Here is a 44,556-nt window from a genome sequence, read left to right as displayed (position 1 = left end):
TTGTGTCACCCACCCAATCGCCTGAACCCTCGGATCAAACCGTGTTTGTCCTGGTCAGACCCGGTGGAAACTCTGTCTCGAAGACGGTGTTTCCGGCGGGGCAACGAGATATAACTCTAGACCACCCCAGAGCCACCGTGCAACTCGAAACCGGAAATTCACCTGTGACACCCGTCACCAGCTCCAGATGCCCGGTTTCGCACCTACTTCCACAAGCACAAACGTACGGCTGCAGAACCCCGCCATGCTCTCGCCGGCGGCAGCAGATTGCCCTCATTGTGCAGATGATTCCCAGCGTTTCAGCGCGTCCCGACCCCTACACTGACGGGATGACTCAGAAAGAGCAGCGAGAACGACTTGGCCGCAACGAACTCGATCTCGAAGACGCCCTCATCGACGAGGCGGCCAATACAGTCACTGAGGGCGCCAAGCGGCTCAACCGGAAATGGCCGGAACTCATCGTCACCGGGCTCTTCGGCGGCATCGATGTCGGGCTCGGCATCTTGGCTATGGTGCTCGTCAAGCAAGCGACCGGGTCGACGATCCTCGCCGGGATGGCATTCGGCATCGGCCTTCTGGCATTGAAGCTGGCGCACTCGGAACTCTTCACCGAAGAATTCCTCCTTCCGATCAACGCCGTCATCGCCGGCCAGGCGAATTGGATCCAGGTGCTCCGCCTCTGGCTGACCACTCTCGTGACGAACCTGATCGGGGGCGCGGTCTTCGCCTGGCTGATCGTTATCGCCCTCCCGGATTACCACAAAACGATTGCGGATATGGCGCTCGGCTATATCAACCAGTCTTCACTCATCGTCATGCTCGCCCTCTCACTACTGGCCGGCGCGACGATCACATTGTCGACACGGATGCAACAGGGAACGTCGAACGACGTCGTCAAGGCGATCGTCTGTATGATCACCGGTCTGTTGGTGATCGGCGTCAGCATGCTGCACGGAGCTATCAATGCGATCGTCATCTTCGCCGCCATGATGACGGGCGCGGACATTTCGATTCTCGATTTCCTGCAGTGGTTCGGAATCGTGATCCCGTTCAACATGCTCGGCGGACTGCTGATCATTACCCTGCCCCGAATCGTGCGCACTCGCCGCGTGCTCTGGGCAGTACGCCAAGGCCGCATCTCTCTCGAGGAACTCGAAGAGCAGAGCTCCTAAAGCGGTGACTCAGGCTCCGCGGTAGCCGGGCATCAGCCGGTCGCTGTCGACGATCTGCTTGCCCAGCGGCATGAGCGAGACGGGGATGAGTTTGATGTTCGCCCAGCCGAGCGGGATGCCGATGATCGAGATGAACAGCGGGATCGACGTGACGACGTGTCCGATGGCGAGCCAGACGCCGGCGACGATGAGCCAGATGATGTTGCCCAGGGTGGTCGCCACACCGGCCGGGCGGGTTTCGATGACCTCGCGGCCGAAGGGCCAGAGTGCGTAGTTGCCGATGCGGAATGACGCGATGCCCCACGGGATGGTGACAATGAAGATGCAGGCGATGATGCCGGCGGCCCAGTATCCGAGTGCCAGCCAGAGGCCGGAGAAGATGAACCAGATGATGTTGAGCAGAGTGCGCATGATCTCCTCGTGCGTTCGTCAGTCGGTATTCGTTCGGTTGTCCGTCATCTGCCAGTCTGCTCGATGACCGCATGCTTTTCCATGGTGATGCCCCCACATCGGCGATACGGTTGACCGCAGTCTGCCAGAGCGCACGCTGATTGACCGCGTTCCGTTGGCCGCAAAGCTGCCGCTGAAGCCGCCTCTACAACTCGGCTTTTTGTATTCGCGGGTGACAAGGTTTCCCATTGTCGAACGGGCCTAACCGGAGTGAATACGACAATGCCGCGCCCTCCGGGAGCGGAGGACACGGCATTATCAGTGACGGAGGTTGCTCAGCCGACGATGTCGACAGCACCCAGGGTCTTCTTGCCTCGGCGCAGGAGGACGACTCCTCCAGCTTCTGTCGAGAGCACATCATCGGAAGTCAGAGTCTGCTCCTGGTCGGCGACCTTGACGTTGTTGACGTACGCTCCCCCATCCTTGATGGCGCGACGAGCCTCGCCCTTGGACTTGACGATGCCGGCCGTGACGAACGCATCAGCAACAGGCAGGCCTTCGGCCAGCTGGGTCGCCGACACCTCACCACGCGGCAGCTCGGAAGTTGCGGCACCCAGCGTCGAGGCATCGAGACCGGCGAGCTCTCCCCCGCCGAAGAGGGCGGAGGCCGCGGCGATGGCCTGTTCGTAAGCCTGGCGTCCGTGGACCAAGGTCGTGACATCCTCGGCGAGGGCCTTCTGCGCCACACGGGTGTGCGGGGCAGCGGTGAACTCGGCTTCGATGGCTTCGATCTCCTCGAGCGGGCGCAGCGAGAACACCTTGAGGTACTTCACCACGTCGCGGTCGTCGGCGTTGAGCCAGAACTGGCTGAACGCGTACGGGCTGGTCAGCGACGAATCGAGCCATACGGTGCCGGATTCGGTCTTGCCGAACTTCGTACCGTCAGCCTTCGTGATCAGCGGGGTCGCCAGGGCATGGACGGACTTCTGCTCGACGCGGCGGATGAGGTCGACGCCCGAGGTCAGGTTGCCCCACTGGTCGGAGCCACCGGTCTGCAGGGAGCAGCCGTAGCGGCGATTGAGCTCGAGGTAGTCGTTGCCCTGGAGGATCTGGTACGAGAACTCGGTGAAGGAGATGCCGGCTTCGCTGTTGAGGCGAGCGGAGACGGATTCCTTCGCGAGCATCCGGTTGACCGGGAAGTGCTTGCCGATGTCGCGGAGGAAGTCGATGGCCGACAGCTGCGAGGTCCAGTCGAGGTTGTTGACGATCTGCGCGGCATGGGGGCCATCGAAATCGAGGAACTTCTCGACCTGAGCGCGGATCTTCGCCACCCACTCCTCGACGACCTCACGCGGGTTGAGCGTCCGCTCCCCCGACATGCGCGGGTCGCCGATGAGGCCGGTGGCGCCGCCGACGAGGGCGAGCGGGTTGTGTCCGGCCCGCTGGAGGCGGGCGGCGGTGAGCAGCTGCACGAGGTTGCCCATGTGCAGGCTCGGGGCCGTCGGATCGAAACCGACATAATAGGTCAGCGACTCCTCGGCCAGGGCTTTCTGCAGGGCGGTCTCGTCAGTAGATACTGCGACGAGCCCGCGGGCCTTGAGTTCGCTGAAGATGTCGGTCACTTCGGTCCTTTCGAATCTGTGGTCTGTGCCGGCGCGGAGCCGACGGGGTCAATTCTACGTGGTCGCCGAGGCGGCCGTGCCCTTGGTCCGAGACCGCAGAGTTTCCCTCATCGATAGTTGCCGCGATGACATCACTGGAGCCATACCTTGAAAGCGGATGCCAGAAAAAGTATCGCCCAGCTGTCGAAATCTTCACTTCAGCTCCGATGTCACACTAGAAGGGCCGAGAGGCGGCCCTCGACGAAAGGCAGAACAATGAAGTACGTCATTCTCATCCACTCGAATCCCCAGCCTTGGGGTCACCCCACCGGCGACTATGTTGCCGAGGTACAGGCCCTGCCCAAAGAAGAGCGGGAAAAGTTGGATGCTGACTTCGAGAAACTCCTGGGCGAACTTCAGGAGCGAGGCGAACTGGTCGGCGGCGAGGCTCTGGGCGACCCCGCAACCTCCACGCTTTACCGGTGGAAGGCCGGTGAGCCGACATCGAACGACGGCCCCTACGCGGAGTCGAAAGAGCACCTCGCTGGGTTCTTCAAGATCGACGTCGAATCGCAGGAACGCGCCGAGGAAATCGCCGCCCGATTCGCCGGCCCCGGGGAGACCGTCGAGCTGCGACCGATCATGGTCTTCGGTGACGACGGAGAATGACGATGACGACCAGTGAGGATGTGTGGCGCCGCGAGTCGCCGCACATCCTCGCTGCTCTGATGAGGCGATTCGGTGACTTCGCCGCGTGCGAGGACGCCGTTCAGGAAGCACTGTTCGAAGCATCCCAGCAGTGGCCGACGAAAGGTGTGCCGGACAAACCCCGAGGCTGGCTGCTGCGGGTCGCGTCCCGTCGCCTCATCGATGTCAAGCGTCAGGACGGCGCGCGACTCGAACGCGAGCGGAGAATGTTCGCACGTGATCGCCCCGATCAGATTGTCATCGCCGAGGTGGCCCTTGAGAACCGTGATTCCTCACTTCAGGTCCTCGCTCTGTGTTGTCATCCGTCGCTCAGTTCCGAGGCTCAGGTGACCTTGACCTTGCGGGCCGTCCTCGGCTTGAGCACGAACCAGATCGCCGCCCTGTATCTCATTCCGTCCGCCACTGCGGGACAGAGAATCAGCAGAGCCAAGTCCACGATCGATGAGAACGGTCGGCACTTCCCGCGTCCAGAGACTACGACCGAGCGGCTTCCCGCGATGCTCCATGCCCTCTACCTCATGTACACCGCCGGTCACAGTCGCCCGAACAGTGACGACCTATTCGACCAAGCGGTCACGGACGAGGCCATCAGGCTGGCTCGTCTGCTTCATGCAGCACTGCCCGATGAGACCGAGACTGCGGGATTGCTTGCGCTCATGCTCCTCAGCGAGGCACGCCGACCGGGCCGCAGGACCCATGCCGGTGAGTTGGTGACTCTGCGCAATCAGGACCGCAAGCGGTGGAATTCGACGCTGATCTCCGAGGGAGTCCGCCTTCTGGAAGCCGCACTCCCAACCGGACCTGTCGGGGCCTACCAGCTGCAGGCTGCCATCTCGGCGGTGCATTCAGAGGCAGCGACCTGGGAGGAGACCGACTGGGCTCAGATCGTCAAGCTCTACTCGATGCTCGCGCGCGTTGCACCGTCGCCGACTGTCACCCTCAACTACGCGGTGGCCGTAAGTGAGGTCCACGGATCCCGCGCCGCCCTGGAGATGCTCGAGCCACTCCTCGCTGACAAGCGCATGAGCCGAAGTCACCGACTGCATGCCGTCCGAGCACCGATACTGGAGGCCCTCGGAGATTCCGCCGAGGCACTGACTGCCTACCGGACCGCCAGCAGACTGTGCACGAACGTCCCTGAGCAGAGATACATCAACGCTCAGATCACTCGGCTGTCGGCCGGCGCAGACTGACGAATCTATTTGCCGTGAGTCTGAGCAACTGGCTCGATGTCGAGTTCTGCGACTGATGCCGCTGGATTCGGGGCACTCTCTGAAAAGGGACGGCTCGCCATTACAGCAATCGCCCCGACTACGGCGAAGAGTGCCCAGACCCCTCCGATGAGGTAGGAGCCGACGCCCGGCACCAAGATTAGAGCGGACGCGATCATCGGCGAGAGTCCCGCTCCAAGCGCTGCAGCGAGCTGATAGCCGACGGACGCACCGGTGTATCTCACTGCTGGAGGGAAGAGCTCCGAGACATAGGCCGCGATAGGTCCATAGCACAAGCCCTGGACGATTCCATTGCCGAGAATGATTGCGGCTGCATACTGGTTGAGCTCTCCACTGACGATGAGCAGCACGATCGGAACCGCGAGGACCGCGGCCACGACATGGGCACCGACGAGAGAACGTTTGCGCCCGATCCTGTCGCTGAGTCGGGCGACGATGAAGGTGACGATCAGGGTCGTCAACGCTCCGACGGCCTTCCAGTTGAGGACATCGGATTTGTCCTCACCTGCTGCGACTGCGACTGACACTCCCCAGACCGTCGTCAGGCCCTGAGTGACATAGATGGTCATCGTAGCGAAGAGAGCGATCACCACCTGGCGCTTGTAGTTCTTGAACACGGTGAGCAGCGGGACCTTCCTCTCTTCGCTCTCTTCTTCGAGCTGTTGGAAGGCAGGTGTTTCACTGACTTTGAGACGAATGATAAGTCCAACGACGATGAGGATTGCAGAGAGCAGGAAAGGCAGACGCCAGCCCCACGTCACAAAGTTGTCCCCGGTGAGCGTCGCAGTCAGTGACAGAATGAGCGTCGCCAGGATCGCTCCCGCCGGACCACCGGCATTGGCGAACGCCGCAGCCAGCCCGCGCCGGGCCTTCGGCGCGTGCTCGAGTGCCATGAGCGCAGCTCCGCCCCATTCTCCGCCCACGGCGATGCCTTGGATGATCCGAAGGGTGAACAGGGACGCGGGTGCGACCATCCCAATTGACGCAGTCGGCGGCATGAGGCCGATGATCACGGTGACGGCTCCCATCATCACCATGGAAACGATCAATGCTTTCTTGCGCCCCACCTTGTCGCCGAAGTGGCCGAAGATCACTCCGCCGAGAGGCCTAGCCAGATAGCCGGCCGCCAAAGTGCTGAATGAGGCGAACAGCGACAGTCCCGGCCCGAGTCCTGCAAAGAACAGATTTGCGAACACAATCGAGGACGCCGTTGCATACAGGATGAAATCGTAGAACTCGATTGCCGAGCCGACGAAGCTCGAGGTGAGGATTCGTCGCATCTCCGGCGTCTTCAGGGAGGTCTGGAGACCGTCCTTGTCAACAACGTCTTTGTTGTCATTCATCGTTGCTTCAGCTCCTCATCGCGGCTTGTGCAGCTGTGGTGATGTTGATGGTGTCGAGGTCTTCTGGAACCAGGAATGTTCCATCGAATCCGGTGTGTCCCTTGTGCCAGACGGTGTCATCGGCGGACCCGGGAACAAGGTGGTGCAGGGCCAGTGCACGAACCTGTGCCGCCGAGGCAATGCGAATAGCCCCATTGACCGAGGTATGTGACTTGTAATGGTGGTCGCGCGAGGCGCTGCCCTCATCGTCGTCACGGTGCGCATACATCTGGTCGACCCAATCGAAGTCGATCGCTTCGTGGAGAAGCAGGTCCGTTCCCTGCGCAAGTCTGACGAGGTTGTCGGTTTCGCAGGTATCGCCCGAAATGGTCACCGAGCCGTGCTCGCTGTCGAACCTGAAGGCGAAGGCTGGTGCCACGGGCGGATGTTCGACGAGGATCGCAGTCACGGTGACAAGATCATCCTGGAAGATGACGAAAGGCTGCATTTCCGGAGTCGCAGCCGTGTTCGGGTGATATCCGATGCCCTCTGGGATCTCGATGTCGCGGGGGTCGAAGAGAGCTTCAGGTGACGGACGCAGCGAATCGAGCACGCGGTCGTTGAGGTCTGTGGCAAACGCCCCGACGATACTTGTGAACATGTCGGCGATGCCAGGGGTGGGGTTCGCAGGTGCCACAGGTCGAGGCGGGACGATTGCCCGCGGAGAGATCGGAGGCAACGCGCCGCGATCGCCGGGGCCGAGGAGGGGAACCGGATTGTCGGCTCTCTGCTGGAGCTCATGCATGCCGAACACCACAAGTGACGGCAGGTCGATGGTGTGATCAGAATGCAGGTGAGTGATGAAGATACCGCCCAGATCAACAAGCTCGAGGCCAGCCTGACGAATGCGACGCCCGACGCCGTGCCCGGCGTCCACGAGATAGAAACGATCCTCAACGACGATCGCGGTTGAGATACCCGCTCGATCCTTGGAATCGCCCTTCCACCATCGCGGGCCACCTGCGGTTCCCAGGGTGACTGCTTTCATCTTCGAATCGTTCATTACCCGGCACTTTCACGTTGTTGCGTCTTTGACCTCCTCAGTCTTTCCCGTTGACATCAAAAAGAAAAGCAAATTTTTACTGGCTTCAATATAGACTCTGGCTATGACTGACCTCACACTCCGCCAGCTCGAGTATTTTCTCGCCGTTCTCGATCGCGGTTCGGTGAGCGACGCGGCAAAAGATTGCCGAGTGTCACAGGCGACGGTTTCTGCGGCTCTCGCCCAACTCGAAAAGCAGCTCAAAGTCACGCTCATTGCGCGTGGTCCGGCTCGGCGTGCCCGCCCGACGAGCGCTGGCAGGGAATTCGGAGTTCGCGCCAGAGAGATCCTGTCTAATGTCTCGGACGCTGTGGAATCTCTTAACGACGAGTCGGCTGCCTTACAGGGACCCTTGCGCATCGGTTGCATACCGACGGCGGGCCCACGGATGCTTCCAGCAACGGCTGCCCAGTTCATCAAACACCACCCACAGGTTGACGTCAGCTTTGTCGAAGCCCATCCGTTGACCGTTCAGCAGATGGTTCTCAATGGCGAAGTCGATGTTGCTGTCATGTACCGCAAGCAGATCCAGATCGAGGGAGTGACCAGGCACGACCTCGCCGAGGTGCAGCTGCATGCCATCGTCTCTGCGGATCATCCTGCAGCAGACCAGGACGGCGTCGATATCGCCGAGCTCATCGACGACCCGCTCATCCTGCTCGATTCTCCGCCGACCGCGGACCTCTTGATCAGTCAGATCCGCGGAATCGGTTTTGAGCCATCTGTACGATGGTTGATCCCCAATGCGGAGACAATCAGGTCGATGGTAGGTCTAGGGCTCGGCTTCTCCCTGGCCAACGCTGTTCCTCACCCTGACACCCTGACCTTTCAGGGCATGCCAGTGCGATATCTGCCGGTGACGAATCTGGAATTCTCCAACACGATCGTGGGAGTGACGATGGCCGGAGCGCGGTTGTCGAAGAAGCTCACTGCAGCCCTCGACATCCTTCGTAGGACTGCAGCTGAGACCGATCCCCACCGATGGAACCGCCAGAGCCGAAAACCGAAGCGGACGTAGCGCTAGGCCGGAACATCAGCTTCCGAAAACTCGCGGTCGGCCGCGAGCAGCGCACAACACAGTCACGAAAGACGGACGGTGCTCCGATCGCCGAACGATCAGAGCACCGCTGACACAGTTCCGAGCAGCCGACCGGAAGCATCGGTCGCAGGGACGAGAAACTTACACGCTGCGAGCCGACCCTGCGAACTCACGCAGGCGTGTGACCTCGGCCTTCGCATTCGCAATCTGCTGATCGACGGCCGAGCGAGCCGTGCCGCCCTTGCCGTTGCGTGAGTCGATCGAACCCAGCGTTGTCAGCACCTCACGCACCGCCGGCGTCAGGTGCGGTGAAATCCCCGCGAAGTCCTCATCGGAGAGATCCCACAGCTCGACGTCCCGCGACTCGGCCAGCTGCACGCACGCGCCCGAGAGCTCATGAGCCACACGGAACGGCACACCCTCACGCACGAGCCACTCGGCGATGTCCGTGGCCAGCGCGAATCCGCGAGGCGCCAGGTAGGCCATCCGCTCGGTATCGAACTTCAGTGTCGCCACCATCCCGGTGAACGCCGGCAGCAGCAGCTCGAGAGTATCGGTGGCGTCGAAAACCGGCTCCTTGTCCTCCTGCAGATCCCGGTTGTACGCCAACGGCAGCGCCTTGAGCGTCGACAGCAGACCGGTAAGATCACCGATGAGCCGACCGGACTTGCCACGAGTGAGCTCCGCAACGTCCGGGTTCTTCTTCTGCGGCATGATCGACGACCCGGTCGAATACGCATCATGCAGAGTGACGAAAGAGAACTCCTTCGTCGCCCATGCGATGACCTCCTCGGACAGACGCGAAAGATCGATGCCGATCATCGTCGTGATGAACAGATACTCGGCGAAGACATCGCGCGAGGCCGTGCCGTCGATGGAATTCTCCACCGAATCGTTGAACCCGAGGTCCGCGGCCACAGCCTGCGGATCGAGCCCCAACGACGACCCGGCCAGAGCACCCGAACCATACGCAGAGACTCCCGCCCGCGCATCGAAATCGACGAAGCGGGCGACGTCGCGCAGCAGCGGCCATGCATGAGCGAGCAGATGGTGAGCCAGCAGCACTGGCTGTGCGTGCTGGAGATGTGTGCGACCGGGCATCGGTGCTTCGGGATGCTCTTCCGCCTGAGCGATGAGCACCTCGACGGTGTCGAGCACGAGACCGGCGACCTCACGAGCATGGTCGCGCAGGTACATCCGACCCATCGTCGCGATCTGGTCATTGCGGGACCGCCCGGCACGCAGCTTCCCACCGAGCTCGGGTCCGGCGATCTCTATGAGCCCGCGCTCCAACGACGAATGCACATCCTCATCGGATTCGGCCGCGACGTATTCGCCGGCGTCCACCCGACGCAGCAGCTCGTCGAGAGCCGAATGCATTCCGGACAGCTCGTCATCGGTGAGCAGTCCCGCGTGGTGAAGGACCTTCGCGTGGGCCTTGGATCCCGCGATGTCGTACTTCGCCAGGCGCCAGTCGAAGTCCGTGGACTTGCTCAGCGCGGCTAGCGCATCGGCCGGACCGTCGGAGAATCGTCCGCCCCACAGGCTCAGTCGTTCGCTCACAGATCGTCCTTTCCCACCAGCACGGATGCGCCGGCCCGTTCATTGAAATGATGAAACTCAGTTGTCATTGTTCCAGTTTTCCCTCGCCGAGGCGGCCGTCCGTCCCGTGGAATCCCCACCGAGGCGGCGCGCCCAGTTCCAGGGCCCACCGACAGAGGCTCACCCCTCGGCCAGCCCGCCCGCCGCGTATTCGAGGAAGGTCTCGGCCAAGGCCGCTCCCCCGACCGCGGCATCGGCGATGACAAGCACGGTGTCGTCCCCGGCGAGGGTGCCGAAGATCCCGACCATCGACGACCGGTCGATCGCTGAAGCTAGATACTGCGCGGCTCCCGGCGGGGTACGCAGCACGACCGTATTGTCCTGAGACACCGCGGAGACCAGCAGCTCTTCGAGGATCCGCGGCAGCTTCGCGTCAAGGCTCTCCCCCGTCGACTGCTGCAGGGACCGGTCCCCGCCCTCACCGGGAACGGCGTACACGGATCCCGCGGTGGACCGGATCTTCACGGCCCCCACCTCGGCGAGGTCGCGCGACAGTGTCGCCTGGGTGACGGTGATGCCCTGCGTCGCGAGCGCCTCGGCGAGTTCGATCTGGGACCGCACGGACTGGCGTGTGATGAGATCGATGATCTTCTGCTGTCGGGCGGTCTTCGTCAGCGGTGCACTGTTATTCGTCTCGGCCATCATCGCTCCAGGAGGAAGGTCATGAGTGCCTTCTGCGCGTGGAGGCGGTTCTCGGCTTCGTCGAAGACCACCGAGGCGGGGCCGTCGATGACCTCGGCCGTGACCTCTTTGCCGCGGTAGGCGGGCAGGCAGTGGAGGAAGATCGCGTCGTTGCCAAGGTTCATGAGTTCCTGGTTGACCTGGAACTTCGTGAACGGCGAGGCCTCGTCGTCGCGGCCGGCGGCCTCTTGGCCCATGGACACCCAGGTGTCGGTGACGAGGACGTCGGCACCGGTGGCGGCGGCCACGGGGTCGTCGGTGACGGTGAGCGATCCGCCGGTCTGAGCGGCGAGGGCTTCGGCTTCGGCGACGATCGCGGCGGCGGGCTGGAAGCCTTCGGGGGCGGCGATGCGCACGTGCATTCCGGCGTTGACTCCGCCGAGGGCGTAGGAGTTGGCCATATTGTTCGCCCCGTCGCCGTAGTACGTCATGGTCTGGCCCTTGACGTCGCCGCGGTGTTCGCGGATGGTGAGCAGGTCGGCCAGGATCTGGCAGGGGTGGAAGTCATCGGACAGGGAGTTGATGACGGGCACGGAGGAGTGCTCGGCCATCTCTTCGAGGCCGGCCTGGGCGTAGGTGCGCCAGATGATCGTGGAGACCATCCGGGACATCACCTGGGCGGTGTCGGCGATGGATTCCTTGTGCCCGAGCTGTGCCTCACCGGGGTTGATGAGGAGGGGCTGCCCCCCGAGCGCGGCGATGCCGGCGGCGAACGACACACGGGTGCGCGTCGAGGTCTTGTCGAAGATGACAGCGGCGGTCTGCGGGCCGGCCAGCGGGGTCCGCGAGTAGGGGGCGGCCTTGAGCTCGACGGCGAGGTCGAGGACCTCGGCCTGCTCGGCCGGACTGAGGTCCGTGTCCTTGAGGAAGTGGCGTGTCATAACGTGTCCTTCGAAAGTCTGGGTGGGGTGATGCCGGCGCCGAGGTGGTCCGCCGTTCCGTGCGAATGCTGGCTTGTCATTCGTGCCGGGTTCGCGGGGCGGCTGAGTTCGCGGCTCAGCCGGTGATGAGTCCGGGCAGGGCGTCGATGAACGGGGTGAGCTCGTCGGTGGTGATCGTCAACGGCGGGGCGAGGCGCAGGCGCCCCGGAGCGACGGGGTTGATGATGAACCCGGCTTCGAGTGCGCGGGCCGCGACGGCCTTCGAATCCGGGATCTCGTCTGCGACACTCGGCAGCAGTCCGATGCCGATGAGCAGTCCCTGACCGGTGATCTCGCCGATGCCGTCAATGGCGGTAAGTTGCGGTGTCAGCCAGTCATTGACGTCGAGAGCATGGTCGAGCAGCCCGTCCTTCTCGATGGTCTCGAGCACCGCGAGCCCTGCCGCGCAGGCGATCGGGTTGCCGCCGAAGGTCGTGCCGTGCTGACCGGCCTCGAGCAGCTTCGTGTTCGCGTCACCGACGGTGATGGTCGCGCCGATCGGCATGCCGCCGCCGAGGCCCTTCGCCGAGGTGATGATGTCCGGGACGACGCCTTCGCCGATCGACCAGTCCTGGTGGGCGAACCAGTATCCGGTGCGCCCAATGCCTGACTGCACCTCATCAAGGACGAGAAGCGCCCCGACCTTCGTCGTCAGTTCGCGGGCGGCCTTGAGATAGCCTTCCGGGTGCTTGCGCACGCCGACTTCGCCTTGGATGGGTTCGATGAAAACGGCGGCGGTGTTGTCGTTGATCGCTGCGGCCAGTGCCTCGACATCCCCATAGGGCACGTGCACGACGCCGGGGACGCCCGGAGCGAAGGGTTCGCGGTAGGCTTCCTTCGCCGTCAGCGCCAGTGATCCCATGGTGCGGCCGTGGAAGGCGCCCTCGACGGCGATGATGAATGGACGTCCCCCTCCCCCGGCGCGGCGGGCCATCTTGAAGGCCGCCTCGTTGGCTTCGGTGCCGGAGTTCGAGAAGAACACGGCGGACCCGGCGGGCAGATCGAGGACTTCGTGGAGTTTCTCGGCCAAGCCGATCTGGGGCGGCGAGGTGAAGAAGTTCGAGATGTGGCCGAGCGTCGAGGCCTGCTCGGTGATGGCGTTGACCCATGCAGGGTGGCAGTGGCCCAGGGCGTTGACGGCGATGCCGGCGAGCAGGTCGAGGTATTTCTTGCCCGCCGCATCCCACACATAGGAGCCTTCACCGCGCACGATGTCGAGCTGCGGGGACCCGAACACCGGGGAGAGGACGCGGGAGAAGTCATCGCGCCAGGTCTGTGCCTGGTCCGTTGTGGCTTGCTGGTGCGTGGCTTCACTCATTGTCGTCCTCCTGTGTTCCTTTGTGCCCGTCGCCCAGCGGTGCGGGTTCGACGATGGTGTCTTCGACCATGGTGCCGATGCCCTCCGAGGTGAAGACCTCGAGGAGGAGGGAATGCGCCATCCGGCCGTCGATGATGTGGGCCTGCTTGACCCCGTGCTCGATCGCCTCGAGCGCCGCGGTCATCTTCGGGATCATCCCCGAATCGAGCGACGGCAGGAGTTCGCGCAGCTTATTCGGGTCGATGCGGGAGATGAGCGAGGACGTGTCCGGCCAGTTCGCGTAGAGGCCGGGCACATCGGTGAGCATGATGAGTTTGTGTGCTTTGAGGGCTTTCGCCACCGCCGAGGCGGCCAGGTCCGCGTTGATGTTGAGCGGCTTCCCCGCCTCTCCCCCGATCTCGGAAGCGATGGAGCAGATGACGGGGACTCGGCCGGCGTCGAGGAGTTCGGTGAGCACGGTGGTGTTGACCTGGGCGATCTCGCCCACTCGGCCGAGGTCGATTGTCTCTCCGTCCACCTCGGCGGTGGTTTTGTGCGCGAGGAGGAGGTCCGCGTCTTCACCGGACAGACCGATCGCGGCGTCGCCGTTCTGGTTGATCCGGGACACGATATCGCGGTTGACCTGGCCGGACAGCACCATCCGGATGACCTCGGCGGCTTCTTCAGTGGTCACCCGTTGCCCGGCCTTGAACTCGGACTCGATGCCCAGGCGCTTGAGCATGGCTGAGATCTGGGGGCCGCCGCCGTGGACGACGACGGGGCGGATGCCGGCGAAGCGGAGGAACGCGATGTCATCGGCGAAGGACTGCTGCAGCTCCGGGGAGATCATGGCGTTGCCGCCGTATTTGATGACGATCGTGGCGCCGGCGAAGGTTTTGATCCACGGCAGTGCTTCGGTCAGGGCTTCGGCCTTGACCTGGGCGGCTGCGAGCCGGGCGGCCGTGGATTTCGTGGACATGTCTACGGGGCTGTTCATGAGGAGTAGGCGCTGTTCTCTTCGACGTAGTCGTGGGTGAGGTCCGAGGTCCACACGGTGGCGATGTCGTCGCCGGCGTGGAGGTCGATGGTGACGTCGACAGTGCGGTCGAACGTGACGTTCGTGGGGTCTTCGTCGGGACCGGAGGCCGTGCACACCTGGACGCCGTTGATGATCACGTCGATCTTCGTGGGATCGAAATCCGCCGAGGTGGTTCCCACCTGAGCGACGACGCGGCCCCAGTTCGGGTCCTCCCCGAAGATCGCAGCCTTGAACAGGGCCGACCTGGCCACGGAGCGGGAGACTTCGACCGCGTCTTTCTCGCTGGCTGCGCCGCGAGTGGTGATCGCGATGTCGTGGTGCGCACCTTCGGCATCGACGTGGAGTTGGTGCATGAGGTCGAGGCAGACGTCTTTGAGTAGGGTGGTGAATTCTTCCGCGTCGACATCGGCGTCGTGTGCGCCGGAGGACATGAGGATGACAGTGTCGTTCGTCGACATGCATCCGTCAGTGTCGAGGCGGTCGAAGGACTGGCTCGTCGAGGCACGCAGTGCCTCGACGAGCACGGTCTGGTCGAGTTTTGCGTCGGTGGTGATGACGACGAGCATCGTGGCCAAACCGGGGGCGAGCATGCCCGCACCTTTGGCCATGCCGCCGATGGTGAACCCGGTGGAACCGGTGCGGCTAGCGGTCTTCGCGACGGTGTCGGTGGTCATGATCGCCTCGGCGGCGGACTGACCAGCTTCGACGCTGGTGTCGGCAGCCGCAACGAGCGGGGCGAGGTTGCCCACGATGGAGTCGCGGAAGTCCTGGCCGCCGACGCCGATGAGTCCGGTCGAGCAGACGAGGACATCCTCGGCCGGGGTGTCGGTGCCGGTCTCGGTGAGGAGTTCGGCAGTGGTCTGCGCGGTCAGCGTAGTTGTCTCGTAGCCGAAGTCGCCGGTGTAGCAGTTCGCTCCTCCGGAGTTGAGGACGACGGCGCGGGCCTGCCCGTTGGCCGAGGCCTTCTGGGACCAGAGGACGGGGTTGGCCTTGCAGCGGTTGGAGGTATAGACGGCGGCGACGGCGGTGTCGGGGCCGTTGTTGATGACCAGGGAGAGGTCTTTGGTGCCAGAGGGCTTGAGTCCGGCGGTGAGTCCGGCGGCGGTGAAGCCGAGTGGTGCGGTCACGCTCATGGGGCGACTCCTTCGAGGGGAAGTGCGGTGACCTCGTCGAGACCGAGGGCCAGGTGGATGGATTGGATGGCTTGTCCGGCCGTGCCGCGCACCAGGTTGTCGAGTGCCACGACGACGAGGATCTTCTCCGCGCGTTCGTCGACGGTGAACTGGATCTGCGCGACGTTCGATCCCGTGGTGGCGGCGGTCTGCGGCCACTGGCCCTCGGGCAGGACCCGGACGAAGGGTTCGTCGCCGTAGGTCTGAGCGAAAGCCGCGGCCAGCTGGTCCTTGAGTGCGGCGGCGTCGAGGAGTCCTTCGGCCGTGCGCGGTGCTGTTTCCCCGGCGTCGGCGGTGATGGTCGCGAGGATTCCGCGGGCCATGGGCACGAGCGTGGGGGTGAAGGAGATTCGGGTGGGTCCGTCGGCGGCGTCGGCGCCGAGGACTCCGTTGAGGTTCTGTTCGATCTCGGGCACATGCCGGTGGGTGCCGCCGGTGCCGTAAGGCGAGGCATTGCCAAGGATCTCAGCAGCGGTGAGGTGAGGCTTGAGCGCCTTACCCGCCCCGGAGACGCCGTTGGCGAGCACCGCGTTGAGCCCGGCGGGGGCAGCAAACCCGGCTTGGATGAGCGGTGCGAGCCCGAGCGTCACCGCGGTGACGTTGCAGCCGGGCACGGCGATGCGTTTCGTGGACTTCAGTGCTTCGCGTTGTTTCGTGCCGTCGGCGGTGAGCAGCTCGGGCAGACCGTAGGTCCAGGTGCCCTGGTGGTCGGAGCCGTAGAACTTCTCCCAGGCGGCGGCGCTGATGAGGCGGTGGTCGGCGGCGAGGTCGACGATGAGGGTGTCTGGGCTCGTGGATTCGAGTTCGGAGGCGATCTGTCCGGACTGACCGTGCGGGAGCGCGAGGACGACGACATCGTGGCCGGCGAGCACCTCGGCGGTGGACTCCTGGACCACGAGGTCAGAGAATCGGGGAAGATGGGGTTGATGTCGGCCGAGCTTCTCACCCGCGGTGGAATGTCCGCACACCGTCGTGACGTTCAAGTGGGGGTGAGTGCTCAGCAGCCGGAGGACCTCTCCCCCGGCATATCCGGTGGCACCGGAGACGGCAACCGTAAGATCGTTCATATGTATAACCATACCAGGCAATTAATTTATATGCAGGAGGCGTGATGACCCAGGCAGTGCGTGCGATGCAGGCTGGTGGACCCGAGGTACTCGAGTTCGGCGAGGTTCCGACCCCGAAGCCGGGGGCTGGCGAGGTGCTCGTCGATGTCGAGGCGGCGGGTGTGAACTTCATCGATACGTATCGTCGATCGGGCGTGTATCCCATGGAGTACCCTCATATCGTCGGGTCCGAGGGCACGGGTCGGATCGCCGAGGTGGGCGAGGGTGTCGAGTCCTGGCAGGTCGGCGACCGCGTCGCCTGGCACGAAGGCCCGGGTTCGTATGCGACGCAGGTCGTCGTGAACACGGATAACCTGCTGCGGGTGCCGGAGGGGGTGTCCGCCGAGGTTGCTGCGGCGATGCCGCTGCAGGGACTGACTGCCCAGTACCTGGCGACGAGTTCGCACGAGATCAAGCCGGGCCAGACGGCGCTCGTCCATGCGGGTGCCGGTGGTGTCGGGCTGCTGCTGACTCAGATCATCAAGCACCTGGGCGGCAATGTCATCTCGACGGTGAGCACCGAGGAGAAGGCGGAGCTGGCCCGCAAGGCCGGGGCCGATAATGTCTTCCTCTACGGTGAGGGCGTCGACATCACGGCGAAGGTCAAGGAGCTCACCGACGGCGAGGGCGTCGATGTGGCGTATGACGGGGTCGGCAAGGACACGTTCGATGCGTCGTTGGCGTCGATCAAGCCGCTGGGGTCGATGGTGCTCTTCGGCGGGGCGTCGGGTCAGGTGCCGCCGTTCGACATTCAGCGCTTGAATTCCTCAGGCGGCATCTTCCTGTCCCGTCCGTCGCTGGCGTGGTTCGTCCGCAGCTCGGAGGAGCTGGCAAAGCGTTCGGCGATGCTGTTCAACGGAGTCGAGCACGGCTGGCTCAACTTCCGCGTCGGCGCCACGTTTGCGCTGGCCGATGCTGCCGAAGCGCACCGTGCGCTGGAGGGGCGGAAGACGACCGGGAAGGTGGTGCTCCTCTCCCGAGGAACCTACTAAACACCAAACCGGCGAAAATAGACAGTGGAGGCTTCAAAGACCAAAAAGACGACCATAGGCAAATTGGACGGAAATGCCATTCGGTACCACCCGACCTGCACGACGAGGCACAAAGCTCTAACATTGGTTGTCTATGAAGCGGTGAGGTTCAGTATCTACGATGCAGCGAGGGTACACCCCGGGTCTTTCCGCGGGTGTTGCCGAATACCGTTTTTCTACACGAAAATCACCTAGAACACATATTCACCACAATAATCGCCAATCATACCCTAAAGGAACCAACTTACAGTAGATGGCAACAGGGCACCCAAAGTAGATACGGTCGAGACCGAGATAAAGCTGCCCCAAACACCTTGACCGCTAGATCAAACATGAAAAACATACGCAAAATAACTCAACCCCAACTCCCAACGGCTGGAATCAGTTTTAGTTGGACGGCGTTCTGGCCATGAAATAATCATGAGCGCACGACAGTCACACGAAACCGGAATGAAACGCAGTACATCGGAAACTTAGACTCTTTGGTAATACTGCAGCGCGCGCTACATATTGGCACCCAAGGCGCAATCTTTTGAATGCGAAGAACTACTATTCCTAAAAATGAAAGTAATAAACCCCCAGCCCCCATAAGCCACAAAAGAAGCTATATGCAAGAAGATATCGGTAAGAAAAAACACAAACGTAAACCAGAAGCCGCCATCTTTGACGTCGACGGGACACTTTGCGACGTACGCTCGATAAGGCATTTCGTCGAAAACACAAACAACGCCAAAGGATTCAAGCGCAATTTCAAGCGCTTTCACTCAGAATCTAGCAACTGCCCCGCCAACGCCCAAGTAAAGCAATTAGCTCAACGCCTAAAAGAGAACGGACTTTTTATAGTAGCAGTAACCGCCCGTGAGGAAAAATGGAGCGACTTAACCGTCAAATGGCTGCAAGACAAAGAAATACCTTTTGACGCCTTTTATTGTCGACCCAACCATGACTATAGGCCCGATAATAGGATTAAATCCGAAATCGCAAAACGAATACAAGAACGGTATCGAGTAGTGATTGCAGTTGACGATCGAGATGACATCATTGATGTATGGCGCAGCGAGGGCATTGAGACGCTCAAGGTACTGCAAAATGGAACATTTGAGCGTGAGAACCTGACGTTCTCAGCCCCCTTGCATCAACACATAATCGATGCATCGAGAGCGAACTAGTTTGTTGCAGTCATCCAGGCGGTCGGGAGCATCCTAAAACAGGAAGGATTCGGCTCCCTTGCTCCGAGCAGAGTCGCCTTCTCTATACAGAAATCGAAGAAACGCCGCGTCAAAAAGAATCGAGAAGACCCGGGTGTTCGGAAGGGGCATTCGGTAGCCCCCGTGTAACGAAGTGGCGTGTAACCTCGCCACATCGCGGACAATGAATCTCACCGTTTCCGGGACACTCGATCTCAGGGCTTTGTATGACCATTCCACGCGTGCTGTATAGAACGGGCATTCGGTAGCACACGTGTAATGAAGCGGTAGCGGCTGTGCGGGTATGTGAAAGCGCCTAATCGGCATTCTGCCCCTGCGTACATAGCCGACCTCACTAGCCGTATGCGGTCGAGGATCTGACGACCAACATCAGCTGCGCACCACCGACAAGCACCGCGGGCTTTGGGACAGCTTACGCTTGGGCTCAACTGCATCGCGAAAGCAAATGCCACAGGAGCTCCTCGGTGGAACTGCTGGTGAACCGGACGATCTAGACATTCTTTCTAGATCCCTGAACGTCGACTACACGGCGCGCGGAGTACCCGCCGACAGGTCACAAGCGCAGTGGCAGTCCGTTCCGTTCTCGCGGATACAGGCGGTGGGCATGGCAGCGTAGAACAACTCCGGCTGATACGTGATTCATCAGGTTTGGTTGCTGCTACCCGGCGTACACTGCTGCTACCGTTTAAGTAAACGCGCGCTACCAGAAACTACTTCTCTACACGCGTGCTGCCAAATACCGCTTCTCTACACTCCAGTCCGACAACTGAAGCGAAGAACCAATCATGAACTGCAAAACGTCACGCGGTAAAATCTGTTAGACCCAGCACTCAGTCGCGCTAACTAACCCAGAAACGATCGCACTATAAGCAGTTGCCGTCACTTCCGGACAATAACAATCATTTAAGCTAACCTAATTGTTGCCTCCCGTTCCACCCAAATCGAAATGATTATGCAGTTCGAGCAGGAATTCATACTCGTCTTCGGTCACAGGGGTCCCACCAGCATGATGTGTCTTTTTCCGAATTTCATTCAAATCAATCACCCACTTAGATCGGTCTTTCCAGCTCGAGTGAGTCTGTTCCAAGGGGAATGTGTAGCGATCGTTGAATACGGCGTCCCAGTTGGCTTTGCTTCCATGTACGAATATATCTCGGTAATTAATCAAAAAAATGCAGTCCCACCAATCAATTTCAATTCCGTCAGCTGCGTCATACTGCTTATCTGCAGCCAACGTTGAAGCGGACTGATAGACCTTGCGAGGTACGCCGAGCTTGAACCAATTCTCGCCAAAATGAGACTCTAAACGTGACCTAACGTCATACTTAAGATATTCTTCGATATCTCTAACCATAATCAACGACTCTTGATCGTACATTTTCTCTTGACTAAGCTTCCACTCGTCATAACCCTCGGGGCTGAACTCTGAGTCTTTGGCTACAATCGCACTTTGAAATTGTCTTAGATATTTCGTTGGAGCGCCGCTGCCGAACCAACTTCTGAATTGGACAATCTCCTCATTCGAAAGTTCGCCGAGATAATCCGCGACATACCCTAGCATCGGACGGACCTGAATAAACACGTCCTTAGCCGGGTCTACCCGAGGATCAATGGTGGACTTTGATACCAGGTGGTCTACTATATCACCGATCAGTCGGAGCACAGCTTCTGTACCCGCATTTGTAAATAGCAGTCCACCCTCGCCTTTCCCAGCACGCCACTGATCTGGAAGCTGATCACGGAGGAATTCAAAGCAAAGCTCAAAAAACTCTACTAAAGGCCGCACCGTTGCTTGATTCGAACCACGGTAAAAACTGCCCACTTTACGCATTTCAGTTTTTGTGAACTCTCCGATGTACCGGCCACTTGCGATACCCCGATTCACAGCATCCAAGGTTATACAAAGAACCTCATCGCTCTTCTCCTCGCCAAGGATTATCCTGCCGCGAAGCACTGAAGTCTTATTGTCGCCAAGCATCTGTGCAACTCGGAGTTTAAGGGCTTGTGCTTGCGATTTTTTATCTGAACTTGTCCATTCAAGATCTGCCTTCAGCGTAAGCCTCAAGTTTTTAGGTACGGCCTGCTGATTCTCATTTATTTGCATAAACAGATCTAATTGATCTTCACCAGGCAAGTCGACGAAAGCAGTTACTGGAATCAGCTCCGTCTCCGCTCGTTCGGAGTTAGCAAACCCATACAGACGGTGCTGGCCGTCAATGACGTAAGCTGCACGATATTTCTGTGGCAAATGTAAAATTCCGAGCTTCGATGAAGACGATGTATCATCTTTATCTTTGTGTGATGGTTCAAAGCGCAGGGACTTGCCACCGTTATCAATATTGATAATTAAGGAGTTTGGAAAAACACCACCCGAATCAACGAAGTCGGAGACTTTCTTGAGGCGGTTCCTCTTTATGACTCTCTGATAGGTTGGCATCCAACTCTTGTTCGCATTATTTCGATGCAGAACATATGCTATCTTCAATAGGCGAGCTGGCTCAATCGAAAAAGAATAGTAAGTGCGTCCGCCCATTTTACCGCGTATTGCCGGGACCTTCGAGTTTATTGCTTCTATCTTCTCGCCCTTGAAGATATTGCCCAATAACTGATATTTCGCAGCCTCTCCAAGGTGAGCGGCTAACTCTAGGTAGTAATCAACAGATTCCTCGTCCATGTACGATACGTTGGCGGAATTCATCCTAGATATCGTCTCATCAGTAACGTTTATGTTATTCGTAGCTAAAACGAACTTGACTTTTCTGTTTGGATAGTGCTTACGCAGATTGCCAATGATCCCGGTTCGGAAGCCTTTTATCGCCTCGATTTCCTGTTTAAACGCATTAGTGGGTGCCGGGTCTCGTTGTGATGACTTGCACTCAAATACAAGAATGACATCGTCATCGATTGCAAGGACATCCAATTGCTTGGTCTCATTATCGCCTTTGGCGTATTTAAGACGAAGGTCTCTATCGGCGTTGAGAACTTTGAAGCCGAGCTTGGCGCACATCTCCCACACTCGGTCCTCGAATGCCACGTCGTGAGGTTTTGGCAGTTGTAGCCAGGCGTCTTTGGTCAGCTCTTTTTCAACTACCCAACCCTCTGTCTGATAGTGATCTATGCTACTTTGGTGTACCTTCATTCTATAGTTCGGATTGGCACGATTCTTTAGCTCGTTCCGAATTTCTCGTCCAGTTAGTAGTTTATTGGTGTCTATCATGAAATATCCAGGTTCGTGAATAGCAGTTCTTCAGCTTTTCCTCTTTTGGCGCTCTTTCCGCCAATTAGATTTTGACGCGTTACGACTTTACGTTCCGCAAGGGGTGAAAATAGATCTTCTATAGATTTATGCGCTGCGTTCGTCATGATGAATTTCGCGCCTCGTTCTGCCGCTAGAGACAGCGCCTCAGCAAGTCGTCGCTGATCTTCGAAATTGAATAAGTGGCGATTATATTTTACAAAGCCATTATTATTATGAGCAACAGTATAAGGCGGGTCGACAAACAGAAAATCGCCCGGCCCAGCTTCAGCGATTGCGACCTCGAAGTCCAACGCTCGAATTTCTGCCGTTCGTAGCTTTGCGCTTACCCGTCTAGCGGCATCAAGATCGAACGGTCTGACATATTTCCGATTTCCATACGGTACGTTATACTTCCCGTTAAGGTTGACCCTGTATATGCCGTTGTACGAAGTTTGGTTAAGGAATATGAACCGAGCTGCACGCAGGCGACTTGTGGTCGGAACATTGGAACGGGCACTGTAATAGCACTCTGCCGTGTTGACGTATTCACCTAATGCCTCGACGACACCATCTGGGTCCTTTTTTACTAGTTCATATACTTCGATAAGCTCTTCGTTAAGGTCGGAGAGTAACGCATCTTTGGTTGAAGTGAGTCCGAAAAATATTGATCCGCCACCTAGGAATGGTTCAATATATCTATTTATTTGGAGTCCGCTAGTCAGTGTCTCAACTTCTGGCAGAAGCCAACGCTTGCCACCAGCCCACCTAAGAAACGGATCCACCCGGTCTCGACTGTCGGATGGTGGCTCGACAGCTGGGAGAGCTTCTTGTGTCATGTATGGAGCTTTCGTTCGGACTCTGGTTGAAGTTCATTCGAGTCTATCTTCTTGCTAGCTGGATTCGTGATCTTGTTCCTGCGAGTCTCCACAGGCTTATCGGCTCGGACGAAGTGTTTGCCACGCTGCCGGTGCCGCTTGCTCCTGGTGGACCGGGCTCGCAAGCGATACTCTCCGTATCTGAGTAGCCTCAAACTATGTCCACCCTGAGTTTGGAGGGGCGTTTGGGAAACTCGATCTTCGGTACGACAGTCAGTCATTGTCCGAGTTCTTGACGCTATAGCTAGCGGCTCGTAGTTGATGCGGTTTTGTTCTAGGTAGACATCGCTATCCGAGTCAACATGAAGTAGTTGGCTTCCTCTATGTCGTTGGCGAAGGGCTTGCACCTTGCTTGACTCGTAAGACACGCTGCCACATGCAGCGGACCTACTTGCACAGTCGTTGTGTTGTGGTGATCAGTCCCGGCTGTGGTCCGACGTCCCTTGTTTCATTGAAGACCATGAAAAACTCACACACCGCTGGCAACTCCCGCCGTGCCTGCGACAGACCCATCCGGTGAGCCGCTGCCAAACGTGAGAGGTCACGAGTGCTGTTATCGACAGGCATGTGCTCTGGCACGAATACGTGTGCCTTGCCTTCAGCTTCGAGAGCAAAGCTGCGCTCAAGGGTCTCGTTGTAGCGCTTTTACCTGGTCAGCAGTGCCTCCCCCCCCCCCCCAGCGCTAGATACCTGCGAAAGATCCCACGAAAGACTGCGGGGAATCGTTGTGGTGCCTTTTTGTACCCGCGTTCCTGGGTGAGGACGATGACGAACTTCTCGAAGCCCTCGCGCTGAGCCTGGCTGAGAGCGATCCCGCCGTCCTCCCCCATGGCTCCGTCGACGTAGACGTGTCCGTCTAGGTGCACCGGAGGCATGAGCCCGGGCATCGTCGACGACGCACGGAACTGTTCGACCGTGGAGACAAGCAGGTTCTTGATCGTAGAGATGTTCAGACCACTGGTCCCGACATCGAGTGTGCCGTCCTGCAAGTGGCCAGCGATACGGGAGAGCTGTCCGGGCAGTTCAGCGATCTGCGGGGCAGTCGCGGCCGCGTAGAGAGCAAGTTCATGTCGGTCGGTGCCCAGTCCCCCGACCTCACGCAGCAGCGTCTTCCCGTTCTGGGTGACCAGAGAAAGCAGATTGAGTTCAAGGAGGAGACGTGTGATCGATCCCCCGAGGGTGCTGATCGCCCGGAAGGCCGTGGCCACGGAGGCCGGCATCGGAAAGCCGAAGTCGACGACGAAGTCGATGAGCTCACCGAACAGTGCGGCGGAGGTGGAGCCCGGCAGTCCGTCGCCGTATTCAGCATGATCTGCCCGATCTCGCGCTGGAGTTCACGCAGGTTCACGTCACTCGGTGTGCCAAGAAGCTCAAGGATCGCGGCCGTCGCTGCCTGTGAATTTTGGGAGTCGAAGGCCATGAGAAGCAGCGCGATGGCTCGGCGGTCACGTTTGTCAATACGTCCGACAGCACCGAAGTCGACAAGCCCCGCTCGGCCCGCTTTCGAGATGACGATGTTGCCGGGATGAAGATCTGCATGGAAGATACCTATGCCGAGCACTTGGCGGACGACCATGAGGAAGAGGTCCTGGGCGATCTCTCGGCGAGCGATGTCGGATAGGTGGTCGACCACCTCGGCGGCGTGGGACAACGGAACGCCTTCGACGAGGTCCATGACGAGGACGAATTCACCGGACAGGTGCTTATACACGTGCGGGATATGGACGGTCGAGTCGGTCTTCGCCGTCGACCGGCCGGTCTCATCGGCGAGCCGGACAGCCTCGATATGACCGAGCTCGCCCCGGTAGTCGAGTTCACCCTGGAGGGAGTCGACGAAACTGCGGGCGAGCTTGCCGATGCCGATCTTCTTCGCCCAGTCGGTGGTGCGATCGAGCCGCTCGGCCAGCGTCAGGACGATATCGCAGTCGGCACGGACCTGCTTGCGGATCTTCGGCCTTTGCACCTTCACCGCCACAACCTGGCCTTCCCAGGTCACGGCACGGTGACCCTGGGCGACGGAGGCACCAGCGAAGGGTCTCTCATCGAACTCGGCAAACACCTCGGCGACGGGTCGGCCCCATTCGGCCTCGAGCTGATCTTTGACCTCGGCGAAGGGAACGGGCTTCACGCTGGCCTGGAGGGTGGAGAACTCCTCGACGAATTCGTGCGGGATCATGTCACTGCGGGTGGCGATGAACTGGCCGAGCTTGATGAACGTGACACCTGAGGCGGCCAGCGCGTCTCGGGTGGTAGCGGCGATCTTGCGCAGGGACACTCGCAGGGTCGGGATCCTCGGTTTGAGGTAGCGGGCGAGCCCGAACTTGATGAGGATCTTCTGGATCTGTGCGAGCCGGTTGAGGCGGCGGTACCAGGTGGGGATCTTCGGTGCGTTGCGGATGAGTGAGCTGAGAGTGCCCGAGGGCATGATGAGTTCGATCGCGAGGAGGACGAACATCTGGATGACGATGAACCAGGCGAAGAGCAGCAGGAAGACCATGATGGCGGGAAGCTCATCGACAGGCTCGGATACTGTTCGGATTCGGAGATGCCGAGCAGCTTGCAGATTCACACATCGTCCAAATGTGTAACGGCCCGCTCACATTTTCTAGACGAGCCCGGTACGCCTCATTCTTCGACGCGCTCAACCTTGCCGACGAGGAACACGTACGACAGCACGCCCACGATCGTGATCGCGGCCATGTAGACGAAGGCCGGTGCGAAGTCGATATCGGTGACAAGGAAGCCGATAACGATCGGAGTAGCGATCGAAGACAAATTGCCGATGAAATTGAACATACCGCCGGTCAGTCCCAACAACCGTTCCGGCGCCAATGCGGAAACCAGCGACCACGTGATCGAGGCGAAGCCGTTGCCGAAGAATGCGATCGACATGAACACGATGACCAGGGCCGACGAGTCCGTGTAGTTGGCGCCGAGCATGAACACGGTCATCGCCAGGCCGATGATGATCGGCAGCTTCCGTGCCGTACCCAGTGACAGCCCCTTCTTCACCATAAAGTCGGAGACCCACCCGGAGAGAAGCACACCGACGAGCGCGGCGATGAACGGCAGAGAGGCCATGAACCCCGACTCGATGTAGTCCATTCCGCGGTAGTCAACGAGGTAGGTCGGGAACCAGGTGAGGAAGAACCACAGCGTCGATGTCAGGCAGAACTGGCCGAGGTAGATTCCCCAGAGCTTCCGCCGGGTGAGTACGACCTTGACGTCGGACCACTTGAGCTTCGGCTTGGCCTCCTTCTTCACACCCGTCTCGACATCGACCAATCCCCCGCCAGAGGCAATGAGGTCGATCTCGGCATGGTTGACTCCAGACTTGTCGCGCGGCTCGCGGTAGACGAACCACCAGATCGACGCCCAGATGATGCCGACGACACCGGTGAGGATGAACACCCAATGCCAGGTGAGCACCGTCTGCAGCCACGACAGCACCGGGGTGAGCAGTGCGAGTCCGATGAACTGCCCCGACGTGTAGAAGGCGATGACTCGTCCGCGTTCACGCTCAGGGAACCAGGCCGTGGCCACCTTGTTGTTGATCGGATAGGCCGGCGCTTCGAACCCACCGACCATAAGCCTGAGGATGATGAGGGCGACGAATCCGCCGGACATTCCCATGAACAGTGTGGCCAGAGACCACAGGACGAGGCACGAGGCATAGAGCACGCGTGGTCGCACGCGGTCGACGAGCCACCCGCCGGGCAGCTGCATTGCCGCATAGGTCCAGCCGAACGCAGAGAGCAGCAGACCCTGCTGACCTGTGGTGAGACCAAATTCCTGGGACAGTGCCGGCATTGCGATGGACAGGTTCGCCCGGTCCATGTAGTTGATGACGACGGTGATGAAGAGCAGAACCGCGATGATGTAGCGGATCCGTGTGGGACGAGTGATGACTGCGGTGTCGAGTTTCGTCATGAGGTGACGTCTCCGTTCTCTGGTGAGCTGTCAGCCACCCGGATCGGGGCACGCAGCAGGAGCAGGTAGGCGATTCCCGCAATCACCGCGACGACGGCGCCGAGGATGAAGGGGACGAGGTAGGAATCTGTGGTGGTCACCAGGATTCCGGTGAGCCACGGTGAAAGTGAGCCGGCGAAGTAGCCGCCGAAGTTCTGGATAGATCCCAGCGACGCGACGCGACTGCCGGTGACGACATCAGCGGGGATCGACCAGCCCACGGCGCTCAGTGCCCCGCAGAAGAACAGTGCGAGGCTCATCGCGACCAACTGAAGAACGAAATGGCCGGTGGTGATGCCGACGAGGATCGAGCAGATTGCGAGCGCACCACCGTAGACCGCTGCAATCTGTCGTTTGCAGGCAAGAGGTGCCAGGTGTTCGCGTATCTTCGAGTACTTCGTGGTGAACCATCCGCCGAGGATTCCACCGATGCCTCCGACCGCGAACGGAATCGCGGTGTACCACCCCAGCGCGGCATCGGCGACGGAGTAGATGTCGTTGAGCATGAGCGGCAGAAAGGTCACGAAGATGTTCAGAGTCCACACCACTGCGACGAATCCCAACACCATGGCCCAGGTCTGAGGCTTGGTGAAGAGTTTCAGCCACGGGATGTGACCGGTCGGAGCGTTGTCGTCTTCCTCGCGGGCGCGGATGTGCTCGAGCTCGGCTTCCGAGACCCTGCGGTCGTGTTCTGGAGAACGATAGAAAGCCCAGAATCCTATTGCCACGATGACGCCGAGCACGCCGAGGATGACGAACATCGCCCGCCACCCAAACCCGAGGATGAGGAAGGTGAGGATCGGAGGCGCGACGGCTGGTCCCCATTTGCTTCCGGAATCGTAGACGCCGACTGCGGCTCCTCGTTCTCGGGGTGGGAACCACTCAGCGACGATCTTCGCCGAGGTGGGTGATACCGGGGCTTCGAAGACTCCGAGCAGGATGCGTGACACCATGAAATGCCACATGTGGTGACCGAAAGCCATCAGTGAGGTGGCGATCGACCAGAAGCCCAACGCCATGACGTAAACCGGTTTCGCACCGAGCCGATCGGTCAGCCATCCGCCTGGAAGCTGAAAGAACGCGTAGGTCAGCGAGAACGCGGTACCCAACAGCCCGATATCGGCGGCAGTCAGCCCGAGTTCGTCAATCATGTGCGGGGCTGCGATCGACAGAGATGATCGATCCATGTAATTGATCATCATCGCTGCGAGCAACCACCCAAGGATCCACCACCGGGCGCGACCCGGCGAGGCCGTCTTCTTGCCTGCGGGCAGAGTTGTCTGCGGGTTCTTCATTGAACGTCCCTTTCTCGAACCGGTCCTCTACTTCACCATTCCGCGAAGGAGCCGTCGGTGTGGCGCCAGATCGGGTTGCGCCACCGGTGTCCTTCGGCCGAGCGCTCGATGACGTACTCTTCGTTGACCTCGATGCCCAGACCGGGGCCAGACGGGATGTCGATCATGCCGTCGTCGTAGTTGAACACCGACGGGTCGGTGACATAGTCGAGCAAGTCGTTGCTCGTGTTGTAGTGGATGCCCAGGCTCTGTTCCTGGATGAAGGCGTTGTAGCTGCCGGCATCGACCTGCAGGCAAGAGGCAAGCGCGATCGGCCCCAGCGGGCAGTGCAGGGCGAGCGCCACATCGTAGGCTTCAGCCATCATCGCGATCTTCCGCGTCTCGGTGATGCCGCCGGCGTGGGAGACGTCCGGCTGGATGATGTCGACGGCGCCGGAGGCGACCACTTCGCGGAAGTCCCACCGAGAGAAGAGCCGCTCCCCCAACGCGATCGGCGTCGGGGTGTTCGCCATGACGTCGCGCAGTGAGCCGAAGTGTTCGGAGAGCACCGGTTCTTCGATGAAGAGCAGCCGGTAGGGCTCGAGTTCCTTGATGAGGACCTTGGCCATCGGCTTGTGCACGCGACCATGGAAGTCGACGCCGATGCCGAAGTCCTCACCGGTGGCCTCCCGGATCGCCTGGACGTTCTCGATGACCTGGTCGACCTTGGTGTAGGAGTCGATGAACTGCAGTTCCTCGGTTGCGTTCATCTTCACCGCGGTGAAGCCGCGGTTCTTCGTCTCGAGTGCGGCTGCCGCGGTGTCGCCGGGACGGTCCCCGCCGATCCACGAATACGTGCGGATCCGATCCCGAACTTTCCCGCCGAGCAGTTGATGCACAGGCTGACCGAGTGCCTTGCCCTTGATGTCCCACAGTGCCTGATCGATTCCGGAGATCGCACTCATGAGGATGGGGCCACCGCGGTAGAAGCCACCGCGGTACATGATCGTCCACAGGTCCTCGATGTTCGCAGGATCCTTGCCGATGAGCAGGTCGGAGAGCTCATCAACGGCGGCAGCAACGGTGGCTGCCTTGCCTTCGATGATGGGTTCGCCCCATCCCACGATCCCTTCATCGGTTTCGATCTTGAGGAACAGCCACCGAGGCGGCACTGTGTACGTCGTCATCGACGTGATCTTCATTGGTCTGGCCTTTCGTTCGGGTGTTGTCGTTGATGTATCGGTGTTCAGTTGGTGTGCGCCCACGCCGAGGCGATTGCCTCGGCCCGCACGCGTACGTCGTCGGGGCGGTCGCCTCGGCGATAGAGCGAGGACCCCAGGCCAAGGCCCGCGGCTCCGGCGTTGCGCCATTCAGCTGCGTTGTCGGCTCCTACTCCCCCGACGGGGAAGAGTTCGGTGCCGGTTGGCAGCACCTCACTCCAGGCCTTCATTCCGCTGATCCCCACCGCCGAGGAGGGGAAGAGTTTGACTTTGGTGGCACCGGCTTTGATCGCGGCGAAGGCCTCGGTCGGTGTCGCTGCTCCCGGGTACGGGGTGAGGCCCATCCCGAGCGCGGTCTGGATGACTTCGGCGTCGGTGTCGGGGGCGACGATGATGCGGGCACCTGCCTGCTGGCACTCGCTGACCTGCTTGGCGGTGAGCACAGTGCCGACACCGATCTCCAGGTCGTTGCCGAACCGTTCGACCAATGCAGTGATGGAGTCGAGAGGGTCGGGCGAATTGAGCGGAACCTCGATGGCGGAGAACCCGGCGGCGACGATACCTTCGGCGATGCCGAGGACTTCGTCGGGACGGACACCGCGGAGGATGGCAATGAGGCCGGAGGGGACAGTGTCAGGCATGGGAATACTCCTTGGTCGGTACGAGGCCGGATTGTCCGGCGATGCGGAAGAGTCCGGTGGCCGCAGCGCGCGGATTCGCGTTGATCGTCTCTCGGCCCGCTCGGTGCAGAGCGAGGGTGTAGCGCTTTGTCAGATCTGTGGTTCCGCAGACGATAACGGGGGTGCTCGAATCGGCGACCACGGTGAGCTGGTGAGCCACCTCGGCGCCGATGAGCATGCCCGAGAGGTAGTCGTTGACTTCTTCGGCACGCAGACGTCCGTCGAGAGCCCAGGTTCGGGCCGAGAAGATTGAGGACGTGACGGCGGCGGGGTCGTCGGCTCCGATGCTCAGTCCCCAGTCGAAGGCCTCAGAGTGGAAGCCCGCGGTGGGTTCGGCGAGGCGACCGAGGATCGACGAGGTGCTGAGCAGCCCGAAGAGCTCCCCGCTCATCGAGGTGGTGAAGTCGTTGACACGTTGTCCGTGGCAGCTCACCCATTTGGTGTGTGTGCCGGGCAGGATCACTGTGCTCGGTTCGGTGTCGTCCGCTCCGAGGAGGCCGAGCAATTGGGTCTCTTCCCCGCGGATCACGTCGGGAGGGGTCGCCTCGGTCGGGGCCTTCTGCAGGCCAGGGACGATGTGGAGGTCACCGGTCGTCAGTTCGACCGTCGTCAGTCGCCCACCCATGGCGCTGAGGTCGGCGGGAAGTTCGAGGTAGCCCGCCTCGGCGACTCCCTGGGTTGAGCCGATCATTCCGCAGGCGAGCATCGGCAGGGCCCCGTGTGTGGTGAGCCAGTCGCCGATGGCGGCTTCAGCGATTCGGGAGAAGTCGCTTCGGAGATCTGTGGTGTCCGAACTGACGGCCATGATGCCGTCTGAACCGTTGCGTTCAGCGAGAACCTGTCCGTCGCTGTCGATGAGGAAGGCCCGCAGTGAGCTCGTTCCCCAGTCGAGGCCGATCATCTGTGGGGCCCCGGGTGGTGCCTGTTGTGCCATAGGGTTCACTATTGAGCAGGTGTTCCATCATGCGCCACCGGTGTCCCTATATGTGGGATAGGTGACATACTGAGGTCATGATCGAGGATTCTGGAACCGTTGCTGGCGCAGCCATTCCGCAGGGCACACAGACTCTGGCCAGGGGGTTGCAGATTGTCAGTGCCGTGGCTCATGGCTCGACGACGCTGAAGTCGATCGTTGAGTCGACGGGCATCGGTCGGTCGAGTGCACACAGGATGATCCAGCTGTTGGTGCAGATGGGGTATCTGCGGCATGGGTCGCCGGGAGAGTTCCGGCTCGGGCCGACCCTCATCGAGTATGGGTTCACTGCCCTCAATCAAGACCCGTTGCCAGTGGTCGCCAGGGAGAGCCTGGAGGCTCTGGCTGAACGGACTCAGGACACGATCCATCTCTCGGTCGAGGACGGGGAATCGGTGCTCTATCTCCATAAGATCCCGGGGACTCGCGGGGCCGAGATGCGTTCTCGGATCGGTCATAGGATGCCGATGACGCGCACCGGTGTCGGCAAGGCACTGCTGCTCGGGCAGGAAGAGCGGTGGGAGGGCCTGTTCGTCGCAGAAAACCCCGGTGCCGACTCCGCTGCGGTAGACGCATTCGTGAAGAGGATGGAGGGCTACACCCGCGACGGAGCATCGCTCGATCTCGAGGAGAACGAGCCGGGGATCCGGTGCGTGGCTGCTCCCATTCGTGATGGCAGCGGGGACATCGTGGCCGGCATTTCGCTGTCGGCCACTCGCCCATTCATGCCGAAGGATCGGATGCAGGCGCTGGTGCCTGTGATGAAGGCGGCTGCGAAGGAGATTTCGGTGAAGTTGGGATATCACTGAACGCTTCCGGGCGTGGCCAAGTCTCAGCGGCAGTTGAGTCCTACATCCCGGTTGTGCTGCACGTAGCGCTGATCGTCGCGTTAGCCTGAGACAGTACCACCCATGCTCAGCGACGAGCACACCGCTCACACGCGAAACCCCTGAGGAGACCGCCAATGACGCACGGATCCACTGGCCAGATCGCCGCCTCCGACAGAACATCCGGATCAGGGCCTTACCCCAGGCTCATCCTCCGTAATGCGATGATCATCGACGGAACCGGAGCCGCCGCCTACGGGCCGGCGGATATTCTCATCGAAGATGACAGGATCACCGGAATCTGGGAACCGAACGGAGCAAGCAGCCTTACCGAACGTCCCTCGACCGATGGCGCCGAAGTCATGGACCTCGACGGCTCCTACGTCATGCCCGGCCTCATCGACTCCCATGCCCACATCGGCAAACCCGAGCAGGCTCCGAACGCCGATTACGTCTACAAGCTCTGGCTCGGCCACGGCGTGACCACAATCCGCGAACTCGGGGCCTTCAACGGGCTCGACTGGACCATGGACGAAGCCCGCCGCGCCGAAGCCAACGATATCGCGGCCCCGCGCCTGCACATCTACCCCGCCCTGCGTGCCGGAACCCTCGACGTGCCCACCCCGGTCACCGCCGACGAGGCGACCGCATGGGTCAACGAGGTCGCCGACCGCGGAGCGAACGGCGTCAAGTTCTTCGGCACCTCCCCCACCGTGTTTGCGGCCGCCGTCGAAGCAGCACGGGCTCGAGGACTGCGCACCGCCTGCCACCACGACCAACGCCGGGCCGCGCAGGTCAATGCGCTGACCTCCGCGAGGTGGGGACTGAACAGCATCGAACACTGGTACGGCATCCCCGAAGCGATGTTCCGCGACCGTAGCCTCCAGCACGTGCCCACCGACTACAATCACAACAGCGAACCCCAGCGCTTCAGCCAAGGCGCCCACCTGTGGCTGCAGACCGCCGAACGCGGCAGCGACGCCTGGCAGGAGACACTTAACGAGCTCCTCGATCTCGGCACCGCGCTGAGCCCAACATTCAACATCTACATCGGGTCCCGCGATGCCGCCCGCGTACGCACCTCCGAATGGCACTCCGAGTTCACCTCCCCCACGTTGTGGGAGTTCTTCCAGCCCTCTGCCGACAAACACGGCTCCTACATGGGCGACTGGACGAGCGAAGACGAGATCGCGTGGCGCCACGCCTACGTCAAATGGATGTCCTTCGTCAACGACTACAAGAACCTCGGCGGCCTGGTCACGGCCGGCTCGGATTCGGGCTTCATCTACAAGGTCTTCGGCTTCGGACTCATCGAAGAACTCGAACTCCTGCTCGAAGCGGGCTTCCACCCTCTCGAGGTCGTCCGCGCCGCCACGCTGAACAGCGCCCAGCTACTCGGCATCGACGACGAGCTCGGTTCAGTCGAACCCGGCAAGATCGCTGACCTGCTCATCGTCAAGGACAACCCGCTGAGCAACTTCAAGATCCTCTACGGCCATGGTCACCTCCGCGCCGAGGAGTCCGACCTCAACCGCGTCGGTGGTGTCGACTTCACCCTCCGGTCCGGCATCGTCTACGACGCCCAGGAACTGCGCAAAGATGTGAAGGCCATTGTCGCCGAGGAGAAGGCCACCCAGAACTGACTGACATGGTTCTGCCCCAGCCGGACTCATGTCCGACCGGGGTCGACCTCTTCAGAGGCGAAGATCTCAGTGGCCTGCAGCTGGCTGAGCCTGTCGCTGAGTTGCTGCCGACCGAACGTAGGCACGCACCTGCGCCTGCAGCACGGTGAGCGGAACGCTGCCCAACCCGAGCACCGTGTCATGGAAGTCCCTGATCGAGAAGTCCTCGCCCAGCGTCTCCTCGGCCTCGTGCCGCAGCTTCTGAATCGTCAGCTGCCCGAGGTAGTAGGCCGTGGCCTGACCCGGCCAGGAGATGTAGCGATCGATCTCCGTGACGATCTCATGTTCGGCGATCGCCGTATTGTCCCGCAGGAAGTCCTGCGCCTGCTCCCGACTCCACCCGAGCGCATGCATGCCCGGATCGACGACGAGGCGCACGGCCCGCCACATCTGGAACGACAGCATACCCATGCGTTCGAACGGCGTCTCGTACATCCCCATCTCATCACCGAGCCGCTCGGTATAGAGGCCCCAGCCCTCACCGAAGGCCGAGATGTAGAGCCGCCTGAAGTCCTTCAGCTCGAGCTCCTCCGCCAATGAGATCTGGAACGAATGACCCGGCGCGGACTCGTGAAGGGTCAAAGACGGCAACGAATACAGCGGCCGCGCCGGCAGGTTGTACGTATTGAGCAGGTACCGGTCGGGAGCGCCGCGGCCGAACGTATCGAACTTCGCGATCTCCGCCGGTGTCTCCATGATCGCGAATCGCTGCTGCGGTAGCCGTCCGAAGTACTGATGGACGACTCGGTCGAAGGACTTGCACGTATATGCAGCTTCGGCAAGCAGCTGACGCTTCGTCGTCGCATAGAAATGCGGGCTTGTGCGCATGAACTCGAACAGGCCCGGCAGGTCACCGGGATAGCCGAGCTCGGCAGCGACGTCCTCCATCTCCTCCCGGATCTTCTTCACCTCTGTCTGTCCGATGTCGAAGATCTCCTGCGGGCCGAGATCCGTCGTCGAATACTCCGTGAGCTGGGACCGGTAGAACTCGAGGCCGCCCGGCTGGTCCACCGCGGCGATCGACTCCGGCAGATTCGGCAGATACTCCGTTGTCAGGAACTCGAGCAGCTTCCGGTAGGCGGGAATGACCTCGGCCGAGAGCCCCTGCGCGGCCGCCTCGTAGAGTTCGGTGCGCACCTGCTCGGACACGACCGACGGGATCCGTCGGAACGGCCCGAAGAACGACAGCTCGGTGACGTCATCGGCCTCGGCGATGACCCGCACCGGTTCCTCCCTGCCGCTCATGCACACCCTTGCCGGGCCGAACCCGCGCGCCACCCCGGCCCGCATATTCTCGATTTGCTGGTCGAAGTACCGGGGAATGTCGGCGAGCATGCGCAGATATGCTCTTGCCGACTCCGCGTCCTCCAGCACCAGGCGATAGGCGTCGAAGGCCAGCGAGCGCCAGAACGCTGAATCCGCCGTCGCCGGACGCTCCCACATGCGATTGCGCTGCGCCTCGACAAGGATGGTCAGCTGCTGGTGGTAGACGTCGAAGTCGACCTTCTCGTCAGGACTGAGGTCAGCGGTTCTGAGTGCATCGAGCTCGCCGAGGGCCTTCTCCCATATCTGTCGGCGCCGCAGCTGCGCCTTCTCAGAGACATCGGGCAGGAAGTCGACGAGAGAGGCCCTTTGCGACAGCGACCCGAATTCGGCCTCCCTCCACGACCATTCGGCATCGATGATCTCGGCAAGCCGTCGACTCGTCGCTGAGACTTCGGCACGGCCGTCGTGACGATCATGTTGTCTGGACACTTGAGCACTCCTGTTCTCGATGGGGATCGGTTCGGTATCGTACGGCCCGACGACGGGCCGCACAGCTGGCTCAGAGGGGATTGTTCGACGCGGGTCTGTCTCCGGCTCCTGAGGCCCACGAAATGAAGTCGTCGATGTCGCGCAGCTGATCGACCCTGACCTTCTGGTCGACGTACATCATGTGCCCGGCCGGATAGTAGCGGCGGACGATCTGGTCATGAGACTCATCGGAGATCCGCAGATGCGCTAAGACGTGCTCCGAGGCGGCGAACGGTGTCGCCGAATCGTGATACCCAAAGCCTACGTAGACCTTGAGATGCGGGTTCATCCGCATCGCGAATGCGAGATCCTCGGCGGTGTTGACCGTGGAGTTCTCGAACTCCTTGTACGACCAGGGCTGAACCCTGGCTGTGAGGACCTCATAGGTGAGATCCGATTCGTAGCCAAGCTCGGCTCGAAGCAGGTGATTGATCCCCACCGTGTACGGGTATTGGATCGCCGGATACGACGGGTCGTCGCCAAGCACCTCGGAGGCGACCTTGCCCGGATGCGCGGTGAACCGGGAGTCCAAACGACCGATCCGCAGCCGCTGGTCGCGCAGCAGTTCGGTGAAGAAGGTGAACTCGTCGATGCGCAGATCGGCCAGCGCCACGAACTCCTCATCGATGCCGATGAGCTCGGCCAGTCGCGCGCCGACCCGAGCGCGCTCGGAGTCGGCGAGCCGGTGGCCGCGCTCGAGCGCCCGACTGAAGTCCCCATAGGCGAAGTCCGTGGCCTCGGCGACGACGTCTTCGAGCTCCCGTCCGGGGTGTTTGCCGTGGTAGTGCGCGATGGCGGCGAATGTCGGCAGATAGTGAATGTATGGTGCTTCGTTGCCCTCCGTGAAGTCGATCGTGGCGAAGTCGAGGACGGCCGATATGAGGAGGATGCCGTTGAACGCGATGCCATGCCGCTTGGCCAGGTGTCCGGCCAGGGCCGCAGCCCGCGTGGTTCCGTAAGACTCCCCGGCGAGGAACTTCGGCGAGATCCATCGATTGTTCCGCGTCAGCCACATCCGGATCGCCTCGCCGACGACGTCCCGGTCGCCGGTGAACCCGTGGAAGTCCTCGGGTTTCTCCCCCTCCGCGGTGCGGGAGTAGCCTGTGGTCACCGGGTCGATGAAGACGAGATCGGCATGGGCCAGCGTGGTCTCGAGGTTGTCGACGAGGCCGTAGGGCGGCGGGGTGCGATCGTTGACGTCGTTGGCCACGACCCGGCGGGGACCGAAGAGCCCGATGTGCATCCACGCCGATGACGATCCCGGTCCACCGTTGAAGACAAAGACGACCGGCCGCCCGGAGTCCTGGCCCTCCTCGGTGTCTTCGGCAATGGCTGTATAGGAGGTGAGGAAGATCTGCGCCTTCGGTTTGAGCCCGGCGAAGACCCCGTCCTCGACAACTTCGGAGCCGATGATCATCCGACCCGTCTGGGCCCGGTACTTGAGCACCCCGGTGGGCAGTTCGAGATCGTGGTCGGTGGTGACGAAGTCGTCGACCGGGTGCGGTGGGTTCGTCGGCTGTGGCTGATCCTGTGCGTCAGACATGGTGGGGTTGAGTTCCTTCCCTATGAGGAGATGGTGGAGAGCGGATGAGCGGTGGAGGAACAGAGTTCCATCACCGAGGCGGAGGTACCGGTCAGGTGCGCCGTCCTGCGTCCCAGCGGGGATCGATGGTCGGGACCGCCGAGAGCAGGGTCTTCGTGTACTCGTGCTGCGGATCATCGAAGATCTCATCGCGCGGACCCTGCTCGACGATCCGCCCCTTCTGCATCACGGCGACCTTGTGGGCGATCTGTCGCACGACCGCCAGATCGTGGGCGATGAAGACATAGGAGATGTCGCGTTCACGCTGCAGATCGACGAGCAGTTCGAGTACCTGCGCCTGGACCGACACGTCGAGGGCCGAGACCGCCTCGTCGCAGATGACGAGCTTCGGCTCGACGATGAGAGCGCGAGCGATGCCGATGCGCTGGGCCTGTCCGCCGGAGAACTGGCGCGGATATCGACCCGAATGGTCGGGGTTGAGCCCGACTCGCTCCATCGCCGTCTTGACCATGCTCCGGTAACTGCCGATGGCCTTGCGTTTCTGATAGCGCAAGGGGGCCGAGACGACCTCTTCGACGGTATGCCGCGGGTTGAGTGAGGAGTACGGGTCCTGGAAGACCACTTGCACCCCGCTGCGGAAGTCCCGCAGGGCCGCCCCCGAACGCTGAGTGATCTCCTCACCCTGGAACTTGATCGAGCCGGAGGTGGGGTCGATGAGACGGGCGATCATGCGGGCCGTGGTCGATTTGCCGGACCCGGATTCACCGACGATGCCCAGCGTCTGACGTCGATGGACGTCGAAGGACACGCCTTCAACCGCGGTGAAGACCTCCTTGCGGCCGGTGCGGAACTCTTTGCTCAGACCAGTCGCGGCCAGCAGGGGTGTGACGGTGTCGCTCATGCTCACTCGCCTCCGGTCGTGAAGATGGGCTCAGGCAGGTCGACGACATCGTCGAGGCGCGGGGTCGCGGCCAGCAGTGCTCGGGTGTAGTCGTTGCGCGAGCTCGAGAAGATCTGCTCCGCGGTGCCCTGCTCGACGGTCCGGCCGTAGCGCATCACCGTGACGTGGTCGGAGATCTGACTGACGACAGCCAAGTCGTGGGTGATGAATAGCATCGCCGCTTGCGTCATCTCCTGCACCTCAGCGAGCAGATCGAGGATCTGGGCCTGGACGGTGACGTCGAGAGCCGTGGTCGGTTCATCGGCGATGATGAGGTCGGGTTCGCAGACGAGCGCCATCGCGATCATTACGCGTTGGCGCATCCCCCCGGAGAATTGATGAGGGTAGTGTCCGACGCGGCCGACGGCATCGGGAATGCGGACCCGATCCATCGCCTCGGCGGCCTTCATCATCGCCGCCGCCTTCGTGCCTCCCTTGTGGGCACGATAGGCCTCTGCAATCTGGAAGCCGACCGTGTAATAGGGGTTGAGCGAAGACAGCGGGTCCTGGAAGATCATCGCGATCTGGTCACCACGGATTCGCCGCATCGAGGCATCGGAGCGGTGCAGCAGCTCATCGCCGTGGAAACGGACCGAACCCGTCGTCGTCGCCTCCTTCGGCAGCAGACCCATGATCGCCAGCGAAGTCATCGACTTGCCCGACCCTGATTCGCCGACCAGACCCATCGTCTGGCCGCGGGCGATGTCGAACGAACTGCCGTCGACGACAACGCCGAGGGGGAATTCGATGCACAGGTCGCTCACAGACAGGACCGGGGTATCAGTAGTTTGTGCACTCATGAGCTGCTCACTCTCACTCGGGGGTCGAGCACCCGGTAGAGCAGGTCGACCACGATGTTGGCGATGATCACTGCGAAGGCGGCCACGAGGGTCACCCCCATGATCACAGGCTGATCGTTCACGGCGATCGCGTCGTAGGCGTACCGGCCGACGCCGTTGAGGCCGAAGACCGTTTCGGTGATCAGCGCCCCGCCGAGCAGGGTGGCGAAGTCAACGCCGAGAAGCGTGACGATCGGTGTCAGCGAGGGCCGCAGTCCATGGCGAATGAGGACGGCACCACGTCCCAAGCCCTTGGCCCGGGCCGTGCGCATGAAGTTCTCGCCCATGGTGTCGATGACATTGGTGCGGGTCAGCCGGGCGTACATCGACGCGTACATAAGCGCCAGCACCATCCACGGCATGAGGTAGGCCTGGAACCACTCCACAGGGCTGTCAGTGAACGGCACCACTGTCGGGAACGGCAGCCATTGGAGTTGGACGACGAGCAAGTACTGCAGAACGAGGGCGACGAAGTAGTTCGGCAGGGAGATCCCGGCCAGGGCGAACATCATCGCTCCTTTGTCCCACCAGGTGCCTTCCCTGACGGCACTGATCACACCGGCGGCCACCCCGGAGAACAGCCACAGGACCGCGGCTCCGACGGCGATGGTCACCGAAACAGGCAGGCGGTCGATGATCCCTTGCAGAACGTCCTGGTTGGTCTGGAACGAGTACCCGATGCACGGGGCGTTGCAGTGAACCGCTGAGGCGCCCGAACCGTAGTCGCGGCCGACGAAGATCGCGGCGAGGAAAGTGAAGAACTGGGTGAAGAACGGTTCGTTGAGTCCCAGCTGGTCCCTGATCGCCTCGATCCTTTCCGGAGTGCAGGTCTGCCCACAGATGCTGGCGGCCGGGTCCGGAGAGAGTTGGAAGAAGATGACGAAGGTGAAGAAGACGACGAGCAACATAATGATGAGCGCCGCGAACAGTCGTTTGACGAGATAAAGGGCCATCAGAGTCCTCCCGCCCAGATCTTCTGCAGGTTGTCCCCGAGCACGGTGAATGAGAGCACCGTGAGGAAGAGGAACATGCCAGGTATTGCGAAGAACATCGGATCACTGGAGTACCAGGTCACCGCCGAAGCGATCATCTGCCCCCACGAAGGATCAGGTGGAGTGATGCCCACACCGAGGAAGGACAACCCGGCCTCGGTGGCGATGAACGTCGGCACCGCCAGGGTAGCCATGACGACGATGGTGCCTGAGAGATTCGGAAGCACTTCGCGGAAGACCAAAGGAACCCAGCCAGCGCCGGAGGTCTTGGCCGCCTCGACGAATTCCCGATTCTTCAGCGACATTGTCTGTCCGCGAATCACGCGAGCCGTGGCCGGCCAGGAGAAGAGACTGAGGACTAGGACGAGCAGGAGCGGCCGGTTGCCCTGGGGTAGGGCAGAGAGTATGGCGATCATGAAGATAAGCGCCGGGAAGGCCATGAGGAAGTCCATGACCCGCGAGATCGCGGCATCGACGATTCCGCCGAGGAAGCCGGCGATGACGCCCATGACGACACCGATGATCATGGTGATGGCGGTGGCGCCGATGCCGATGAGCATTGAGACGCGTGCTCCATATGCGATGCGGGCGAAGAGGTCCCGGCCGTTCTGAGGTTCGACGCCCATCCAGTGGTCGGCACTGATGCCGCCGAGTGGGCCGCGCGGCAGGCCGCCGAGTGCCGGGTCGACGGCTCCTTCGTCGAATTCGTAGGGGCTGTGGCCGGAGAGTTGGGTGATGAGCGGGGCGAAGAGCGCCAGGAGGACGATAAAGACGAGAAACCCCAGGGACAGGATCACCGAGGGTTTGCGGAGGATCCTCTTCAGGGCCCCCGTCCCGGGAGAGAAATCCTCCCCCGGGGCGGGCCGACCGAACTCCTCGACCTGGTTGGAAAGCGAGGCAGTCACGTGTGAACTATCCTTCCGGGTTCAGAAGACCCAGCTGCGAGTAGTCAATGTATCCGGTCTTGGACGGGTTGGCGAAGGCACCGCCGACGTTGGAGCCGACGAGCTGGAGCGGACGCGGACGAACAAGGGGCACGACCGGTGCTAGGTCGAGAACCTGTTCGTTGATCTTCGCGTAGGCGGCGGTCTTGTCATCTAAATCGGGCATGACGGCCGCCTCAGCGAGGGCCTTGTTCAGCGCCGGATCATCGATCTGGGACTGGTTGAGGTTGCCGGTCTTCGTGATCCGCTCGCCGTCGAACAGAGGCCCCAGAAGCGGTTCACCGGAGAACCAGCCGTTTGAGCACCAGCCGGTGATCGCCAGCTCGTTCTGCTGGCTCGGGGTGGCCAGAACCTCGTAGAACTTCGCCTGGTCGATGACATTGAGTTTTACCTCGATGCCGATTTTCTTCAGCGACTGTTGAACCGCCTCAGCTTGTGCCTGCCACATCGGCAGTGCCCGTACATCCATGGTCAGTTTGAGGTTCTCTGCACCTGCTTCCTTGAGCATAGCCTTGGCCTTCTCTGGATCGCCCTTGCTCCCCTCAGTAGCGTAGGGGTCGGTGTCGTCGTACTGTGGGACACTGGGCAGCAACAGGTTCGGTGCAACATCGGCCAGCTGCGAGCCGCCGCTGGCGTTGACCACGCTCGACTTATCCACGCCCCAGTTGATTGCCTGTCTAACCTTCTTGTCACCCAATGGCTCCTTGGTGTTGTTCATCACCATGAAGTAGTTACAGGAGGGCATGCTTTGCACCGTGCGTTCTGAGAGCTTGGGATCCTGGGTGATCTTGGCCAGGTTGGCGGCGACGACTGGGTTGGTCGAAGATGAGACTGCATTGGCGTCATCTCCCTGACCGGACATCATCCGCTGATCGATCGTGTTCTGGTCCAGACTGACTGTGAACTTGTAGCCGTCTGGATAAGCCGGGCGGATATAGTCGGTCTCGGCCTTCCAATTTTCGTTTCGGACCAGAGTCAGCGATTCGCCGCGTTTATACTCTTCAACTTTGTATGGACCCGACGAGATGGGATCCTTCTGGATTTGGTCGACCTTGGTCACCTTGTCCTTCGGGAAAGGAGCGCCCGGCGCCGTAGCGACAACGTTGGGAAAGTCCGCCATAGGCTCATTCGTCTCAATCGTGATCGTGCGTTCATCGACTACCTTGATTGAGTCGAGACCTTCGGGATCTTTGAATACACCTTCATAGTCTTTGGCGCCTTTGACGTAATTCTGTAGGTAGTCGAGCCCAATGGCCAATGAAGGGTCAAAGGCATGCTCGAAGCCGAACTTCACGTCTTCAGCAGTAATCGGTGATCCATCTTCGAAGGTGACACCTTCTTTGAGTTTGAAAGTCCACTCGGTTGAATCCTCGTTCGGTGTGCCGGTGTCCTCGGCGAGGTCACCGACAAGCTCTAGCTCACCTGACTCACGGTTGTACTTGTACTGAGTGAGGTTGCGGTAGAGGAGGTTGTAGAGATTGAGGACATTGCCGTCGCTGCCCATGGCCGGGTCCAAATGGGAAAAATCGACTCCTCCCAGCACTTCGACAACTCCGCCCTTCTGCGGTTCGCCGGTATATGAGGCAAAGCCGGTCTTGTCATCGATTACAGATTGAGCATCGCCCCCATTGCCTGAGTTTCCACTCCCACAGGCGCTTACTAGCATCGTGGCAGCAGCGGCCATCGCAACCATCGATAACGCTCGCTTCGTCATGAAAAGTCTCCTTCGACTGTTCCGTCATGATGTGTGGATCAGAGCGCGCAGGCCACCGCACACTTGCACTTCTGCAGTATCCGTTGCACTTTTGCATTTTCGCAACAAGTCAACACAATTCGCTTCAGGAGCCACTTTTCGAGGCCCCGAAATGAAGTGAACGTGATCTTCACCACACCTCGTATACAATCAGATCGCAACGTTCATTGCAATAGGAGACGTAGAGTGAAAATCATCGCGACATGGCTCGAGCATCTTATGTCTCAACGCAGGCTCTCCCCTGGAACGAAGTCTGTGCTCAAAGCCATCGCCAACGACCCCGAGATGGCGTCATATTGCAGCGCGGCGGCCCTCGCCGAAGTGGCCGGGGTGAACGTCGCCACCGTCGTCAGAGCCGCGCAAGCGATTGACTTCACCGGGTGGTCGGAGCTGTCAACGGAGATCAGAAACCGGTTCCTGTCCTCGCTGGATGCCGACAAGCATTTTGTGCGCAACACCGAGGCCGGCATGGGGCAGCCAGCGACGTCGATCGGCAAGGACATCGAATTACTCGGGCTTCTCGCCGAGTCACTGTCTGAAGATTCAGTGACGACAATTGCAACGATGGTCACCACCGCACCGACGACAACGATCCTCGCCACAGGCGCATATGTAGCTCCAGGAACCATCCTGGCGCACAACGCACAGGGCCTGGGTTATGACGTCTCACTCAGCGACGGTGCAGCGACGCGGATGATCAACGATGTCCGCAAGCTCAAACCCGGCGATTGCCTCATCACCTTCTCTATCTGGAAGACGAGTGCAAGCATCCTACCGCTGTGCGAAATCGCCAAAGAACGAGGCGTCCAGCTCATCGTGATTGCGGATCAGCACTCGCAGCTTGCCGAACTCGCCGATCAGCTCATCCTCGTCCCGTCCGAAGGGCTCGGCCCGATGGCCTCGGTGACGTGCGCTGTCAGTGTCGCACAATGCATAGTCAGGGCAATCGCCAACGTAGACACCACACGATCGGCAGCGATGCTCGAAGAGCTCCAGGCCATGTGGTCCCGCACCCAGGCGGTGATCAGCGACTGACCGCTCCCGCCTACATCACGCACCATCTGCCCAACATCCGGACGGAACCCATCAGTTGAAGAGTCAGCACCCCACCTTGCGACTATGAGTGGTCGCCTACTTTCCGATTGCCTGACCCCTATGAAACTATGATGGCTTTGAACAGTGAGCACGGAGGCGTGGTTTATGACAGATGAGGCTGGCACCAAGAAGTCCAAAGCCCGCCCCAGCATCAAAGACGTTGCTGCGCTGGCCGGAGTGTCCTGGCGGACAGTTTCCAACGTCATCAATGGGCATCGGTACTTGAGGCCTGAGACCAAGGCCAAAGTTGAAGATGCGATCGCCGAACTGGGTTACAAACCCCAGACAGCAGCACGACAGCTGCGGACGGGGCGCAGCAACCTCATCACACTCGCAATCCCATACATCGATCACCCCTACTTCGCCAGCCTGGCACACGCCGTTGTCGAAGCGGCCAAGTCCTATGACTACACCGTGCTGATAGACGAAACTCGCGGGCTGCCGGAGAAGGAAGAACAGGTAGCGCAAGGGTATAAGAACAGCCACGCGGACGGCATCATCTTCAGCCCCCTGACCCTGCCTGTCGACTCGATCCTGGCCGCCCGTGACGAAACGCCACTCGTCTTGCTCGGCGAGCACACACTCGACCCTCGAATCGACCATGTCACCGCAGACAACGTCGAATCGACCCGTGAAGCCACCGAACACCTCATCTCACTCGGTCATCGCCGAATCGCCTTCCTCGGATACCTCACTGAAGGCACGCTCGGCACCGGCGATCTCCGCCTCGAAGGCTACCGTCGAGCCCTGGCAGCTGCCGGGATCGACGAAGACCCGGATCTCATCATCGGCGCCGCCCCACAGTCCGATCCCACCCAAACGGTCAGCGCGGAGCGCGACTACTCGCGCGAAGAGGGTTACGCCCGCGCACGGCAGATTCTTCTGCTGCGGAAGACGGCGCCGATCGATGCGGTTGTCTGCGCCAACGACCTACTGGCAATCGGCCTGCTCCGAGCGTTCAGAGAAGCCAGTGTGCAGGTGCCTGACGACATTGCTGTCACGGGATGGGACAACACCCCGGAAGGCGGATTCTCGGCACCGAGACTCACCACAATTGCCCCCGATATGAATGCGATCGCGCGGTTCGCTGTCGAGGCGGTACATCAACGCATCCTGGGCTCGACAGAAGCTCCTGCAGGGCGCGTAGCCCCGCACCGCCTGATGATCCGCGAGTCAACAGTGGGCGACCGGCCCTAACCACCCCGACCGAGCTTCTGCTCATTGTCTCCAGCCTTCATGGCTTCACTATTGCAACGTTGCAATACGCGCGACGATCTGCTTTGATTTCTCTACAGA

36 protein-coding genes and 2 pseudogenes are annotated in these 44,556 nt (G+C 60.8%); 10 read left to right on the top strand and 28 right to left on the bottom strand.

Annotated elements, in window-relative coordinates:
- Nucleotides 1-1,172 (top strand): formate/nitrite transporter family protein (locus KTJ89_RS17655; protein ID WP_259358733.1); only part of this gene is annotated, 1,172 nt, incomplete at its 5' end.
- Nucleotides 1,173-1,181: 9 nt separating this feature from the next.
- On the opposite strand, the gene KTJ89_RS17650 is transcribed toward KTJ89_RS17655, so the two are convergent.
- Nucleotides 1,182-1,583: a YccF domain-containing protein gene (locus KTJ89_RS17650; RefSeq protein WP_025780405.1), complete on the bottom strand. Its 402-nt coding sequence runs from the start codon at nucleotides 1,581-1,583 to the stop codon at nucleotides 1,182-1,184.
- Between the two features lie 314 nt (nucleotides 1,584-1,897).
- On the bottom strand, nucleotides 1,898-3,184 hold the full coding sequence (gene tyrS, locus KTJ89_RS17645; protein WP_259358732.1) for a tyrosine--tRNA ligase: 1,287 nt from the start codon (nucleotides 3,182-3,184) through the stop codon (nucleotides 1,898-1,900).
- A gap of 255 nt (nucleotides 3,185-3,439) precedes the next feature.
- Here tyrS and KTJ89_RS17640 point away from each other — a divergent pair, with 255 nt between their 5' ends.
- The gene (locus KTJ89_RS17640; protein ID WP_259358731.1) at nucleotides 3,440-3,832 is read left to right on the top strand and encodes a YciI family protein; all 393 of its coding nucleotides are present in this window, start codon (nucleotides 3,440-3,442) and stop codon (nucleotides 3,830-3,832) included.
- 2 nt (nucleotides 3,833-3,834) lie between these two features.
- Complete coding sequence (locus KTJ89_RS17635) at nucleotides 3,835-5,064, top strand: RNA polymerase sigma factor (protein ID WP_259358730.1); 1,230 nt, start codon at nucleotides 3,835-3,837, stop codon at nucleotides 5,062-5,064.
- 5 nt (nucleotides 5,065-5,069) lie between these two features.
- Here the strand turns inward: KTJ89_RS17635 and KTJ89_RS17630 are convergent, their stop codons facing one another.
- The 3 genes and pseudogenes from KTJ89_RS17630 to KTJ89_RS17620 all read right to left on the bottom strand — a co-directional run.
- Nucleotides 5,070-6,446, bottom strand: a complete 1,377-nt coding sequence (locus tag KTJ89_RS17630) for an MFS transporter (protein WP_259358729.1) — start codon at nucleotides 6,444-6,446, stop codon at nucleotides 5,070-5,072.
- A gap of 7 nt (nucleotides 6,447-6,453) precedes the next feature.
- Nucleotides 6,454-7,230: an MBL fold metallo-hydrolase gene (locus tag KTJ89_RS17625; protein ID WP_259358739.1), complete on the bottom strand. Its 777-nt coding sequence runs from the start codon at nucleotides 7,228-7,230 to the stop codon at nucleotides 6,454-6,456.
- 45 nt (nucleotides 7,231-7,275) lie between these two features.
- Nucleotides 7,276-7,473, bottom strand: a pseudogene (locus KTJ89_RS17620) (MBL fold metallo-hydrolase); the annotation flags it as partial.
- Between the two features lie 118 nt (nucleotides 7,474-7,591).
- Here KTJ89_RS17620 and KTJ89_RS17615 point away from each other — a divergent pair.
- Nucleotides 7,592-8,545, top strand: a complete 954-nt coding sequence (locus KTJ89_RS17615; protein WP_139908306.1) for a LysR family transcriptional regulator — start codon at nucleotides 7,592-7,594, stop codon at nucleotides 8,543-8,545.
- Between the two features lie 162 nt (nucleotides 8,546-8,707).
- Here KTJ89_RS17615 and argH read toward each other — a convergent pair whose 3' ends face one another.
- The 7 genes from argH to argC form a co-directional block, all read right to left on the bottom strand.
- Nucleotides 8,708-10,129, bottom strand: a complete 1,422-nt coding sequence (gene argH / locus KTJ89_RS17610; RefSeq protein ID WP_259358728.1) for an argininosuccinate lyase — start codon at nucleotides 10,127-10,129, stop codon at nucleotides 8,708-8,710.
- Between the two features lie 159 nt (nucleotides 10,130-10,288).
- Complete coding sequence (locus tag KTJ89_RS17605) at nucleotides 10,289-10,810, bottom strand: arginine repressor (protein ID WP_039206772.1); 522 nt, start codon at nucleotides 10,808-10,810, stop codon at nucleotides 10,289-10,291.
- On the bottom strand, nucleotides 10,810-11,730 hold the full coding sequence (gene argF, locus KTJ89_RS17600; RefSeq protein WP_259358727.1) for an ornithine carbamoyltransferase: 921 nt from the start codon (nucleotides 11,728-11,730) through the stop codon (nucleotides 10,810-10,812). The genes KTJ89_RS17605 and argF overlap by 1 nt, the downstream gene beginning before the upstream one ends.
- A 115-nt stretch (nucleotides 11,731-11,845) precedes the next feature.
- On the bottom strand, nucleotides 11,846-13,087 hold the full coding sequence (locus tag KTJ89_RS17595; RefSeq protein WP_259358726.1) for an acetylornithine transaminase: 1,242 nt from the start codon (nucleotides 13,085-13,087) through the stop codon (nucleotides 11,846-11,848).
- Nucleotides 13,080-14,063, bottom strand: coding sequence for an acetylglutamate kinase (argB, locus tag KTJ89_RS17590; protein WP_259358725.1), 984 nt, complete (start codon nucleotides 14,061-14,063; stop codon nucleotides 13,080-13,082). The genes KTJ89_RS17595 and argB overlap by 8 nt, the downstream gene beginning before the upstream one ends.
- On the bottom strand, nucleotides 14,060-15,238 hold the full coding sequence (gene argJ, locus KTJ89_RS17585; protein WP_259358724.1) for a bifunctional glutamate N-acetyltransferase/amino-acid acetyltransferase ArgJ: 1,179 nt from the start codon (nucleotides 15,236-15,238) through the stop codon (nucleotides 14,060-14,062). The genes argB and argJ overlap by 4 nt, the downstream gene beginning before the upstream one ends.
- On the bottom strand, nucleotides 15,235-16,344 hold the full coding sequence (gene argC / locus KTJ89_RS17580; protein ID WP_259358723.1) for an N-acetyl-gamma-glutamyl-phosphate reductase: 1,110 nt from the start codon (nucleotides 16,342-16,344) through the stop codon (nucleotides 15,235-15,237). The genes argJ and argC overlap by 4 nt, the downstream gene beginning before the upstream one ends.
- Nucleotides 16,345-16,388: 44 nt before the next feature.
- On the opposite strand from argC, the gene KTJ89_RS17575 reads away from it, so the two are divergent.
- The gene (locus KTJ89_RS17575) at nucleotides 16,389-17,375 is read left to right on the top strand and encodes a quinone oxidoreductase family protein (protein ID WP_259358722.1); all 987 of its coding nucleotides are present in this window, start codon (nucleotides 16,389-16,391) and stop codon (nucleotides 17,373-17,375) included.
- Nucleotides 17,376-18,022: 647 nt separating this feature from the next.
- Nucleotides 18,023-18,583: a phosphatase domain-containing protein gene (locus KTJ89_RS17570; RefSeq protein WP_259358721.1), complete on the top strand. Its 561-nt coding sequence runs from the start codon at nucleotides 18,023-18,025 to the stop codon at nucleotides 18,581-18,583.
- 952 nt (nucleotides 18,584-19,535) lie between these two features.
- Here the strand turns inward: KTJ89_RS17570 and KTJ89_RS17565 are convergent.
- From KTJ89_RS17565 to KTJ89_RS17530, 9 genes and pseudogenes are all read right to left on the bottom strand, one after another.
- The gene (locus tag KTJ89_RS17565) at nucleotides 19,536-21,839 is read right to left on the bottom strand and encodes a DGQHR domain-containing protein (RefSeq protein ID WP_259358720.1); all 2,304 of its coding nucleotides are present in this window, start codon (nucleotides 21,837-21,839) and stop codon (nucleotides 19,536-19,538) included.
- A complete protein-coding gene (locus KTJ89_RS17560; RefSeq protein ID WP_259358719.1) occupies nucleotides 21,836-22,696 on the bottom strand; it encodes a DNA adenine methylase in 861 nt (286 codons plus the stop codon). The genes KTJ89_RS17565 and KTJ89_RS17560 overlap by 4 nt, the downstream gene beginning before the upstream one ends.
- Nucleotides 22,697-23,122: 426 nt before the next feature.
- Nucleotides 23,123-23,320 (bottom strand): annotated as a pseudogene (locus KTJ89_RS19285) (hypothetical protein); the annotation flags it as partial.
- Between the two features lie 364 nt (nucleotides 23,321-23,684).
- Nucleotides 23,685-25,232, bottom strand: a complete 1,548-nt coding sequence (locus KTJ89_RS17555) for an ABC1 kinase family protein (protein WP_259358718.1) — start codon at nucleotides 25,230-25,232, stop codon at nucleotides 23,685-23,687.
- A 128-nt stretch (nucleotides 25,233-25,360) separates the two neighbouring features.
- Nucleotides 25,361-26,665 (bottom strand): MFS transporter, encoded by a 1,305-nt coding sequence (locus KTJ89_RS17550; RefSeq protein WP_259358717.1) that lies wholly within the window; start codon nucleotides 26,663-26,665, stop codon nucleotides 25,361-25,363.
- The gene (locus KTJ89_RS17545; protein WP_259358716.1) at nucleotides 26,662-27,999 is read right to left on the bottom strand and encodes an MFS transporter; all 1,338 of its coding nucleotides are present in this window, start codon (nucleotides 27,997-27,999) and stop codon (nucleotides 26,662-26,664) included. The genes KTJ89_RS17550 and KTJ89_RS17545 overlap by 4 nt, the downstream gene beginning before the upstream one ends.
- 32 nt (nucleotides 28,000-28,031) lie before the next feature.
- Nucleotides 28,032-29,243: a galactonate dehydratase gene (gene dgoD / locus KTJ89_RS17540; RefSeq protein ID WP_259358715.1), complete on the bottom strand. Its 1,212-nt coding sequence runs from the start codon at nucleotides 29,241-29,243 to the stop codon at nucleotides 28,032-28,034.
- The gene (locus tag KTJ89_RS17535) at nucleotides 29,225-29,839 is read right to left on the bottom strand and encodes a 2-dehydro-3-deoxy-6-phosphogalactonate aldolase (protein ID WP_259358714.1); all 615 of its coding nucleotides are present in this window, start codon (nucleotides 29,837-29,839) and stop codon (nucleotides 29,225-29,227) included. Before KTJ89_RS17535 ends, dgoD begins: the two co-directional genes overlap by 19 nt.
- A complete protein-coding gene (locus tag KTJ89_RS17530; RefSeq protein ID WP_259358713.1) occupies nucleotides 29,832-30,812 on the bottom strand; it encodes a 2-dehydro-3-deoxygalactonokinase in 981 nt (326 codons plus the stop codon). The genes KTJ89_RS17535 and KTJ89_RS17530 overlap by 8 nt, the downstream gene beginning before the upstream one ends.
- Before the next feature lie 77 nt (nucleotides 30,813-30,889).
- Between KTJ89_RS17530 and KTJ89_RS17525 the strand changes: the two genes are divergently transcribed.
- Both KTJ89_RS17525 and KTJ89_RS17520 read left to right on the top strand, forming a co-directional pair.
- Complete coding sequence (locus KTJ89_RS17525; RefSeq protein WP_259358712.1) at nucleotides 30,890-31,660, top strand: IclR family transcriptional regulator; 771 nt, start codon at nucleotides 30,890-30,892, stop codon at nucleotides 31,658-31,660.
- 155 nt (nucleotides 31,661-31,815) lie between these two features.
- On the top strand, nucleotides 31,816-33,321 hold the full coding sequence (locus tag KTJ89_RS17520; RefSeq protein ID WP_259358711.1) for an amidohydrolase family protein: 1,506 nt from the start codon (nucleotides 31,816-31,818) through the stop codon (nucleotides 33,319-33,321).
- Nucleotides 33,322-33,387: 66 nt separating this feature from the next.
- On the opposite strand, the gene KTJ89_RS17515 is transcribed toward KTJ89_RS17520, so the two are convergent.
- The 7 genes from KTJ89_RS17515 to KTJ89_RS17485 form a co-directional block, all read right to left on the bottom strand.
- Nucleotides 33,388-35,115: a DUF885 domain-containing protein gene (locus KTJ89_RS17515; RefSeq protein WP_259358710.1), complete on the bottom strand. Its 1,728-nt coding sequence runs from the start codon at nucleotides 35,113-35,115 to the stop codon at nucleotides 33,388-33,390.
- 70 nt (nucleotides 35,116-35,185) lie between these two features.
- Nucleotides 35,186-36,697: a S10 family peptidase gene (locus tag KTJ89_RS17510; protein ID WP_259358709.1), complete on the bottom strand. Its 1,512-nt coding sequence runs from the start codon at nucleotides 36,695-36,697 to the stop codon at nucleotides 35,186-35,188.
- A gap of 91 nt (nucleotides 36,698-36,788) precedes the next feature.
- A complete protein-coding gene (locus tag KTJ89_RS17505; RefSeq protein ID WP_259358708.1) occupies nucleotides 36,789-37,598 on the bottom strand; it encodes an ATP-binding cassette domain-containing protein in 810 nt (269 codons plus the stop codon).
- Between the two features lie 2 nt (nucleotides 37,599-37,600).
- Nucleotides 37,601-38,437 carry an ABC transporter ATP-binding protein gene (locus KTJ89_RS17500; RefSeq protein ID WP_259358707.1) on the bottom strand — a complete coding sequence of 279 codons (837 nt, stop codon included), beginning with the start codon at nucleotides 38,435-38,437 and terminating at the stop codon, nucleotides 37,601-37,603.
- Complete coding sequence (locus KTJ89_RS17495) at nucleotides 38,434-39,429, bottom strand: ABC transporter permease (RefSeq protein ID WP_259358706.1); 996 nt, start codon at nucleotides 39,427-39,429, stop codon at nucleotides 38,434-38,436. The genes KTJ89_RS17500 and KTJ89_RS17495 overlap by 4 nt, the downstream gene beginning before the upstream one ends.
- Complete coding sequence (locus KTJ89_RS17490) at nucleotides 39,429-40,373, bottom strand: ABC transporter permease (protein ID WP_259358705.1); 945 nt, start codon at nucleotides 40,371-40,373, stop codon at nucleotides 39,429-39,431. Before KTJ89_RS17490 ends, KTJ89_RS17495 begins: the two co-directional genes overlap by 1 nt.
- 7 nt (nucleotides 40,374-40,380) lie before the next feature.
- Nucleotides 40,381-42,126 (bottom strand): ABC transporter substrate-binding protein, encoded by a 1,746-nt coding sequence (locus tag KTJ89_RS17485; protein WP_259358704.1) that lies wholly within the window; start codon nucleotides 42,124-42,126, stop codon nucleotides 40,381-40,383.
- Nucleotides 42,127-42,351: 225 nt separating this feature from the next.
- Here KTJ89_RS17485 and KTJ89_RS17480 point away from each other — a divergent pair, with 225 nt between their 5' ends.
- Both KTJ89_RS17480 and KTJ89_RS17475 read left to right on the top strand, forming a co-directional pair.
- On the top strand, nucleotides 42,352-43,200 hold the full coding sequence (locus KTJ89_RS17480) for a MurR/RpiR family transcriptional regulator (RefSeq protein WP_259358703.1): 849 nt from the start codon (nucleotides 42,352-42,354) through the stop codon (nucleotides 43,198-43,200).
- Between the two features lie 165 nt (nucleotides 43,201-43,365).
- On the top strand, nucleotides 43,366-44,457 hold the full coding sequence (locus KTJ89_RS17475) for a LacI family DNA-binding transcriptional regulator (RefSeq protein WP_259358702.1): 1,092 nt from the start codon (nucleotides 43,366-43,368) through the stop codon (nucleotides 44,455-44,457).
- The last annotated feature ends 99 nt before the right edge of the window (nucleotides 44,458-44,556 follow it).

The organism is Brevibacterium sediminis (assembly GCF_024895295.1).
GTDB classification, from domain to species: Bacteria; Actinomycetota; Actinomycetes; order Actinomycetales; family Brevibacteriaceae; genus Brevibacterium; species Brevibacterium sediminis.
The sequence above is the reverse complement of the archived record's forward strand: the minus strand, read 5'-3'. Positions and strand labels throughout refer to the sequence as shown.

What these genes read in the sequence shown, in the direction of transcription:
- KTJ89_RS17630 (WP_259358729.1), bottom strand. Translation starts at nt 6,446, where the DNA reads ATGAATGACAACAAAGACGTTGTTGACAAGGACGGTCTCCAGACCTCC.
- KTJ89_RS17650 (WP_025780405.1), bottom strand. Translation starts at nt 1,583, where the DNA reads ATGCGCACTCTGCTCAACATCATCTGGTTCATCTTCTCCGGCCTCTGG.
- KTJ89_RS17520 (WP_259358711.1), top strand. Translation starts at nt 31,816, where the DNA reads ATGACGCACGGATCCACTGGCCAGATCGCCGCCTCCGACAGAACATCC.
- argJ (WP_259358724.1), bottom strand. Translation starts at nt 15,238, where the DNA reads ATGAGCGTGACCGCACCACTCGGCTTCACCGCCGCCGGACTCACCGCC.
- argC (WP_259358723.1), bottom strand. Translation starts at nt 16,344, where the DNA reads ATGAACGATCTTACGGTTGCCGTCTCCGGTGCCACCGGATATGCCGGG.
- KTJ89_RS17505 (WP_259358708.1), bottom strand. Translation starts at nt 37,598, where the DNA reads ATGAGCGACACCGTCACACCCCTGCTGGCCGCGACTGGTCTGAGCAAA.
- KTJ89_RS17615 (WP_139908306.1), top strand. Translation starts at nt 7,592, where the DNA reads ATGACTGACCTCACACTCCGCCAGCTCGAGTATTTTCTCGCCGTTCTC.
- KTJ89_RS17500 (WP_259358707.1), bottom strand. Translation starts at nt 38,437, where the DNA reads ATGAGTGCACAAACTACTGATACCCCGGTCCTGTCTGTGAGCGACCTG.
- KTJ89_RS17545 (WP_259358716.1), bottom strand. Translation starts at nt 27,999, where the DNA reads ATGAAGAACCCGCAGACAACTCTGCCCGCAGGCAAGAAGACGGCCTCG.
- KTJ89_RS17550 (WP_259358717.1), bottom strand. Translation starts at nt 26,665, where the DNA reads ATGACGAAACTCGACACCGCAGTCATCACTCGTCCCACACGGATCCGC.
- KTJ89_RS17565 (WP_259358720.1), bottom strand. Translation starts at nt 21,839, where the DNA reads ATGATAGACACCAATAAACTACTAACTGGACGAGAAATTCGGAACGAG.
- KTJ89_RS17595 (WP_259358726.1), bottom strand. Translation starts at nt 13,087, where the DNA reads ATGAGTGAAGCCACGCACCAGCAAGCCACAACGGACCAGGCACAGACC.
- KTJ89_RS17475 (WP_259358702.1), top strand. Translation starts at nt 43,366, where the DNA reads ATGACAGATGAGGCTGGCACCAAGAAGTCCAAAGCCCGCCCCAGCATC.
- KTJ89_RS17495 (WP_259358706.1), bottom strand. Translation starts at nt 39,429, where the DNA reads ATGGCCCTTTATCTCGTCAAACGACTGTTCGCGGCGCTCATCATTATG.
- KTJ89_RS17560 (WP_259358719.1), bottom strand. Translation starts at nt 22,696, where the DNA reads ATGACACAAGAAGCTCTCCCAGCTGTCGAGCCACCATCCGACAGTCGA.
- KTJ89_RS17640 (WP_259358731.1), top strand. Translation starts at nt 3,440, where the DNA reads ATGAAGTACGTCATTCTCATCCACTCGAATCCCCAGCCTTGGGGTCAC.
- KTJ89_RS17635 (WP_259358730.1), top strand. Translation starts at nt 3,835, where the DNA reads ATGACGACCAGTGAGGATGTGTGGCGCCGCGAGTCGCCGCACATCCTC.
- KTJ89_RS17625 (WP_259358739.1), bottom strand. Translation starts at nt 7,230, where the DNA reads ATGCATGAGCTCCAGCAGAGAGCCGACAATCCGGTTCCCCTCCTCGGC.
- KTJ89_RS17510 (WP_259358709.1), bottom strand. Translation starts at nt 36,697, where the DNA reads ATGTCTGACGCACAGGATCAGCCACAGCCGACGAACCCACCGCACCCG.
- KTJ89_RS17570 (WP_259358721.1), top strand. Translation starts at nt 18,023, where the DNA reads ATGCAAGAAGATATCGGTAAGAAAAAACACAAACGTAAACCAGAAGCC.
- KTJ89_RS17485 (WP_259358704.1), bottom strand. Translation starts at nt 42,126, where the DNA reads ATGACGAAGCGAGCGTTATCGATGGTTGCGATGGCCGCTGCTGCCACG.
- KTJ89_RS17525 (WP_259358712.1), top strand. Translation starts at nt 30,890, where the DNA reads ATGATCGAGGATTCTGGAACCGTTGCTGGCGCAGCCATTCCGCAGGGC.
- KTJ89_RS17575 (WP_259358722.1), top strand. Translation starts at nt 16,389, where the DNA reads ATGACCCAGGCAGTGCGTGCGATGCAGGCTGGTGGACCCGAGGTACTC.
- KTJ89_RS17555 (WP_259358718.1), bottom strand. Translation starts at nt 25,232, where the DNA reads ATGGTCTTCCTGCTGCTCTTCGCCTGGTTCATCGTCATCCAGATGTTC.
- KTJ89_RS17530 (WP_259358713.1), bottom strand. Translation starts at nt 30,812, where the DNA reads ATGGCACAACAGGCACCACCCGGGGCCCCACAGATGATCGGCCTCGAC.
- argB (WP_259358725.1), bottom strand. Translation starts at nt 14,063, where the DNA reads ATGAACAGCCCCGTAGACATGTCCACGAAATCCACGGCCGCCCGGCTC.
- argF (WP_259358727.1), bottom strand. Translation starts at nt 11,730, where the DNA reads ATGACACGCCACTTCCTCAAGGACACGGACCTCAGTCCGGCCGAGCAG.
- KTJ89_RS17605 (WP_039206772.1), bottom strand. Translation starts at nt 10,810, where the DNA reads ATGGCCGAGACGAATAACAGTGCACCGCTGACGAAGACCGCCCGACAG.
- KTJ89_RS17535 (WP_259358714.1), bottom strand. Translation starts at nt 29,839, where the DNA reads ATGCCTGACACTGTCCCCTCCGGCCTCATTGCCATCCTCCGCGGTGTC.